Raw genomic sequence first — 55702 nt, 5'->3', positions numbered from 1 at the left:
GCGACAGAGCGCGGGTGATGTACTCCCCCAGCTCAGCCTCAATAACACTCTTGGCATTCTCGTGCGGGGCGGCAATCAACGCGTAGCCATCCCCGATCATGATGGGCTCTACGAGCTGGAGGTTGAGGCGTTGGCTGTGGGTGAAGTTGGGAACGTCCGAGTTCGGTTGTTCGGACTGTGCCAGCAAATCACTGACCACAGCTTTCCAGCTGGCCCTTAGGGCTGCTTGCGGATCAGACAAAACGCCTACCTTCTGTGTGCTTCACGGCCACGCGGTGCCGGCGGGTGGGGCCGGCCACAGCTACTTACGTGCCTGAAAGAGAGGCTTCAGGGCCGCAGTATGTACTGCGTGAACGTGGGTTGGATCGGGGACGGATGGACGGATGAGGAAGAGACGGGGATGCGGAAATTCCAATTTCTTGTGATTTCCACCGGGGATTCCACACGATGTTTTAGTGTGTAACCTCGGATTCCACAAAGTTATCCACAGGTGTGAATAGGTGGTTTATCCACAGCCTATCTCATGGCTGTGGATAACTTTACATCGGCTCCTTAATGCAGTTGACCTGCTCAAATAGCAAAAGTCTCAAGTCATGATTGAGAGTTATCCACACCCTGTGGGCGGCTGTGGAATTAGATTCCTCAGTTGTACCGCGTTATGGGGATGCTGTCTAACGCACTTCTTTGCACGCCTGGCGCGACCGCGGCTCGACCGCGCCACGGTCGGTGGGAGGAGGCGTTGACCGCGCAGCATGTGGGTGAAAAGTGGCGCTCTAGCTGCGGATAAAAACATCCTTGTAATTTCGGGGACACCCAGTGTGTCGATTTGTTTAGCGCGCTACCTGTCACGTAACCTGTGATGGTCTATCGCAACAGTGCATGGTGCACATGTTGCATGTGGGAATGCCTCGCCACGCCTCATGGCGCTTCAAGTGCGAAGCCTCATCCCCACGTACACCATTCATCAGTGGATGTTTAAGCCTGAGCGCCGGCGGCGCTGGGCTGTGCCATCCACCAACAACTTCAAGGAGTTAATCGTGGCAAAGGGTAAGCGTACCTTCCAGCCGAACAACCGTCGTCGCGCTCGCAAGCACGGCTTCCGTACCCGCATGAGCACCCGCGCCGGCCGCGCTATCGTCGCCGCTCGTCGCAAGAAGGGTCGCGCTAAGCTCACCGCTTAATTCATGCTTCCAGCCCAGCACAAGCTCACGTCCCCGAGGCAGTTTCGGCGGACCATCAAGGGCGGGCGCCGGGCGGGCACGCGCACTGCCGTCGTGCATTTGCGCTTTAATGACGGTGAAGACGACATCGCGGCCACTGGGCCGCGGTTCGGCCTCATTGTGTCGAAAGCCGTCGGGAATGCCGTGGTTCGCCACCGCACCTCCCGGCGGCTTCGTCATGTGTGCATGTCGCTCATGCGCGATGGAGTCAACGGGAAAGCTTTACCCGCCAATGTCGACATCGTTATTCGTGCGCTGCCCGCCAGCAGCGAGGCCACCAGCCAGCGTCTTGAGCGTGATATCCGCAAAGCGTTAAGCACATGGGATATCTGAACTCCCAAGGCCAAGAGATCCCCGAAGCCCGCGGGTTCGGCAGGGTCTTGGTTTACGGGGTGCGCTTCTACCAAAAGCATGTGTCAGGCCTTAAGATGGTCTCCACCTGTCGTTTTGAACCGACGTGCAGTGCCTATGCCCTCGAAGCCATCTCCATCCATGGAGCCTTCAAGGGAACGGGCATGGCGCTCGCCAGGTTATGCAAGTGCGGTCCCTGGCACCCGGGTGGGTTTGATCCGGTACCGACCAAACAACAACTGAGGTAAACAACTCTCGTGCTTAATTTCATCTATTGGCCAATTTCAGCCGTCTTGTGGTTCTGGCATTGGCTCTTGAGCTTCGTCCTCGATTCCGCATGGGGCGGAACCTGGATCATCGCCATCGTCCTGCTGACGTGGACGCTCAAGGCCATCATGGTCAAGCCGACCATCACCCAGCTGCGCTCTTCACGCAAGATGCAGGAGATCCAGCCGCAAATCCAAGAGCTGCGCACCAAGTACGCCAATGACCAGACCAAGGCGGCGCAGGAGATGCAGCGCATCTACAAGGAAGCCGGCGTGCGTCCCGTGGCGGGCTGCCTGCCCATGTTCGCGCAGATCCCCATGTTCATTGGTCTCTTCCACGTGCTGCGTTCCTTCGACCGTACTGTGGCCGTCGCCGGTGGTATCGGGCACCCGGCCGGTGAGGCGATGTCAGAGGAAATGAACGCCTCCATCGCCAACTACATCTTCAAGCCCGAGCTGGTGAAGCAGTTCGTGGATGCGAAGATCTTCGGCGTGCCGCTGGTGGCCAACCTGCGCCTGAACTCCGGTGTGGAGATCGTTAAGGAAACCACCACCATGCAGGCGGCCGTTATTATCGTGCCGCTCATCGCCATCATTGCGGTGCTCACGCACTTCAACGCCCGCATGTCCCTCAACCGCCAGGAGGCACGCCGCGCCGCCGGCAAGACCGCTACCCCGCAGGGCCAGAACGCGGAAATGATGCAGCAGCAGATGGCCATGATGAACAAGATGATGCTGTGGTTCATGCCGGCCATGCTGGTCTTCTCCGGCTTCATTTGGCCCATCGGTCTGCTCTTCTACATGCTGGCTAACACCGTGTGGACCTTCTTCCAGACTCGCATCGTCTACGCCAAGATGGACCGCGAGGAAGAAGAAGAGGCAGCCGCCAAGGCTGAGCTCAAGCGCACCTCCGCGCCGAAGCCGGGTGCACGCAAGAAGGACAATCGCTCCAAGAAGCAGCGCCGCAAGAACAATAACTAGAAATTAACCCAGGAGTTTTCACAGTGACTGAATCTGTGTCCGACACTGTGCCACTGGACCCGTCTGACGTCTTCGGATCGCGTCTGCCGCTCGCGCAGAAGTATCACGATTCGCTCGCCACGGACGGGTCCACTCGTGGTTTTATTGGCCCCCGCGAGGTCCCGCGCCTGTGGGAACGCCACCTCATCAACTGTGCCGTGGTCGCGGAGGTGATGCCGCAGGGCGCCACGCTTATCGACGTCGGCAGTGGCGCCGGCCTGCCCGGCATCCCGCTTGCCATCGCGCGCCCTGACCTGAAGATCACTCTCATCGAGCCGTTGCTCAAGCGCTCGACCTACCTCAACGAGGTCGTCGACCTGCTGGGTCTGGATAACGTCACCGTCATCCGCGGCCGCGCCGAGGAAGGCCCCGTGAAAAAGCAGGTGCAGGGCGCCGACATCGTGACCTCCCGCGCGGTGGCCCCGCTGGGCAAGCTGGCCAAGTGGTCCTTGCCGCTGGTGCGTAAAGGCGGCGAGATGATCGCTCTCAAGGGCTCCTCAGTGCATGAGGAGCTGGAGCGCGACGCTGCCGATATCAAGCGCGCGGGTGGCGGAAAAGCCGAGGTCATGACCATCCACGGCACCACGATTATCCGTGTCCCGCGCGTGAACTAAAGTAGACGGCATGACTCATCCTCGTCTTATCACCATCGCGAACCAGAAGGGTGGCGTGGGTAAAACCACCTCCGCCGTCAACCTTGCCGCCGCGCTCGCTGAGGCCGGCAAGAAGGTCTTGGTGATCGACTTGGACCCGCAGGGCAACGCCTCCACCGCGGTAGGCGCGGAGCATACCTCCGGCACCAAATCCAGCTATGAGGTCCTTTTGGGTGACTGCAGCGCGGACGAAGCAATGCAGCACTGCCCCGACGATGAGAACCTCTACTGCATCCCGGCCACCATTGATCTGGCCGGCGCTGAGATCGAAATGGTTTCTCTGGTCCGCCGCGAGTTCCGCCTTTATGACGCCCTGCACAACGGTTTTCTTGAGGAGCACGGCTTCGACTACGTCTTCATCGACTGCCCGCCCTCCCTGGGCCTGCTGACCATCAATGCGATGACGTGTGCGGAGGAAGTCATCATCCCCATCCAGTGCGAGTACTACGCGCTGGAGGGCGTGGGCCAGCTGTTGGGCAATATTTCCATGATCCGTGAACACCTCAACGAGGACCTCCACATCTCCGGCGTGCTGCTCACCATGTTCGATGCCCGCACCAAGCTGGCTGAGCAGGTGGCCAACGAGGTGCGTGAGCAATTCGGCGCCGTCGTTTTGGGCAACGTCATCCCGCGTTCCGTGCGCGTTTCGGAGGCGCCGGGCTATGGTAAGACGGTTATCGCTTATGACCCGTCGTCGACAGGCGCCCGCGCCTACTCCGCCGCCGCACGCGAGCTGGACAAGCGCGGAGACTACACGCCGCACCCCACCACGGGTGCCATCGGCGTGAGCCCAGAGATTTTCGCGGAATTGGAAGGATAGGACACCATGGCAGATAAGAAGGCAGACCAGAAGCCGGAGCAGCGCCAGGGCGGACTAGGCAAGGGACTGGCCGCTCTCATTCCGTCTGGCCCGGGTGCTCCCTCCCGCAAGCCGCGTCTTGGGGATTCGGCGGCTGACATTATCCTCGGCGCTTCGACCGGCGGGGCTCAGGGCTCTGCGGCAAAGAAGGTGCAGGGTGCGCCGACCATCCAGCAGTCCACTGGCTCGAAGAAGCGGCAGGCGAAACCTTCGGTGATTGGTGCGACGTACCGGGAGATCTCCGTCGGGGACATCATGCCCAACCCGAAGCAGCCGCGTTCTGTCTTCGACGAAGATGAGTTGGCGGAGCTGGTCCACTCCATCAAGGAGTTTGGCCTGCTGCAGCCGGTCGTTGTGCGCCCCGCCGAGGAGGGCGGCTTCGAGCTCATCATGGGTGAGCGCCGCTGGCGCGCCTCCTCCAAGGCGGGCCTGGCCACCATCCCGGCCATTGTGCGCGATACCAAGGATGATGATCTGCTGCGGGATGCGCTTCTGGAGAACATCCACCGCGTGCAGCTCAACCCGCTGGAAGAGGCCCACGCCTACCAGCAGCTGCTGGAGGAATTCGGCGTGACCCAGAACGAGTTGGCTGATCGCATCGGCCGCTCCCGCCCGCAGGTCACCAACATGATTCGCCTGCTCAAGCTGCCGGTCAGCGTGCAGAAGCGCGTCGCCGCTGGCACCTTGTCCGGTGGCCATGCCCGCGCGCTGCTGGGTCTGCCGGATGCCGAGGCCATGGAGCTCATTGCGAACCGCATCGTGGCCGAGGGCCTGTCCGTGCGCGCCACGGAGGAAGCCGTCACCCTATACAAGCGCGACGGCAAGCCGGCCGAGCCAAGCAAGAAGCCTGCCGCCCCGCAGCCGCAGTTCTTTACCGATTCCGCTGAACGTCTGGCCGATCGCTTTGACACCAAGGTCACCGTCACCATGGGCAAGCGCAAGGGCAAGATGGTCGTCGAATTCGGCGACCAGGAAGACTTCGAGCGCATTCTGGCCCTCATTGAGGGCAAGGAAAGCAGCTAGCTGACCATGCTTGTCCAAGCCGTCAACGAAGGCGTTGCCATCAACCCCTTGGCGGCCCGATCCATCTTCTGGGAGCTGAAGACCACGGTCGCTGATCCGGCCTTCGAGAAGGAAGCATGGATCAGCTCCACGCTGCTGCGCTGCGGCGAGTGCGGGTTTACCGTGGGTGATGAAGCCACCGTGTTCTTCTGCCCGCCCGATCTTGCCCCCGGTGCCGCAAAGCTGCCCACCTCCCCTGTTTCGGAGGACGCGGTGCTGGTGTCCTCCCTGTTCGTGAAGTCGCACCGTGCGGCGAAGGGCTTGGAGGCAGTGCTTCTCGATGCCACCATCATGCACCTCACCTCCCGCGAAGCCAGCGCCGTTGAGGCCTTTGGTTACCGCGATGCCCGCGCCGCCGAGAATCTTTTGCGGGATAAGCCCGGCCGTATCGGCCTACTACCGGTAGAAACGCTGGAATCCGCCGGTTTCAGGGTGGAGCGCGATCACCCCATCACGCCGCGCCTGCGCCTCGAGCTGCCGCCTGCCTTCGATCTGCTGACCGCAGCCGCCGTGGAAGACCTCCTCGCCCGCGCCTTGGCCTAGATACAGGATGGTTCTAGTAAGAAGGTTCTACTCAAACGGTTCTGTTGGGGGCAAGGGAACCTTTTGGAAAGTCCTAGAAGGTTTGTTTGGGGGCAAGGAAACCGTTTGACTGGAACCATTTGAGGGGAACCGTCTGGGACGGCACCCCCTAGGCTCCATTAGGAAGAGCGCTCCGCGCGCAGGAGCTCGTCGAAGCGGTAGGTGCCGGTCACGGCGGTGTCATCGTCGAGGAGGTAGAGGCGCTTGACGGAGACAACGATGGCCTCGGCGATGTCATCGCGGCACTCTGGGTTAGTCAGAATCGCCACGTCCTTCGGGCTGGTCAGGTAACCCAGAACTACCTGCACCACCGGCATCTGCGTCAAGCGCAGCAGCGCCCACGTGCGGCCGTGGTTGCGGCAGTTGCCCAGCTCGGTACGGGCAACGATTTCGCGCTGGATGAAGCCGGAGAGCGTCTCCCCAATGAGGGAGGAATTGCCGGACTCAGAACCGAAGTAGAAGGTGGCTACGCCATTGGCTTTTTCCGTGGGGTACTCATCGCAGGCGAGTGAAATGACCAAGTCAGCGCCAAAGGCATTGGCGATGTCGGCGCGATCGTGGATGGAGGGATCATCGGTACGCGGGCGGGAGATGATGGTCTCCATGCCGGCGGCAATCATGCGGCCGGCGACGCGCTCGGCTAGATCCCAGAGGGTCTCTTCTTCCGTGATGTCGCCATAGCGGCCCTTGACCGTGCGGCCCTTGTTGAAGCCGCCGAGGCTGGGGTCGATCACCACGCGCTTGCCCGCCAACTTGGGTCCCGCGTTGCGCACGCGCTCGCGCTCTTGGATATTGTGCGCCGAGCCACCGGTGATCCGCCGACCCAGCAGATTGAGCGCGTTGATGGTGGCCGGGCCGCAAATGCCATCGCTGCGCAGGCCGGAGTTCAGTTGGTATTCCGCCAGCGCCGCGTAGGTGCGGGCCCCAAAATGGCCATCGATGCGTTCTTGGTAGAAGCCGAGTTCCTGGAGCTGTTGCTGCAGCTGGGATACATCATCTCCCACCTGCACGTTGCCCGGTTCATAAGCCAGTACCCGCGCGCCTAAGGTGTAGGAAGCCTGACGCAGCTCACGCAAAGTAAGGTCATCAATATCGCCGCTGGGCACGATGCCGCGGGATTGCTGGAAGGCTTTGAGCACTTGCGCCAGCTCGTTATCAAAGTACTTATCGGCTTCGGAATACTTCTGCTTCTTCCAGTCGGACAAGGTCCCCTGGTAGTCAGTCATCAGGCCGAGGCGGGCAAGGGTTGCGCGTGCTTCGGCGACCCGAACGCTCTGGTCACCTACACGTAAAACGCGGTTCACACCTACCCCTTTCGTGATCAAGGAGGCGCACCTTAGTGCGCCGTCAACGAGTTAAAGACTACCAGTTAGAGCTGCTTCTTTACCTGTGCCACGATGTCGGCCTTAGAACGCAGGCCAACGAACTCATCGACCTTCTCGCCGTTCTTGAAAATCAGGACGGAGGGAATGGACATGATCTGGAACATGGCACCCAAAGTGCGCTCTTCATCCACGTTGACCTTGACCACGGAGACGTCATCACCGAGCTCCTCGGCGACCTCCTCGAGGATCGGGGACAGCTTCTTGCACGGCCCACACCATTCGGCCCAGAAGTCCACGACGACGGGCTTGCCTGCCTCCACGACGTCGGCGCGGAAGGAATCAGTAGTGACGTTCTTAATGTTGCTCATGTGATCACTAACGGTTCTCGGCCAGGAAATGTTCCGCATCAATCGCTGCGCGGCAGCCGGAGCCCGCGGCGGTAATGGCCTGCTGGTAGTGGTCATCCACCAAGTCACCACAGGCAAAGACACCTGGCAGCGAGGTCTTGGTGGACGGCTGCTCTACCACCACGTAGCCAGCTTCATCGGTCTCTACCTGGCCGTTAAGGAAGCCGGAGCGCGGATCGTGGCCAATGGCCACGAACATGGCGGTCAGATCCAGCTCGCTGGTCTCACCGGTCAGCACGTTCTTGACCTCGAGGGCACCGACCTTGCCGTCCTTCTCCAGGACGCGCTCGACGGTGGTGTTGGTCAGCCACTTAATCTTTGGATTGTCCTTGGCGCGCTCCAGCATGATCTTGGAGGCGCGGAAGTTCTCCGAGCGGTGGATAATGGTGACGGTCTCGGCGAACTTGGTGAGGAAGGTAGCCTCCTCCATGGCGGAATCGCCGCCGCCGACGACGGCGATATTGTGGTCCTTGAAGAAGAAGCCATCGCAGGTGGCACACGCGGACACGCCGCGGCCAGTCAGCTCCGATTCGCCCGGAATCCCTAGGTAGCGCGGAGCGGCACCGGTAGCGAGGATGACAGCACGGGCTTCATAAACCTCGTCGCCCACGTGCAGTTTCTTCACCTCGCCTTCGAGCTCGACGGAATCTACGACTTCCATGCGCAGGTCGGCACCGAAGCGGATGGCCTGGGCGCGCATCTCTTCCATGAGCTCAGGGCCCATGATTCCCTTCTGGAAGCCCGGGTAGTTCTCTACCTCGGTGGTGTTCATGAGTTCGCCACCGTATTCAAAGCCCTCGAAGACGATGGGATTGAGCTCGGCACGTGCTGCGTAGAGCGCTGCGGTGTAGCCGGCGGGGCCGGAGCCGACGATGGCGACATCGTGGATAGTCACTAAAAACTCCCTTGAAACGATAATTTTTAAGTAAGACTCAGATTCTACTCGCCCTCAGTCTATCGCCGCACGCAACACTTGCCGAGCCCGGGCTCGGCGCGACTTCACCGTGCCAGGCGCCACGCCCTGCACCTTGGCCACCGTATCGATGGGATAGCCAGCAACATCGGTCAGGTACAGCGCCTCCCGCTGGTCCTCGCGCAAGGTCTCCATCGCTTGGGCTACCGTGATGCGCTCCGCCAGGTTCTCGCTGGGATTGTGCGCGAGTGCATAGTTGCGGTCATCCTCAATGATCTCCGCGTCCAGGGACGCGTTCTCACGGTTGGATCGATGGTTGAGGAAGTCATATCCGGAGTTCATCACCAGCCTGTGCAGCCACGTACTCAGGGTGGCATCGTGCCGGTAGGAGGCCATATTGCAGCTGGCCTTGAGCAGCGCCTCCTGCACAATGTCCTGCGCATCATCATCGTTGCGTGTGTAGCGCCGCGCCATGGCGGTCAGGCGCGCGCGGTGCTTCTCGACGATTGCCGAAAAAGCCTTAGTATCTCCGCCAATGAAGGCGTCGACGAGTTCACGATCGGTCGGCTGTGCTGACACTAAGAATCCCCCCGGAAACTTGAGCAATGACATTTGGGTCAACACAGCCCCCAGCCGAAGCCGATGGTTTGTGATTGTCCCCCCGTTAATGTGTCTGCGAGTTTACGGGAAGATTCTTCTGTCCGCTACGCGAAGCGCTTATTGCGCGGCACGGACGCGTTGCGCGCGACGCAGCGCATCCTGGCATTCCAACAGCACGCGGCGAAGTGCACGCGGACGTTCGCTGCTCAAGAATTCGCTGGTGGCAGCGTCGGCCATTGTGGGATCCGGGTAGAGGCCGCGCACGAGGCGGTTGGCAATCTCGATGGGGTGCTCCTCCCAGAGCTTGGCCAGAGAATCGAAATACTCCTGGGCAAAGGCCTCGGTGAGGTGGGCCGAGCGCGGCGCGTTGAACGCCGCGAGCAGGGAATCCACCTCCGCGTTGGAGTATTTGCCCGGTGTGCGCACGAGGTCGAAGACTTCGCGCTTGAGCTCGGCAGACGGGAAAGCGTGGGAGGCACCCAGGAAGGCCGCAGCACCAGTGAGGGTGTTATCGCGCTCCTTCTCAGCTTCCAGCTCTTCGGTGCTGACGGCATCGCGGGCGGCCAGCGCGCGCAGGATGGCCCAGCGGATATCCGGGTCGAGGGCGAGGCCGTCGAGGGATCCGTCGAGAAGCGCGCGCAGGCGCTGCGTGCCGGACTCCGCCGGGGTGGCGGCAAGTGCCTGGATGGCGGCGCGGGCGACGGTGAGCTGTGCGTCGGAGCCTGCCGGTGCTTGCTGCAGCACCTCCCACAGGCGCTCGGCGTAGTCGGCGCGGATCTCCTCGCGTTCTCCCTGGCCCACGAAGTGGTCGATGGCATAGGCGGCGTTGGCGAAGGCCGTGGTCAGAAGCGTCGGGTTGGACTCCGCCGGGGCGTGCTTCAGCACGGTGTCGAGGTAGGAGCGCACCGGCCACTCGCCATCGCGGGTGAGGTTCCACAGGGAGGTCCAGATAACCGCGCGGGAGAGCTCATCCGGAACTTCAGACAGGCGCGTGCGAATGGTCTCCAAGGAGGTCTCGTCGAAGCGGACCTTGGCGTAGGTGTGGTCGCCGTCGTTCAGCAGCAGCAACGCCGGCGCCTGAAGTCCAGAAGCCTCGTCGAGGATGGTGCGCTCGCCCTCCAGATCGACGTCAAGGGTGGCGTATTTGTTCAGGGAGTCATCGAATAGCGTCACGTTGAGGCGGTGCGGGCGCGTGGTGTCTTCGGCCTCGACCACGATGGCGAGCTCGTGGATCTTATCGCCGTCGGTGTGAAGCTCCGGGGTGAGTGTATCCGGACCCCATGTGCGCAGCCAGGCGGTGGACCAGGCATCGAGGTCGCGGTCGGTGTGCTTCTTCAGGGCCTTGAGGAGGTCGTCGAAGGTGGCTGCGCCAAAGGCGTGCTCCTGGAAGTAGTCGCGCGCGCCGGCGTAGAAGTTCTCGCGGCCCACGTAGTGCACCAGCTGCTTGAGCACCGCCGCGCCCTTGGCATAAGTAATGCCGTCGAAGTTCTGGCGCGCGGCATCCACGTCTGGGATCTCGGCCTTGATCGGGTGCGTGGTGGGCAGCTGATCCTGCAGGTAGGCCCAGTTCTTGCGCTGACCGGCGAAGTTGACCCAGGCCTCGGTGTAGTCGGTGGCGTGCACCGAGGAGTCCGCGCCCATGAATTCCGCGAAGGACTCCTTGAGCCACAGGTCATCCCACCACTGCGGGGTGACTAGGTCTCCGAACCACATGTGCGACATCTCGTGCAGGATCGTATTCGTGCGCCCGGCATGCTGCGCGCGGGTGGCGGCGGAACGGAAGAGGTAATGCTCCGTAAAGGTCACCAGGCCGGGGTTCTCCATCGCACCCAGGTTGTACTCCGGAACGAAGATGGAATCGTACTTGCCCCACGGGTACGGGTAGCCGTAGTTGCTGTGGAAGAAGTCCATGCCCTGCGCGGTGACCTGCAGGATCTCATCATCCAGGTACTCCACCATGGAGGCGCGGGCAAAGGCGCGCAGCTCCACTTCCAAGGACCCATCGGGTGCGGTCCAGGTGCTGTGCTTCTCGACGTACGGCCCCGCCGCAAACGCCGTTAAATACGTCGAAAGCAGAGGCGTCGGCGCGAAGTGCGCTACTTCCCTGCCCTCGGTCTTCTCGCGGCCAACCTCCGGCTGGTTGCTTAAGAGCTGCCAGCCTTCCGGGCCGGTGAGGTGCACCTCGTAGCTGGCCTTGAGGTCCGGCTGGTCAAAGCACGGGAAGATGCGGCGGGCATCGGAAGGCTCGAGGTGCGAGTAGAGGTACGTGGTGTCATCGGCTTGGTCGTGCATGCGGTGCAGGCCCTGGCCGGTGCGGGAGTAATAGGAGGAGCCGGTGATCTCCACGGTGAGCTCCTCCCCCACTGGAAGGTTGCGCAGGTAGACGCGTCCGCCGTCGAAGGTGTTCTCCACCTCCTCGCCGTTGACGCGCACTGCGTGCACGGCCTTGCCCAGGTAGTCCACGAAGGTCTCGGGTTCGGTGGTGGTGAATGTAATACGTGAGGTGACCTCGTAGGAATCGGCGTCGGTTGGTGCGCTCGTGACGTCGAGGTGCAACTCGTAGGTGCTCAGGCGCAGCGCGGCGCTGCGGGCGGAAGCTTCAGCATGGGTGAGGTTTGCGGTAGTCATGCGCTACATCTTAAACGTCACTGCGGTGCGTATCACAGGTAAGCTGCTCAAAGTTGTTTCAAACAACTCCGCAAAAACTGTTGCCCGTAGTGCCGAAATGGGCACTACGGGCAACAACTTAGAACTACTTCCTACGGTGAGGTTTCGCGCTTTATGGCTTACTGCTTAATCGCAGAAACCTCGAGCTCGATCTTGATCTCCTCGGAGACCAGCACGCCGCCGGTCTTCAGCGGGGCGTTGAAGTCGATGCCGAAGTCGAGGCGGTTAATGGAGGTCTTGGCCTCGAAGCCCAGGCGGGTGTTGCCGAAGGGATCCTCGGCGACGCCGGCCTCGTCTACCTTGAAGTCGACAGACTTGGTGGTGCCCTTGATGGTGAGTTCACCGGTGACGGTGCCCTCGCCTGCCTCGTTAACGTCGAACTTGGTCGCGGTGAAGGTCATCTCCGGGAACTTCTCAACGTCGAAGAAGTCCTCGCCCTTCACGTGGGCATCGCGGTCAGCGCTCTTAGTGTCGATGGATGCGGTCTTTACCGTGGCGGTGGCGGCGGAGTCGGCAATGTTCTCCCCTACGGTCAGGGTGCCGTCGAACTCGTTGAAGTTGCCGCGCACCTTGGTGATCATGGCGTGGCGGGCGACAAAGCCGATGGTGGTGTGTGCCGGGTCCAGTGCGTACGTTCCTGCAGTGATAGTCATGGGGGTTCCTCAGTTCTCTAGTTTGTTGACGTGACAACAACAATTATACGCCCCTCCCCTTATCTGTCAAGGGAAGAGAGCGGAAGAACTACAAAGCCCCAGACCTGCAACCCGAAACCTGCAGCGTGGGCGTCGTCAAGCGCGTTGCACGTCTGAGCCAGCGAGCAGGGAGTTGCGGGATCGAGGTCTGGGGAAATGCGTGAGGAGGTGCGTTAGTTGGTGGGGATGCCCACCAGGGTGGCCTCCTCCAGCGTGACGGAACCGGACTTGGGCATGTCAGTGAAGAGGATGAGGGCGCCGTCGAAGGCCGCCGACTTCTTCTTCAGCTCGATGTCCTGGCGCGCGCTAGTCAGGGTGCCGTGCGCGAGTTCGGTGAGCGTGCCGGATTCCGGATCCGTGGGATCGAAATCCTTGGTATCCACCCCGTAGACCACGTACTTCGCACCGATGGAATCCTCCTGCTTTAGCGGTAGCACGTGCAGCTGCGTGGGCTTGTCAATGCTGAGCAGAAGTCCGGATTCTGCTTCCTTCGTGGTCCACTCGCCGGTGACCTCCTTGCCCTCCGGAACGGACGTGCTCTTGACGTCCTTGAACAGGACCGGCGGGACGTTGGGGAACGTGGCCTCCGTCGAGGCTTCGCTCTTGGTCACCACCGGGGAAGTCTTCTCGTTACCCACCTGGGAGAGGATCCAGACGCTCAGCGCGGCCATCGCCACGACGAAGAGGGTGGCAAGAACGCCCAGCACGATGGTGCCGGAGCCCGAGTAGCCGCGGCCGCCGAAGCCCGGTGCGGGGCTCGGATCCTCCTTGCGCGGGGTTTCCTCCACTGGAACCTGGAGGGTTTCCTCGCCTTCTTCGCCATCGCCGGCGAAGGCCGCCAGGCGGTGAGCGATGTCCTCGAGATCGGAGTCCTCGCCCTCTTCGGCATCGGCGGCAATCTCCTGCAGCACCTCCGGGGTGGGCTTGGTGGACTCCACGAGGAGCGAGATGGCGGAGGACAGCGCCGAGCGGTCCGTCTCCTCATCGTTGCTGTGCAGTACCGCGGGGAAGGCCAGCGTGGCAACGCCCTCGGTGGAAATGCGGATGCGGTTGCGGTTCTCAATACCCAGCACGAGGTCCGCCGCGTGGGCGGCGGCCGTGGTGCGCACCAGCGGTACCAAGGCGTGGGCCACGGCGCGCGGATCGAGGTCCTTGTCTTCCGACACTGTCTTCAACGAGGTGCCCTCGACCCAGTCCGCCACGACGAGGCAGCCTTGGCGGTAGGACAGGATATCGATGTTCTCCGCCACGGCATCCAGCTCCATTTCCGCCAGGCGGCGCGTGGCGCGGGAGACCTCTGCGGAGCGGCGGGCGGCCACGGCCGGGGTGGCCGGAGCCATGGGTGCCTCGCCCGTGGTATCCACGAAGGTCAGCGATACCAGGCGTCCGGTGGCCTGCTCGCGGGCCTTCCAGAAGCGGGTACCCGGGGCGGAGCCATAATCCTTGAGCAGGCGGAAGCGGCCATCGGAGACTGGGGCACCCGGCACCAGGCGCGGGCCGCGGACGATACCGGCAGACATCGGCGGCGGCACCGGCGAGGAGTTGAAGGCATCCACGCTGAAGATGGGCTGGAACTCCAGCTGCTCTGGGGCTTCGACCTCGATGGCCTCGGCATGCTCGATCTTGATGATGCGGGACATGCCGGGGATGCGCTGCAGCTGGCGGCCCAGGTTGATGACTTCCGGCAGACCCGAACGCGAGAGCACGATGCCGGTCACGATTACGAAGACGAGGCCCACGACGGCCAGCTTGAGTAGGTACACAAACGGCGGAACCTCGGCCGGGAGCACGAAGTTGATGCCGTAGTTGAAGGCGTAAGCAACGACCAGGCCCACGACGGAGGCCAGCACTGACCACACGGTGGTGGCGATGACCGCGCGGCCACCCAGGCTGCCCAGCTTGCGCTTGAGCAGGAAGCCGCCGATGACCGCGCCAGCCACGAAGCCGAAGCCGTTGGCCGTACCGAGCAGGATGACCACGCGCTCCGGGGAGTCCGCCACGTGCGGGGCCAGCAGGGAGAGCACCACCTTGGTCAGCGTGATGCCGGCGATGATGAAGGTGGGGGTCCACGCTTCCTCACGCGCGTAGAACACGCGCAGGTGTAGCAGCACCAAGGCATAGGGGATCAGGGTAAAAGCGGAGAAGCTCAGCGTGAGGCCGAGCAGCTCGGCCGCGTCGGCGTCGAAGGCGCCGTACTGGAAAAGGCCGCGGGCAATCGGGATGCCGAAGCCCGTCATGAAGATGACGATGGGGATCAGCGCGATAAACGTCAGCTTCGTGCCGAGCGTGAGATCCCGAACCACGGCCTTGACGTCACCGTCCGCGGCGTTGCGGGACAGTCGCGGCATAATCGCGGTCAGCAGGGTGACACCAATGACGCCGTAGGGCACCTGCAGAAGCAGCCAGGCCTGTTGGTAGGTAAAGGGCGCGCCTTTATCGGCATGCGCCGCCACGCGGGAGGTGATGACATAGCCCAGCTGGGAAATGGCTACGTAGGCCACAATGGCCAACGCCATGCCACCGAACTGTTTGAGCCGGTCATCTAGGCCCCAGAGCGGCTTGAGGTTGATGCCTGCCTTCTTGAGGTACGGGAACAAGATGAGGCATTGCACCACCACGCCCGCCGTGGTGCCGAGCGCCAAGAGCAGCACGTGCCCGTCCGTGATCGGCGAGGGCGCATTGGGATGTAGGCTGCCCGGCACCAGCTGATAGGCCACGAGCACCGAGATCGAGATGATGTTATTGACCACCGGCGCCCACGCACCCGGCCCGAAGATGTTCTTGGTGTTGAGCACCGCTTGGAAGAGCGCGAAGAGCCCGTAGAAGAAGATCTGCGGCAGCAGCAAATAGGCAAAGGAGGTGGCCTGCACGGCGTTGACCTTGCCGTCCTCCGGCAACATCATGCGCGTCAGCTGCGGGGCAAAGATGCAGGAGAGCACCGTGATCGTCGCCAGCAGGGAGAAGGCCAGCGTGAAGAGGCGGCGGACGAAGGCCTCGCCGCGGTCGGAGTCTTCCTTCTCCGCGCGTACGAGCACGGGCACGACGAGCGAGGTGAGCACCGCGCCCAGCACGATCTCCGTGATGAGGTTGGGCAGCTGGTTCGCAGTGGTGAAAGCGGAAGAAATGGCCGGGCCCAGCGAAGAGCCAATGAGCACGTTGCGGATGAAACCCGTGATGCGGGAGATCATCGTCGCGATGGCCATCGAACCGGTGGCGCGCACAACGGCGCGGTCGGAGTTCTCTTCGCCGGGGGACTCACTCGGGGCCGAGGCAGACTTGCCCTTCAGTCCCGAACGGTCCTCGAGTTCGTCGTCGACAGCAACGACGCCACTCGGCGCGCGCTTTTCCGGGACCGGTGCCGGCGGCGAGGGCGTGACAATGCGTCGACGGGCACCAGACATAGGTTCATGTGTCATAGAGAAAAACTATCCGTGAGACTTCTTTTTCTTCCGCTTACCCAGCCGGAACAGTGCGGCAAGGACGAGGGCGAGCGCGGCGATTGCGCCGACTCCATAGACGCTAACGATACCGGCACGCGTCTGCACCGTAATGTCGATTGGATCCGAAATGAGGTGCTCAGATGGTGTTGCTAGCCACAGGCGCAGCGACATCTGGTCAACGTCGCTCGGCAGGTCAGCGGTCATGGACACGGTAATGGATCCCTTGGCCGGTATGTGAATCAAGTCCTGCGTGTTCAAGGTGGCGCCGTCGGGGGCGTCGTAGGCCAGGTGGGCGTCGACAGGCAGCGGCAGGCCGTTCTCCGCTACGATGAGCAGCGGCGATGACTCCGAAACGCGAGTGTAGACGTTGCCTGGCGGGATGAGGGAGACGGAGGCGCGGAGCTCGCGCAGCATATTCGCGTTCTTCTCCAGCCGCGCGCGGCTCTGCTTCACGGAGGACGTGAAACCGTGCAGGCTGGAGCGGTCGGTAGCGCTCAGCGCCGTGAGCAGATCGTGGCGCAGGGGCGCCGTGAAGCTATAGCGCGTCATGGCGATGCCTGGATCATTAACCATGATGGACATCAGCTCGTCGGTATAGCGCGCCTGCTGTGTCACCTGCGTGATCTCGGCGTCGTGAAAGGCCGCGGGATCCGGGTAGGGGCTGCCGGGGGTACCGCTGCCCTCCTCCACATCTAGCGCGGTGACGGGGCGCGGCTGGAGGCGCCCAGAATCAAGGAGCCTCTGCGCTGCTTCCATCACCGCACGCGCGGCCGCAGGGTCTTGGTAGTTCGGCAACTTGGCCACGGTCTCCTCTTGCGCCGACGCCACGCTTATCGACGCCCCCGCCGTCAGCGCCCGCGCCTGCTCCGAATCCATGGAAAAGTCATAGCGCAGCTCCGGGTTGGAGTACCCGGTGGTCTGTGGTTTCGAGCCGGTTTGGGCTAAGAGTGCGCCGAGGGAAGCATCGAAGGTGGCGGCCTTGCCTGCCCATTCGGAGTTATCCGCTACCAGCAGCGGGACTGGCATTGCGTGCTCGCTTGTCCCTGACGCAGGCGCGGTCAGCTTGGTGCTGAGCGGCGCACTGAGGATGCGCTCGATGGTGGCCGCGCCCTGCTCGACGGCCTCGTGGGTGAGCCACTCGTTTCCTACTTTGGCGACGGCGTCGGTGTCTGCGTTGGCCCACGGCATGAGCATGCGGCAGTCCACCTTCTTGAGCTTCTCTAGCCACGCGGCGGCGTCTTGGGCACCCGCGCCCGGTTCACCGCGATCGGAATCGGACTGGGTGAACCAGGAATCGCGCAGGCGGGTGGGGCGTTTGGCGATAGATGGGCGGGTCTCGTTGACGGTGTAGCCGGCGGACATGCGGTCGGCGGCGTCGACAAGCGCAGGGTCCAAGGCCACGCAGCCGGAGCCGTGCAGATCATGCTCCAGGTAGGCATCGAGCAGCTGATCGAGGCGCCCGCCCGGCGAGAGCTGCTCTGCCAGCTGCTCGCTTTCTAAGATGAGCTCCTCGCCGCCGGTATCACCTGGAACCACGTCCACTTGGGCGGTGATGGGATAGACCAGGGAAAAGGAATGCTCGCCCTCCTCTTCGGCATCCGGCTCGTCTCCTTGGAATTCCACAATCGTCCGCTCCTCCGCGAAACTGGCCGCTTGGCCGTCGCGGGTGCCGGTCAAGGTAAACAGGAGCGGGTACGCGCCGGGCTCCGTGATGGCCAGGGTCGAGTCCTCCCCCAGAGCGGTGGGCATCTTGACGGTGACGTCGCGGCTCTCCCCCGGTTGGAGCGTCCCTGCGCCGAGCGAGGCCCCATAAAAAGGAAAGGATCCTGCGGCCAGCTCTTGGCGGGCCTGCGTCGTGGAGGTTACGGCAGTGCTGCGGCGGGAGGTGATCTGAAGATCATCAACGGCGCTCTCGGTTGGGTTGTGGATGCGCAGCTGCAGCTCCAGCGTCTCCCCTACCTGCGCCTCCGTGGCGCTGAGCAGGCTCAGCTCCAGTTCATCGGGTCCGCGGGAGCCGAGCCAGTAGTGGGAGTCGGTGATCCCAGTATCGAGGGTTTCCGCCTGGGCCACGGGGACGGTGCAGCCCACCGCCAAGGCCGCGACGGCCGCCGCTGCGCGCCAGCTCACCGCGGGGTCGCCTTTCCTTCGGCAGCTTCCTTTCGCGCGAGATCCGGAAGAAGGTCGTGGGCGATGCGCGCCAGCTTGCGCTCGTCGGCATAGGCCAGGTGCTCGATGAGCTCGGAGACCGGGATCCAGGACACCTCCGTGACCTCCGGGTCCTCGTCGTTCATGATGCCATCGACAAAACGCAGCAGGTGATGGTGCACGGTCTTGTGAATGCGCACGCCATCGGAGACGAACCAATAATCAATCATGCCCAGGTCCGCGAAGACCTCGCCGTGGATGCCGGTCTCCTCCCAGACCTCGCGCTCGGCGGTCAGCTCCTTGGCTTCGCCGTTTTCCACATGTCCCTTCGGCATGGACCACAGCAGGCGCCCGCGGCGGTCCAGCCTGCCGATGAGCGCCACATAGATCTGTGAGAGGTTTACGTTGCCGTCCTCGTCGACGGCCTCCGCCAATCCGGACACGACGAGTCCGCCCGCGGACGTCTCATCCCGCGTGGTCATGCGGTTGGTGGACGTGCGCTGGGGGCGTCCCGTGCGGTGGTTCCGGTGGCCCGCGCCCCGCCGGCGGCGGCGCTTGGACCCTGGCGTGTTCTTAGTCATCCCTGCTAATCGTAGTAGACTTCGATCCGTGAATTTTCAGGACACTCAGCTAATCGGCGTTCTCGCCCGCGCGGACGCCACCGTCGCCCGGCTCAGTGGCCTCTTAAGCGGCCTGGTGGAACGCTTTGCGCTTCACGACGCCCCCCTCTACCTCGTCGGCGGCTCCGTCCGCGACGCGCTGCTCGGCCGCCTGGGCAACGATCTCGACTTCACCACCCCGGCCCGGCCCGACGTGGTCTATTCCATCCTCGAGGAGTGGGCGGAGACGGTGTGGGATACCGGCATTGACTTCGGCACGGTCTCGGCGGCCTATAAGGGCCAGCAGATCGAGATCACCACGTTCCGCTCAGATAGCTATGACGGGCAGTCCCGCAACCCCGAGGTCATGTACGGCGATACCCTCGAGGGCGATCTCGTGCGCCGCGATTTCAAGGTCAACGCCATGGCCATCGAGCTGCGGCCCGACGGCACCCGCGAATTCCACGATCCGATGGGCGGTCTCGAGGACTTGGCGAATCGCATCCTAGATACCCCAGATGCGCCGGAGATTTCCTTCCACGATGATCCTCTCCGCATGCTCCGTGCTGCGCGTTTTGCGGCGCAGTTGGAGTTTGACGTCGCCCAGCGCGTGCGCGATGCCATGACCGACATGGCGGGCGAAATCCAGCGCATCACCGTGGAGCGCGTGCAGGTGGAGCTCAACAAGCTCATCTGCGGTGTCGCGCCGTGGAAGGGTATTGACCTGCTCGTTGACTCCGGGATTGCTGATTATGTTTTTCCGGAGATCCCGGCGTTGCGCATGGCTCCCGACGAGCACGCGCAGCACAAGGACGTGTACGCGCACTCGCTGACCGTACTGCGCCAAGCCATGGAGCAGGAGGAAGACGGTCCCGATCTCATTCTTCGGTGGGCCGCCCTGCTCCATGACATTGGCAAGCCGGATACCCGCGATACCACCGACGGCAAGGTGAGCTTCCACCACCACGAGGTGGTGGGCGCGAAGCTCACCCGCAAGCGCCTGCGCAAGCTGAAGTTCCCCAAGGCCACGACCGAGGACATCGGCCAGTTGGTCTACCTGCACATGCGCTTTCATGGATTCGGGGATGGCCAGTGGACCGATTCCGCTGTGCGCCGCTACGTCACCGATGCCGGCGATCTCCTTCCGCGCCTGCACAAGCTCGTTCGCGCTGACTGCACCACCCGCAACGAACGCAAGGCCCGCCGCCTGCAGCGCACCTACGATCAGTTGGAGGAGCGCATCGCGGATATCGCCGCCAAGGAGGATCTTGCACGCGTGCGCCCGGATCTCGATGGCAACGAGATCATGGAGATCCTCGGCCTTGAGCCCGGCCCCGAAGTGGGCCAGGCCTGGTCTTACCTCAAGGAGCTCCGCCTCGAAGAGGGGCCCCTCGAGCGCGAGGTGGCTATTGCGAAGCTGCGCGAGTGGTGGAATTCTAGATAGGGATGTACGCAGACAGACTTTTCAACGCCCTCGAGCGCAACGATCCCGCCCCTGGCCAGCTCCTTGTGGCGGCGCCCGACACTCTCACGCCCCACTACAACCGTTCCGTCATTCTGATTACGGAGCAGCACGCCGGGCGTACGTATGGCGTGGATCTAACCAACCGCTCCGAGGTCGCCCTCTTCAACGTCATGCCGGAATGGGTACCCGTAGCGGCCAAGCCGCAGGCCCTCTATATCGGCGGCCCGCACAACCAGCAGGCGGCCATCGGTGTGGCGCTGACCCGCCAGGGCGTGGACATTGAGAAAGAGCCTTCGCTGAATCGCCTCGCCCCGCGCGTGGCGCTCGTCGATCTGCGCGTGAGCCCGGAGGACGTCGCCGATCTGGTGGAGGGTATGCGCTTCTTCGCTGGTTTCTTTGAGTGGGGCCCGGGCGAGCTGGATGAAGAAATTGACCGTGGCGAGTGGTACGTGGCCCCCGCCCTGCCCCAGGACGTGGTCTCCTCTGGCTCGACCGATACGTGGTCGGACGTGATGCGCCGCCAAGCCATGCCCTTGCCGCTGTTTGCGACCTTCCCGCGCTACATCGATGAAGATAATTAGAGCTCTTCGCCTCTCCCTGCGCTAACATCTCTGCCATGCGCGCGGAGATCATCAAGGCTATACGGACTTGCATGCCTATCGCCGTGGGAGTGGTGCCGCTGGGCCTCGCCTTCGGCGTGCTCATGGTTCAGACCGGCTTCGACTGGTGGTGGACCCCTATCTTTTCCATCGTTATTTACGCCGGCTCGATGGAATTCCTTGCTATTTCCATGGTGACCGGCGGCGTGACGCCCGCCGTGGCTGCGCTCACTGGTTTCATGGTCAATTTCCGCCACATTTTTTATGGATTGACCTTCCCGCGCGATCAGATTTCTAGTCCCCTCGGCCGCGCCTATTCCACCTACGCGCTTACCGACGAATCCTATGCCGTCCTCTCCGCCTTTCCCCGAGACTCTCGCCCAAGCGGCGCCTTCGTCTTCACGGTGCAGTTTTACTGCCAAGTGCTGTGGGTCGGTTCCGGCATCATTGGCGCGGTGGCCGGTCAGGCAATCCCGCCCTCTGTGAAGGGACTGGAGTTTGCCCTCGTCGCACTGTTCATCGTCCTTGCCATCGATTCCTTCCAGAACAACAAGGACTACTCGCTTCCGCTGTCTGCCGTGGTGCTCGGGATTCTTGCGGGCTTCTTGTTTCCTGGTCAGCTTCTTATGGTGGCGCTGTCCGCCTACTTTGTGTTGCTCGTGGTGCGCTACCTCTCCCCTCGCGTCGATACCGCACTGATTCTACGGAGGGAGGCGTCATGCCAGCCGGAGTAACACTGGCCAGCATCTTCGCCGTGCTGATCCCCGTCGGGATTGTGACCGTCGTGCTGCGTTGGCTTCCCTTCGCCTTCGTGAAGGCCCTGAAGGGTAGCCAGTTCATCAGCATGCTCGGGTTCACCATGCCGGTCGGCGTGATGGCAGTTCTGGTGGTCTATACCTTATTCGGCCAAGCTCGCGATACGGGAAGCATTGTTGCTCCCCTCGTAGCCGCCGCTGTTACCGCCGCGTTGCACCTGTGGCGCCGCAATTCCGGTCTTTCCATCTTCGGCGGGACTGCCTTCTATATGGTGCTGGTGAATCTCGTTCTGTAGCGTGGGTACGCTAAAAGTCGCCGAATAGCGCGATGGCCTCGGTCCACAGGGAGTGGAACTGGAAGGCGTCGATAAGCTCGGCGTCGATGTCGGGGAACGTGTCGTAGGTGTCAGGGTGCGGCACCACTTGCTGTGGGATGTTGGCGTCACCCACCGAGGCGGTCGGCGTTGCGGCGCCGACGATGGCGTCATTCGGCGCGAGGGCAATCATGCGCAACATGGAGCAAGCCTCGTTGCTGATTTCCTCGAGTTCCGCGATGTGGATGGCGGTGCCGACCTCCGGGACAGTCATGGTGGTGCGAACGTAAAGCTTTTTCATGTGGTCTCACTCTACCCGCGAATAGCGAGCCGCCATAGACGCGCAGATCATCAATTGCACCTGGTGGTAGATCATGGGCGGGAGGATGAGAAGCCCCAAAGACGTGCCACCAGAGGCGAAGATCACTGAGGCCATGGGCAGGCCCGTGGCGAGGGACTTTTTCGAACCGCAGAACTGGATGGCGATGGTGTCCTCCCTGTCGAATCCCAGCTTGTTGCTCACGACCTTGGTGAGCCACAGCATGAAGAAGACGAATGCAGTTGAGAACACAACCTGGAACAGAATCTGCCATACGCTAATCGACGCCCAAATCCCGTCGACCATTCCCTTCGAAAAGGCCGCGTAAACAACCATCGCTATGGAGCCGCGATCCACTACTTTGGTGGCTTTGCTGGCTGCAACTTTTCCTACCCATTTTCTTGTTAATTGCCCGAGTATGAAAGGCAGAAGCAGAAGTACGGAAATCTCTAGGAAGACGGAGCTATCGATGCGGATGCCGTCGCCAGCCCCCATGAGGGTCATGACGAGTAACGGGGTGAGGACAACGCCGGCGAGGTTAGACACTGATGCGGAGACGATCGCTCCGGGAACGTTTCCGCGCGCGATGGACGTGAAGGCTACCGATGATTGGACCGTTGATGGAACTAGGGTGAGGTAAAGAATGCCCAGGTATAAGTCGGTTGGGATGAAAGCCGTGAGTGGACGGAGTGCGAGACCGATGATCGGATACACCACGAAGGTAAAGACCAAAATGGTCAGATGGAGTTTCCAATGCTTGACGCCGTTGATCGCCTCGCGCGTCGACAGCCGGGCTCCGTAGAGAAAGAAGAGGACGGCAATTGCGATGTTCGTGAGGACGTCGAAGGTATCCGCAAAGCTGCCTCGCGCGGGAAGAACGATGGCGACCGCAACGGCGCAGAGGATGAGGACAATGAGGGGATCGAGTCTTTTGAGGCGCTCAAGCATATAACAGAGTGTAGACGCACCCCCACCGTTTCACGTGAAACATCGGTTTGAGCGAAGCGGCCCGAAGCTTCGACCGTGCGTTAGGCGGTGACGTTGCGTACCGTTCCCCCGTCATTCTCCACGCCGTACTCCGTGAGCGGTTTGGCGCTGGGACCTCCGGTCACTTCGCCGGTGCCGAGGTCAAAGCTGGAATAGTGGCTGGTGCAGGTGGCGGTCATGCCCTCGATTTTTGTAATGAGGGATCCCTGGTGCGGGCAGGTTTGGGAGTAAGCTTTGAACTCCCCTTCCGTGGGTTGAGCAAAGATCACTTTGTCCACGATGATGGCTGATCCAACGGGTATATCCGTCGCGGCTATTTCGGCGGTAGGTTCTTTGCCGCAGGCGGCGAGATAGGCACCAGCGAAGGTGGTGGCAGTACCGAGGAGGAAGAGGCGGCGGGAACACGTAGTCATGGTGCTTACTCTATCTGATCGGCGTGTTCCATAGTGTGAGGTATAGCGTTCTTAACTGAGTTTGCCATCCCACACAGGTAACTCTTCTTCCCTACTGCCGCTGAAATCGTAGGATCCGTACGATGTACCGACATCGCTATAGATGGTCCCTGGCGAAGCTACGTGTCGTCCGCCCCGTGAATCATTCGTGAAGGCATAGGTTGCCCCAGCGCCCAGAACGCTAATGCTGAGTGCGGCTGCGGCGATGATTCGGATTGCTCGGGTGTTAACGCTTTTCTTCATGCCATCCATAGTGCGCCGTAGGTTAAAGGTTGTCACGAGACGATGCCGGCTTCCCACGAAGTTGGCGTCGAGTTCCCAGTCATCTTTCAGACTGGGGTCTGCACACAAAGGGCCATTCCAATGGTGAGTATCGCCCACCATTGGAATGGCCTTTGGAATAATAATGTTAGTGACGAAACGCGAGCAATCAAGATGTCACTATAATAACGTCACTGTACGTTATTGATTGCTAGCGAGGATTGCTGTTATCGGCACGTTTTGCGGCAGCACGGGCCGCGGAGACGTCGACAGTCGGTGCCTCTCCCCCGCACCCACCGTCGCCACAGTTGCAGGATTCACCGCAACCCTCATCCTCTTTGTGGGCTTGATCCCAGAGATACGCCGCGCGGGCGCCCATATTGGAACCGACCGAGAGTGCGAGAACAGCTACGACGAACGTGAGTGCTGGGATCAACCACATCCAACCCTCGGCCCGCAGCGCGATGATTCCGCCAAACACTAAAGCGACGCCGGCGAGGAACCAGAACGGTCCTGCAACGGCGTGGGCATTATCCCAAGCTTCCTTAGTCTTGCGGATCTCCGCGAGGCGCAAACCGACGACGCTATTACCCGGGAGCTTCCGGAGCGAGGCTAGGCCGCCGACGACGATAAAGATGGCGGCCACGATGAGGAAGATGATTCCGACTACGAGCATGCCCATAGTCTATCCCGCCCCGTAGTTAGGGAGAAAGTCAGTTCAATTTATTCGCATGCTGCTGTAATATACATTTCGTGTCGCTTGGTAGATATTAAAGACTTTATTATCGAGCGAACTGATCAGCGTGGTAGCAACCATAGAAAAGATTCAATCATGACATTTAAGAGTGTTCTCAACTCTCTGTTGTTCAAGATTATCGTCGCGATAGTCTTGGGCATCATCGTTAGCCAGTTTGCCCCGGAATGGTTTGGCAGGGCTTTCGCAACCTATAACGGCCTGTTTTCAAACTTCCTCGGCTTCTTCATTCCAGTCCTTATCCTTGCGCTCGTGGCCCCGGCAATCGCAGGCCTTGGGCGTGGTGCCGGTAAGTGGTTGGGCATTACTGCGGGAATTGCCTACGGCTCGACTATCGTGGCAGGGCTTATCGCATACGGCTTGACCCAGGTCCTCTACCCCACTTTGCTGGCCGGACAAACGCTCAATACCGAGGTTTCTGACATCGATGCGGGAGCTCTGGAGCCCTACTTTACGGTTGAGATGCCAGCGCCTTTCGAAGTGATGACGGCGCTGCTGCTGTCCTTCTGTATCGGCGTAGCCATGACGACTGTGAAGTCGGATAATCTTTACGCAATTACGAAGGAATTTGAGAACGTCGTCATCAAGGTCATTTGGGGTTTCGTGATCCCCCTTCTGCCGATCTACATCTTCGGTATGTTCCTCTCCTTGGGTATGAATGGAAATATCGGTACCGTGCTGATCGCCTTCACTAAGGTGCTTCTGCTCGCGGTTGTGATGACCTTGGTCTACCTGGTCCTGCAGTACATTATCGCTGGCGCGATTGCGGCCAAGAATCCATTCTCCGCACTGAAGAACATGGCCCCGGCGTACTTTACTGCGTTGGGTACGTCTTCCTCTGCGGCTACTATTCCGGTCACTCTCGACGCCGCACTGAAGAATGGAATCTCCAAGCCGGTGGCAGGTTTCGTGATTCCGCTTTGCGCGACGATTCACCTTTCTGGTTCGATGATCAAGCTCACCCTGTACGCTTTCGCGATCGTGTACATGGCTGATGGTATGGAGGCTGACCTTGGGAAGGCTCTTGGCTTCATCTTGCTGTTGGGCATCATGATGGTCGCTGCTCCTGGCGTTCCGGGTGGCGCGGTGATGGTCGCGGTCGGACTTCTGCAAGCGAATATGGGCTTTGATGACTCGATGGTCGCATTGATGATTGCCGCCTACATCGCTATTGACTCCGTGGGTACCGCCGCAAACGTTACAGGGGACGGCGCCATCGCCATGATCGTCGACCGCTTCGCGCGCGATAAGATTGAGGGCCTAGAGGCCGAGGCAGATGCCGAGGCTGCTGACGAAGAGCTCAGCAAGGCCTAAGTTTCACGTGAAACCCTGAAGCTTCTACTCCCCCTTTTCCGACATGATACCCGCGATGGATAGTTGGGCGAAGGGGGATTTTTCTTGCCCTAATTTCGGAGAGTGTGCGCAGCCGTGTAGGGGGCTAGTGGCCCGATGCGTAGACTGCGGTTCTGGCCGTGGCGGTTCGGGCCTAAGCCCCATTTTCTTGGGAGAGGGCTTGCGCTTTATTGTAAGAACAGGTATTCTATAGCTGGGTGTGGGGGAACGAATTGTTCCGCAAATTTAGGGGTGCAGCTACCCATGGCAACCACAGCACAATCATCTACGTCACTTCCCACTGCATACTTTTCCCACTCAAATCCGCGTGATCCTGAATGCATGGCTGGTCAGCTCATGCGCAGAATCGAGTACGAATTCTGGTCAGGCGTCCAACCACCACTCGATGAGGACTCCGATACCGCCTTTATGCGCATCGGGCAAAAGACCGGAAAATCTCCGGCTCACGTTGCGCGCAATGTCATGGCGCTGATCCGTCTTGATGAAATGCCGAAGCTGCGTGCCCTGCAGAAGGCGGACTGTTTACTGGACATGCAGATGCTAGTTGCTATCGATCAGGTGATGGCAAAGCTTGGCAATCCGACGGCGGCTGTTATAGCGGAAGTGGATGAGAAGCTATCCGTCTGGTTAACGCCGACCAAGCCGAATCAAGTCTTTCCCTCAGTAGAGAAGATACGGCGCAAGGTTCGAGACATCTGCAAGGTGCTCGATGACTCCGTATCCTTCCGTGACAAGCGCAAGAAGAATCGCTACTCTCTTCTCACCCGCGGGGAACGTGGGTTAATCGAGCTAGAAGTGGATAGCAACGTGGGTGTCGTCATCCACGAAACCATCAAGTTGGCAGCAAAGGAACATGGCGTCTCCATGGCCGATGCGCTGGTACTGCTCATTACCGGCAAGATCGAGCCAGAGGCGGGTAAGGTCGTCGTCCACGAATACAAGGCAAAAGACGTCGAGGGTGCGCCGGTCTATGTCCAAGGACATGGGTGGAACGGCGAGGGCGTTCCGGCTTCGAAGACCGTGAGGCGCGATTTCACCACTGCCCCGGAAGCTTGTCAGGGCTACCAGCCGTCGGAATTCTTGAGAAAGTATGTCGAAGGCCGCGACGGCACATGCCGGGCGCCTGGTTGTAATCGTCCTGCATGGGCCTGCCAGTTGGATCACCGGATTAACTACGCGGATGGCGGCCCGACGCATCCGGATAACATGGTGGCCCTTTGCCAGCACCATCACAATATGAAGACAGATGGGCGGGCCTTTTACATCCTGGATCCCGCAACCGGCGATGTCGTGTGGCTGTACGAGGACGGAACCTGGGCGGTCACGGAAGCGACCGGCCCTTTGGCACCAGCCTCGAAGGTGTGGGCCCGGACCATTGCGGAAGACGTCGTTGCTCACCGTCGCAAGATGCACGAAGCCGCGCAGGCTCTGAAGGTGGAAATGGATAACGGAACCATGGTCGAAGTATTCGACATGACTGATCCGGCAGATCGCTACACGAATGGCGGAGAGGAGATTCCCTTCTAGGGAAGTGTTTCACGTGAAACGGCCCCCTTCCGCTCTGCCGCGCGTAGGCGCGGATTCTGACGGAAAGAGACCGTTGCGAGGCGTGCCTGTCGAAGCCGGCTACTGTTTCGTGGCTACTGTTTGGTGGCTGCCTTCATGGTGGATACGAAGTCGGTGACCGCAGCGGCGAGAGTGTCGTTGGGGCGGTTGTCATCGTCGAGGTGGGCATCAACGACCTTGGCCAGAGCGGAACCGGTGATTGTTCCCGCAGCGCCAGCAGCAATGGCGTCGGCAACGTGTTGCGGGGTGGAGATTCCAAAGCCAAGGAGAATCGGTGCACCTCCGAAACGTTTCACGTTGTCCACTACGTCAGCGAGCCCGCGTGTCTCTGACTCCTTCTCGGTGCCGGTAACGCCGTCGCGGGAGATCGCATAGATATAGCCCTTGGAATACTTCGCGACGCCCTCGAGGGTTTTCTCGGAGGCTTGTGCTGGTGCGATGAAGATGGGATCGATTCCTGCTTTGTCGGCTGCAGCGGCGAAGGGGGCGCCTTCGCGAACGGGGACGTCGGGAAGCAGGATGCTATCGGCGCCGGCCTCGTGAAATTCGGAATAGAAGGTCTCGAGCCCGCGGGTGAAGGGAACGTTGCCGTAGATGAGCATGCCGATGGGCAGGTCCGGGAATTCACTGCGGATCTGACGGATCTGCTCGATAGCGGAATCCACCGTCGCACCGCCGGCGAGCGCGCGAATGTGGGAGGCCTGGATCGTTGGGCCGTCGGCGACAGGATCCGAGAACGGGACACCAAGCTCGAGGGCGTCGGCGCCACCGGCGACGGCCGCGCGGACGATGGTGAGTGCGGTCTCGGGATCGGGATCGCTGAGCATGATGAAAGGAACGAAAGCGCCTTCACCGCGTGCGGCTAGGGTGGAGAAGAGTTTCTCGTAACGGCTCATTACTTGTCCTCCGTGATCTTGAGTTCGGGGTGCTCGCTAAGGGTTCGGCGGACGTGGTCGATGTCCTTGTCGCCGCGCCCAGAAAGGGAAACGAGAATGGTGATGTCTTCATCCTTGCGCTTGAGTGCGTAGGCCAGCGCGTGTGAGGATTCGAGGGCGGGGATGATGCCCTCGCGGCGGCTGAGGAGCTGGAAGGCTTCGAGAGCTTCGGCGTCGGTGATGCCGACGTAGGTTGCGCGCCCCGTCTGAGCGAGGTGTGCGTGCTGTGGACCGACGCCCGGGTAGTCGAGGCCAGCGGAGATGGAATAGGATTCCTCAACCTGGCCGTCGGCATTGCGCATGAGATAGGAGCGGGCGCCGTGGAGGATGCCGATGGTGCCGTTGTTGATGGTGGCGCCGTGGTGCCCGGAATCGAGTCCCTCTCCCCCGGGCTCCGCACCGACGAGTTCGACAGACTCCTCGTCGATGAAATCAGCAAACATGCCAATGGCGTTGGAGCCGCCGCCGACGCACGCGACGACGAGATCCGGCAAGCCGCCGGTCCGCTCGAGCATCTGGGCCTTCGCCTCTTCGGAGATCACCTTGTGGAATTCGCGGACGATCGTTGGGAAGGGGTGGGGTCCGGCCGCGGTGCCGAGGAGGTAGTGGGATTCGTGGAATGTGGCGGTCCAATCACGGAGCGCTTCGTTGACGGCGTCCTTGAGCGTGCCGGAACCAGAATCCACGGGAACCACCTTCGCGCCCATCAGCTCCATGCGGTAGACGTTGGGCTGCTGCCTCTCGACGTCCTTAGCGCCCATGTAAATCACGCAGTCGAGATCAAGCAAAGCGCAGGCGAGGGCGGTCGCCGTGCCATGCTGTCCGGCGCCGGTCTCGGCGATGATGCGGGTCTTCCCCATCCGCTTGGCCAGGAGCGCTTGGCCGATCACCTGGTTAGTCTTGTGCGCGCCGCCGTGGACAAGGTCCTCCCTCTTAAGAAAGATGCGTGCCTTTCCGCCGAGCTTGGTGGCTTCGGTGAGAGGGGTTGGGCGGCCGAGATAGTCGCGAAGGTAGCCGGCTAGCTCTTCGCGGAAGGCGGGATCGTTCTGGGCATCGACGAAGGCCCTCTCTAATTGGTCAAGTGCCGGAATGAGGGATTCGGGAACGAATTGTCCGCCAAACTCCCCGAAATAAGCGGGTAGGAGGGTCTCCCTGGTGTCCTGTTGGTTGGTCATAGTGTTCCTTTTAGCTAGGGCTTGGAGCAAAGCTTGGGGTGGAGGTTAATACGTAAAGTGACGAATGGTGTCGAAGGCCTTGGCGATGAGCGCGGTGTCCTTCCTACCGTTAACCTCTACGCCTGAATTGATATCGAGGCCAACGGTACCGACGCGCAGTGCATCCGGTAGGTTGTCGGGATTGAGGCCGCCGGCGAGTAGTGCCTTCTTCTTGACGCCGTCCGGAACAGTTGTCCAGTCGAAGGAGGTGCCAGTGCCGCCGGCGCCAGAGTCGAGGATGAGCATGTCGGCGGCGTCGGCAAGCGCGGAGGCAAGGGTGGGGGCATGGGGCGCCGTCATGTCGATGGCGCGCCAGACCTCCCGCTCCCCTGCCACCGCCCGAACGGAGGAGATGAGTTCGAGCTCTGCCTCAGTGCTCCCCTGGTATGGCGCGTGGATTTGCAGGGCGGAAATACCGTCGAGGGCCAGTTCCTCCCAACTAGTGGTGCGGCGAGAGACCGCGACGTAGTTGAGGTCGGGTTCGTGGGCGATGATGTCGAGCGCGGTTTCACGTGAAACATTGCGCGGGGAGGCCTCCTCGAAGATGAATCCTCCGTAGACGGCACCGGCGGCACGGGCGGCCTGGGCCGCTGACCACGTCGTGAGGCCGCAGACCTTGTTCTGGCCATAGACCAGCTCACGGGCGGCCCGGTCGATATCGGGCGTGCCGGTGAGCTGGGAGCCGACGAGAAAGGCATTCGCATGAGAGCCCAGACGTCGAACGGTCTGGTTGTCGCGGATGCCCGACTCCGAGACGATGACCTTGCCAGAGGGAACGTGGTGCGAAAGGCGCTCGGAGCGAGTGAGATCGATGCTGAGGTCGTGGAGGTTGCGGTTGTTAATTCCGATCACGTCGATGCCAAAGGCAGTGGCGCGGGCGACCTCCTCCTCGGTGATGGCCTCGGTGAGGACATCGAGCCCAAGGGAATCCGCCAGCTGTTTGAGTTCCGCGTAGGTGTCGTCATCGACGATCGACATCATGAGCAAAATGGCGTCGGCGCCAAAATAGCGAGCGGCGTAGACCTGAATGGGGTCAACGATGAAGTCCTTGCACAGCACTGGCAGGTGCGTGGATAGAGCCACGGTCTGCAAGTGGTCGTAGTCGCCACCAAAACGATCCGGCTCGCACAGCACCGAAATGGCCGAAGCGTAGCGCGAGTACACCCGTGCGATGGCCCCGGGCTCGTAGTGTTCACGAATCAGCCCCAGCGACGGAGAGGCAGACTTGCACTCCATGATGAAGCGGTTGGTGCCGCGGAGCGCATCGTAGAAGGAGCGCTCCGAGCGCGGGAGGGCAGCTAAATCAACGTGCGCCAGGCGCTCACGGATTGCGGGCAGATGCGTGCGGCGCTTGGCGACGATCCCCTCAAGCACGGTCGGCAGAGCCATAGTTCGCCTCCTCGTGCTTCTTCAGCCATGCGGCCACGGTGCCATCCTTGATGAGCTGGTCGGCATGCGCGACGCCCTCTTGGATGGAGTCGGTCGTGCCATTGAGGTAGAACATCGCGCCGGTGGTCGCGGCGATCGCATCGTGGTGGGCGGGCTTGCCGGTGCCGGCGAAGACGGCGCGCAGAGCTTCGGCGTTTTCCTTGCCGTTGCCGCCGGCGAGGTCAGCTAGCTCGTGGCGGGAAATGCCGAGGTCCTCAGGGGTGAGTTCGTAGTGGGTTATGGTGCCGTCGCGAAGCTCCCAGACCTGGGTGGTGCTGTGGACAGCGATCTCATCGGTGCCGGCGCCGTGGACGACGAGCGCGCGCGTGCGGCCAAGATCCTTGAACACCTCAGCAATGAGCTGACCCTGTTCGGGGTTGGCGATGCCCATGATCTGGAACTCCGGGTGGCCTGGGCTGAGCAGTGGGCCCATGGTGTTGAAGAGTGTGGAGACGCCAAGGCCCTTGCGCACCGGTTGCACGTGGGCAACCGCCGGGTTATACGCGGGGGCGAAGAGGAAGGTGAAATTCGAGGCCTCGAGTTGGCGGACCGCGCGGTCCGGATCGAGATCAAGCGGGATGCCGAGGGCCTCAAGGACGTCCGCGGAGCCCGACTTGGAGGATACGGAGCGGTTGCCGTGCTTGACCATCTTGACCCCGCCGGCGGAGGCGACGAGGGATGCGCCGGTGGTGACGTTGATGGTGTTCGCGCCATCGCCACCGGTTCCCGCGGTATCCATGAGGCCCTTACCGGTAACCGGGAAGGGGCGGCCGGCGTTGAGGAAGGCGCGGGCGGCGCCGGCCACATCGGCGAAGGTTTCGCCGCGCGTACGGATGTGAGTAAGGAGGGCCGCGATATGGATGTCGTCATACTCCCCCACCGTCAGCGGGGTGAAGACCTCGATTGCTTGCTCGAGGGTCGGTTCGGGGATATCGAGGAATTCTTGCAGTGTCTTGAGAGCGTGGTTATTGGTCATTACTTGGCTCCTTCCATGGTGGGTAGAGAAGAAAGTTGTTCAATGCAGCGTTCGATCATGATGGGGCCGGTTGGAGTTAGCACCGACTCCGGGTGGAACTGCAGGCCGAGGGCCATGCCGTCGACGGTTTCTGCCGCCATCGTGACAGGGCCGATGGCGGTCTCCGTCTCCGCGAGGCTGCGCATCTGGGTGGGAATGCTCGCGCAGCCCAAGGAGTGATAGCGTGCAACAGGGACGAGGCGGCCCACGTAGTTCGGATTATCTGGCTCGGAATCAGTAGTGAGCCCTTGGAAGAGCGGGTGCTTCGCACCAGCGTCGGTTAGCGTCATGGGCACAGAGGAACCGTGGACTGGGCCGCAGGGCTCGACGGTGCCGCCGAAGTGCTCGAGCAGCGCCTGGAAACCCAGGCAGATGCCGAGGATAGGGATGCGGCCGAGGGAGGCGTCGATAAGCTGCATCATCGATCCGGCGTCGCGCGGATGGCCGGGGCCGGGCGAGAGAATGATGATGTCGGGTTCGGCGGCGAGGACCTCCTCCACCGGCACCGTATTACGGAAGACGGTGGTGTTATAGCCGGCGAGGGCGTCGACGAGGTTGTAGACGAAGGAATCGTGGTTATCAATGAGGACGACGTGCGGGTTCATCGGATGACCTCCAGGGATGCGTTGTGTGCCTGGGCGATAGCGCTGAGCACCGCGTAGGCCTTGTGGACCGTTTCATCGGCTTCGGATTGGGGGATGGAATCACGAACGACACCGGCGCCCGCCTGGACGACGGCCGTTCCATCCTTGACGTAGGCGGAACGGATGACGATGCAGTTATCCATGGATCCATCGCCGCGCAGGTAACCGATAGCTCCCCCGAAGGAGCCGCGGCGAGTGCCCTCGGTTTCGCGGATGAGCTCCATCGCGCGCAATTTCGGCGCGCCGGTCAGAGTGCCCATGTTCATGCAGGCACGGTAGGCGTCGAGGGCGTCGAAATCCTCGTGCAGCGTGGCGACGACGCGGGAGACCAAGTGCATCACGCGGGAGTAGCGGTCCACCTGGAGCAGATCAGCGACCTGGCGGGTGCCGGGGACGGCGACGCGGGCGAGGTCGTTGCGGGCCAGGTCCACCAGCATGATGTGCTCGGAGACCTCTTTGGAATCCGTGCGCATCTCGAGTTCGTTTCGGATGTCCAGCTCGTGGGTCGCACCGCGCGGGCGGGTGCCGGCCACGGGATAGAGCTGCACCTGCCGGTCGGTGGCCGTGTACTTCAGGTTGGATTCCGGAGAGGCCCCGAACAGCTCGTGCTCGGCGCCGCGCAGGTAAAACATGTACGGCGAGGGGTTGGTCTCACGCAGTGTGCGGTAGGCAGCGAAGGCATCGGGGCAGTCGAGACTAAACGCACGGGAAGGGACCACCTGATAAATATCGCCGGCGTGGACGTTGCCTTGCAGGCGCTCCACGTGACGCCGGAAAGCAGCGTCGTCGATGGAGGCGCGCGCGGATATGTGAGGTAGTGGCTGTGGGGGCTGGGGCGTGATGGGATCGGTGCGGGCGGCGCGGTCGAGCTCCTCCTCAAGTGCCTGCTTGTCGACGCCCCACCCCTCTATCTTCGCGGTCTCCGTCAGGTGGTCCACGGTGAGAACGTGCTCGGCGACGAGAAACTCATAATCGGGGTATCCGTTGAGTCCGTCGGGAACCGGGGGTAGCTTCTCGAAGGTCTCGACGTAGTCGAAGGCGAAACCGCCACCGATGAAGGGTAGTGATTCGCTGGAATACAGTGTGCTGAATTGTAAGGTGCGCAGGATATCCGCGGTGGAGGTAGCGCGGAGCCGGGCGCGCTCATCGTGTTCGGTGGAAAGCTCGAAGCTAAAGGTGGTGCTCTCCTCGCTGTCCTGGCTGATCCTGGAGCGGAAGTCCTGGCGAAGCTCGTCGAGGAGCAGCTGGCCAGCGGATGTTAATGCGGTAGCGGTGACCTCTTGGCCGTGGCAGACGACTTTGAGCGCTGCCTTGGTGATCGCAATGCACGTGAGGTTCTTCTTGGATTCAATGTCCGCGGATTCTAAGAGCAGGGAATCTTGCGGCGTGGCGAGGGCATAAAAGAGCGCACTGGCATCGGGTGTGTACCCGACCTCGCGTTTGGCTGTAAACGGCATACGGTGTCTTTCTTTAACGATGTTGTGTGCTGCCGCGAGCTTTTAAAGAGAGCAAAACGCCGAAAAGCCCGCAGCTGCGGGCCTTAAATATGGGAGAACAACGAGGCCCGCGGGTTACGCGCGCCACCACCAAAGGTTCGAAATGTTCTTCACATCACTGACTCTAACACCGATACCTTCTGCCGTACAGATAAATGCCGGCGGGTACCCCCGTGGGGGCTATGTGCTGCAGGGCCACAGCGAGGTGGGTGATGTAGGAAACATGCAGCTTAAGCATGTGATATAGAACTCTAAAACTGTCAAAGTATAGCTTTTGGAGGGCTAAGAGTACCCCCGTGCGGGAAAAATATTCACAAAACTGCTGCTTAAACGCATGGAAAGAGGCTTAAATAACGGTCACAACAGTCACTCTAGAGTAGAAAAGGACCGTTATGTTCTCTAAAACTGCTGCTGCTCTCTCCGCTCTCGCTCTGAGCGCCGCCGCCCTCGTGGGGTGCTCCTCATCCTCGGACAGCGCCGGCGGTGATTCCGGTGGTGGGGACTCCTATTCCATCGGTATCAACCAGCTGGTTCAGCACCCCTCGCTCGACGCCGCCGCGGAAGGTTTCCAGGAAGCCTTCGAGGAGGCGGGCGTGGACGTGGATTGGGACATCCAGAATGCCAATGGCGAGCAGGGCACCGCGGTGTCCATCTCCCAGCAGATGGCAAATGCTAATCACGACCTCTACCTGGCAATCGCCACCCCGGCCGGCCAGGCCATGAGCAAGTCCATCAAGGACAAGCCGCTTCTGTTCACCGCGGTGACGGACCCCGTGGAGGCGGAGCTGGTGGAGTCTCTGGATAAGCCGGGCAAGAATGTCACTGGTACCTCTGACGCCGCGCCCATCGAGGAGCAGGTCGAGCTGATTACCCAACTGGTTCCGGACGCTAAGACCGTCGGTGTGGTCTACTCCTCCGCCGAGGTTAACTCCAAGGTGCAGGTGGAGCAGTTGGCGGAGGCCGCCAAGCCGAAGGATATTGAGGTGAAGTCGCAGACGGTGACCTCCGTGACGGAGATACCGCAGGCCGTAGAAGCGCTGGGCGATGTCGATGCCATTTACGTGCCGACCGACAACATGGTTGTTTCCGGCATTTCTTCGCTCATCAAGGTAGCGAATGACAAGACCATCCCGGTCATCGCAGCGGACTCAGGTGCCGTTGAAGGTGGCGCTGCCGCCACCATCGGTATCGACTACAAGGAACTGGGCCGCCAGACCGGTGAGATGGCGCTGCGCATCCTTCAGGACAGCGAGGACCCAGCCGAGACCCCGGTAGAAACCGCCTCTGAGTACACCTACGTCATTAACGAGGATGCCGTGAAGGCACAGGGCGTTGAGGTACCGAAGGAGATCCTGGAGAAGGCTGAGACGCTGTGATTGGTGCACTCGAGCTAGGTCTCATCTATGCGGTCATGGCCGTGGGCGTCTACCTGACATTCCGCGTCCTTGACTTCCCGGACCTGACCGTCGATGGTTCCTTTACCACCGGGGCTGCGACGGCCGGTGTGCTCATTACGAATGGGGTCAATCCCTTTCTGGCATCGGCCGCGGGCTTTGTCACCGGCTTTATCGCCGGCTGCATCACGGGGCTTCTGCACACGAAGGGCCGCATCGACGGTTTGCTTGCGGGTATCCTCACGATGATTGGTCTGTGGTCCATCAACCTGCGCATCATGGGCAGCGCCAACGTTCCGCTGCTCTCCCAAGACTCGGTGTTTACCCCATTGGATGCGGTTATGGGGTCCTGGGCTGGGGTGGGCTTGCTCGCCGTGGGTGCTGTGCTGCTCTGCCTGCTGATCGTGTGGTTCCTGTCCACGGATCTGGGACTCTCGCTGCGCGCGACGGGTGACAATCAGCAGATGATCACCTCCTTCGGCGTTTCCACCGATTTCACCAAGATCCTGACCCTGGCCCTGTCCAATGGCCTGGTGGGCCTGTGTGGTGCGCTCATCGCGCAGTACCAGGGCTTCGCCGACATTTCGATGGGTATCGGACTCATCCTGGTTGGTCTGGCATCTGTCATCCTGGGACAAGCGGTACTCCCCCAGTCGCGCTTGTGGATGGCCGTGGTGGCGGTGGCCTTGGGCTCTGTGATCTACCGTCTCATCATCTTCGCTGCGCTTCAGGTAGGCCTTAACCCGAATGACATGAAGCTCATCACGGCGCTGCTGGTTATTGTCGCTCTGCTGGTGCCGCGTATGACGAAGGTGCGCGGGAAGAGGAAGGCCTAGATCATGCTCAAAGTAGATAAGATTTCGAAGACCTTCTTCCCAGGTACGGTCAACGAACGCCGTGCGCTTCGCGACGTCTCCCTGGAACTTGCCTCCGGTGACTTTGTCACTGTCATCGGCTCTAACGGTGCGGGAAAGTCGACACTGCTGAACTCCGTTGCGGGCCGGCTCATCCCGGATTCGGGAAAGATCTCGATCGACGGCCAGGAGGTGACGAGCCAGCCGGAGCACAAGCGTGCAAGGAAGGTCGGGCGCGTCTTTCAGGATCCCATGGCGGGTACGGCACCAAACCTCACGATTGAGGAGAATCTCTCCTTGGCGTACCTGCGCGGCAAGAAGCGCGGCCTCGGTTTGGGTCTCAATTCCGCGCGCCGGGCCATCTTTGTGGAACAGCTGGAATCCCTCGAGCTCGGCCTAGAGAAGCGTCTGGGGACCAAGGTGGGGCTGCTCTCCGGCGGTCAACGCCAGGCCCTCTCGTTGCTCATGGCCGGCTTTACTAACCCGAAGGTGATGCTTCTGGATGAGCACACGGCCGCCCTCGACCCGCAACGCGCGGAGCTGGTGACCACACTGACGAAGCGCATTGTGGAGCAAGGCCAGCTCACCACTCTGATGGTGACGCACAACATGGCCCAAGCACTGCAGGTGGGAAACCGCCTCATCATGATGCATGAGGGTGAGATCATCTACTCCGCTGACGCCGAGCAGAAGGCGAAGCTCACAGTGGAGGATCTCATGGCGGAGTTCGCGAAGATTAAGGGAGCGACGTCCGATAGGACCCTCCTGCAGTAGAAGTCGAAGCGTGGTTGTTTCACGTGAAACCTAGGTGTTGCACTTGGCAGCACCTAGGTTTCTTTTTGTCCGTGGTGGCTTAGCGGCGGCATTGAAAGAGGGCCCAGCGTTGTGCTGAGCCCTCTTGGTTTTACGTGAAACCGGAACTAGGTGAGCTTGATGAGCGCGGAAGAGAAGTAGTCCTCGACGGCAGCTGGGTCATCCAGCGGAAGGACCGCTCCTACGTACTGGTCCGGGCGAACGATGACGACGGCACCGTCGCGGGAAATGCCGCGGGTGTGGAAGATATCCTTGTCTCCCGGCAGAGCATTGAAAACATTCTCCCAGTTCGGGATATTGAACTTGCCGTTGCGGGGCCGGAACAGGAGTGGAGCGTCGAGGATTTCGTACTCGTGGTGGTCCGTCTGCTGGTAGATGGCCTTCACGTCGAAGTAGGTGTTCTCGTCGGCGCCCTCAGGGGTGAACTTGGCGAGGATGGGGCCGACCTTCTCGGCCCACTCGCTGAGCTTCGAGGTTTCGCCGGCTTTGGGTGCATCAGCGAAGGCGTAGATGCGGTAGCGGCCGTCAGCGGTGTGCTGGTGGCCCAGGTGCTGGGGGTACGCGTCACAGCGGCGCAGAACCTCGTAGGACTTGAAACGCTTGCCCACCGGGAAGCCGACGGCCAGCTTCTGGTGCTCGGTGCTGCCGACGATGAGGTTTTCTTCGTACTGCGTCATCATGCCGGCGGCGAATTCCTCCGCGGAAACGTAGTACTTCTCGACTGCCTCGGGATCATCGAGCTCTTCGGTCGGGGTGGCCATGAGGGTGGACCACTCGCGGTCGAAGTTGATGAGGTTCTGGGCAGCTGGCTGGCGTTCACCGTGGTAGGTGGTCAGGAGCTCCTTCGGGGCGCGGCCGTCGAGAACATGGCCGAGCTTCCAGCCGATGTTGAAGCCATCCTGCATGGAGACGTTCATGCCCTGGCCGGCCTTGGCCGAGTGGGTGTGGCAGGCGTCGCCTGTAAGGAAGACGCGCGGATCCTCGTTGTTATCGTCGAACGCGTCGACAAGTCGGTGGCCCACCTCGTAGACCGAGTGCCAAGCGACCATCTTGACGTCGATGAAGTAGGGCGAATAAATCTCGTTAGCCTTCTCGATGATCTTCTCAATCGGGGTGGAGCGGACCTTGTGGTTGTCATCCTCCGGCACGACGCCGAGGTCGACGTAGATGCGGGACAAGTAGCCGCCCTCACGTGGGATGTGCAGAATCGAACCAGCCTGTGAGTGGATGGCGCACTTGGTGCGCCAGTCCGGGAAATCGGTATCTACGACAACGTCCATGACGCCCCACGCGTGATTGGCCTGGTCACCCTTGAGCGAGCGGCCAATGGACTTACGGACACGGGACTTTGCGCCATCGCAGCCCACGACGTACTTAGCGCGTACGTCGCGCGGGTTGCCGTCGACATCCTCGAGGTGCACCGTCACGGGGTAGTCGCCCTCCCCTACCTCAAGGGAGACGAAGTTCCAGCCGTAATCCGGGGCGATTCGGCCGGGTGCTCGGCGTGCGTAACGGGCGAAGTAGTCCAACACGCGAGCCTGGTTCACAATGAGGTGGGGGAACTCGGAGATTCCGTGTTCGTCGTCAATCGGGCGGGCGCCGCGAACAATCTTGGAGCGGTCCTGCGGATCGGGGTTCCAGAAGGACATCTCGGTGATTTCGTAGGCCTCTTCCGTGATTTCCTTGGCAAAGCCGAAGGCCTGGAAGGTTTCTACGGAGCGGGACTGGATGCCGTCGGCCTGGCCCAACTCGAGGCGGTGAGGACGGCGTTCAATGATGCGCGTGTTGACGTCGGGGAACATTGCTAGCTGCGCGGCCGCGATCATGCCGGCCGGGCCGGAGCCCACAATGAGGACGTCCATTTCATCGGGAAGCTCAGAGGCGCGATCGATGCCATACCCGGCGGGCTCGTGCACGCGGGGATCTTCCGAAACGTAGCCGTTGTGGTGGAACTGCACTGTGGACTCCTTAGTCAGCGGGTTGTCGTGGTCGAGAACAAAAGCGAGTGATGGGGGTGGTATCTACTCCCCCATCGCTCTGTGAGCTTTGCTCGTGGAGGTGGTGACTCAGTTCAAGGCGTCTGGAGGATGTGAGCTGGGTCTTATTTCTAGAATCATATATGATACGCGGCTCCTGCACAATGATCTGCGCACGGGACGTCGCCTAGCGCGGGCTGAAGATGAAGTGCCCCTGAGATTGCTCGGCCTCGTGCTCTGCGCCGAGAGCGATTCCCTTGCGCTCACGCAGGATGAAGGCGCAGATGAAACCGACAATCGAGGCGGAGACGAGGTAGCCCGACACCGCGAAGGTGGTGCCAGTAGCCTCCACGAGCGAAGCAGCGATCATGGGGGCGAAGGCGCCGCCCAACACCGAGCCAAGCGCATAAGTGATGGACACGCCGGTGGCGCGAATGGAGGCGGGGAAAAGCTCGGCGTACATCGCGGACTGCGCGCCATAGGTCAGGCCCAGGCCGACGGTCAGGAAAATGAGTGCGCCGTAGAGAAGCCCCAGGCTGCCCGTATTAACCAGCGGGAAAAGGGCGGCAGCGCCGATTCCCTGCAGGATGAATCCGATGAGGTAGGTGTTTCGGCGGCCGATATAGTCGGAGATGTATCCCGCGAACAAAGTCATCAATGCCCACGTGACGGCAGAGACGGTCACCGCGTTGAGGACGTCACCGCGGTCGAGGGCAACGAGGCCGTCGGGATCGGTGGCGTAGCGCTGAATATAGCCGCCCGTAGTCATGTAGCCGACGGTGCCGTTACCTGCAAAAACGAGGGCCGCAACGACGACTAGCGGGGTGAAGCTCTTGAAGAGCTTGCCAATGGGGTTGGTGGCTTCCTCTTCTTCACGCTCCGCAATCTCTTCAAAGACCGGGGATTCGTCGACGCCCATGCGGATGAGGTAGCCCACCAGGATGAGGACGAAGGAGAGCAGGAAAGGTACGCGCCAGCCCCAGCTCATGAAGGCGTCGCCAGGCGCAATGGTGTTCATGATGGAGAGGACGCCGGAGGAGAGCAGCAGGCCAGCTGGCACGCCGATCTGCGGGCCGGCGCCGTAGAGACCGCGCTTGTCATTCGGTGCGTGCTCCACAGCCATGAGTACGGCGGACCCCCACTCGCCACCTGCGGAGATGCCCTGAATAATGCGCAAGGTGATGAGGAGGATCGGCGCCCAGATTCCGGCAGTCTCGTAGGTAGGCAGAAGGCCGATGAGGGTGGTCGCACCACCCATGGCGAGGAGCGTGACCATGAGGACCACGCGGCGGCCGAAGCGGTCCGCGAAGTGTCCTGCCAGAAACGCGCCGACGGGTCGGAATAGGAAGGACAATCCCACGGTGAGGAAGGAAATGATGGTGGCTAGGCCACCCTCGAGCGGGCCGAACATGAGCTGGTTGAACACGAGTCCGGCCACTGCGGCATAGAGGAAGTAGTCGTACCACTCGATAGCGGTACCAATGGTTGTCGCGGCGACGACGCGGCGGCGTTCGGCCGTCGAAATTGCCGGCGTGTCAGATGTGTGCGACATTCTGGTTCCTTTCGGCATGCGGTGTGCCATATATGGAAATGTGTGTGAGTTGAACCACTTGCGGTGGTGGTAGGGATAATATACGATCTGGGTAAGGATTTGTTCACAATTAAGGATTCTTCATGGCTGTACCTGAGTTCTTGCCGGTTAAACCGGGCAAAATGATCGCTGTCCATGTGGCCTTTGAGTCCCGCGCGGCGCAGCGCGGTCGCTGGCCCAAGACCCCGAGCTACTTCCTCAAGGCGACTAGCACGCTGGCTGAATCGGGCGGGGTTGTTGAACGCCCCGAGGGAACGGAGCTGCTGGCTTTTGAGGGAGAAATCGCGCTCATCATCGGAACCCCGGCCCGCAACGTATCGCTTGAGGATGCGTGGAAACACGTCGCCTACGTGACGGCTTCGAACGACATTGGTCTGTATGACTACAAGGTGCAGGACAAGGGCTCCAACACCCGCTCCAAATCCCGCGATGGATACACCCCCATCGGGCCGGAGCTTATCGACGCCCAAGGGATCGACCCCAAGGGTCTTCGCCTCCGCACCTGGGTCAATGGCGAGGTTGTTCAGGAGGGAACATCTTCTGATGAGGATCTCATCTTCCCGCTCGCACAGTTTGTGGCCGACCTATCCCAGCACATGACGCTGGAGACCGGTGACATCATCCTCACCGGCACCCCGGCCGGCTCCTCTGTCATTGAGCCTGGTGACGTTGTTGAGGTCGAGGTTGACGTGCCAGGTGGCGTGAGCTCCGGCAGGCTGAAGACTACCGTGAAGGAGGTCCCCGCCTCTTTCGATCCGCAGCTGGGCAACCTGCCCTACGTGGATGATAAGCAGCGCGAGGACGCCTACGGTGACCGCGAATCCGCCGGCCTTCCTCCTAAGGATGCGGTCGGCCTCGATCCCGAGCTCAAGGCGGCCTTGGAGAAGGCCCCGACCGCCGGCTTGTCCGCTCAGCTGCGCAAGCGCGGCATCAACCAGTCCGTGATCGAAGGCGTGTACCCGCAGGCTAAGGGAACCAAGATGGTGGGCGTTGCCCGCACCCTGCGCTTCGTGGCCGGCCGCGAGGACCTGTTCAAGTCCCACGGCGGTGGCCTCAACGAGCAGAAGAAAGTCTTCGACACCGTCAAGGAAGGCGAGGTCATCGTTATTGAGGCCCGCCAGGAATCCGGCTCAGGAACACTGGGTGACATTCTGGCACTGCGCGCCAAGGTACGTGGTGCAGCCGGCGTTGTCACTGATGGTGGCGTGCGTGACTACGAGGCTGTGAAGGAGATCGGCCTGCCCGTCTTCACCCAGGGCGCTCACCCCTGCGTGCTCGGCCGCAAGCATGTCCCGTGGGATAGCGATATCGCTGTTTCCTGCGGAAACGCCACCGTCCTCCCAGGTGACATCATCGTTGGTGATGATGACGGCGTCGTGGTCATCCCCCGCGATATCGCAGCCGAAGTCGCCGAAGGTGCCCTCGCCAAGGAGCACGAGGACGAATGGGTCGCTTCCCAGGTGGAGGAAGGCGCCAGCTTGGATGGGCTCTTCCCGCCGACCGGAGCGAACAAGGAAGCCTACATCGCTTTCCGTGATGGAAAGGCAGGTGGTCAATGACGCAAACCGCAGCACCAGCCGGGGAAAGTAAATCCCAACAAGCCTATAACTGGATAAGTGAAAGGATTCGGACTCGCGACTATGAGCCCGGGTATCGCCTCGTGTTGGCAACAATCGCGGATGAACTGGGGATCAGCGTAGTTCCCGTCCGCGAGGCTATTCGGCAACTCGAAGCGGAAGGGATGGTCACCTACGAACGCAACGTCGGTGCCAGCGTGACCACCTACAATCGCGAGGCCTACTACGAATCCATGGACATCGTGGCCACCGTGGAAGCCAATGCCACGGCCCAATCCGCCCCGTATCTCAACGCGGAGGATATTGCCCGGGCGCGAGAGATCAACCAGCGCATGCGGGAGCTCGATATCCACCACGATCCAGAAGAATTTACCCAGCTCAACAAAGAATTTCATAGCGTTCTCTTCTCCAAGTGCCCGAACGAGAGGTTGAAGGACTTGGTGGTGGACCAATGGAAGCAATTGGAATACCCCCGCGTCTCGACCTTCCGCTACGTGCCGGAGAGAGCCCAAGAGTCAACGCGCGAGCACGAGCAATTGGTCAGCCTCATCGAGGCTGGCGCGGAACCCGCCTACATAGAAAAAGTGGCCAGGCAACACCGACTGTCCACCCTCAACACCTATCGCAAGAAAAACGATTAAGGAGTTCACAGCACTCATGGCTATTAACAACGATGCTGCTAAGCCCACCGACCTTCCAGAGAAGATTCTTCACTACATCAACGGCGAGTTTGTCCCGTCGATCGACGGCGATGAATTCGAGGTCTTGGATCCGGTAACCAATAAGACCTACATCAAGGCCGCCTCTGGCAAGCCGGAGGACATTGACAAGGCGGTCGCCGCCGCTAAGGACGCCTTCGAGAACGGCCCATGGTCCAAGGCGCTGCCGCGTGAGCGCGCCCGCGTCCTCAACAAGATCGCCGACATCGTCGAAAGCCGCGCAGACAAGCTCGCTGCTTGGGAATCCTTCGACTCCGGCTTGCCGATCACCCAGGCCAACGGTCAGGCCAAGCGCGCTGCGGAGAATTTCCGCTTCTTCGCTGACCTGATTGTCGCCCAGGCTGACGACGCCTACAAGGTACCGGGCCGCCAGATCAACTACGTCAACCGTAAGCCGATTGGCGTGGCGGGCCTGATTACCCCGTGGAACACCCCGTTCATGCTGGAGTCCTGGAAGCTGGCCCCGGCCATCGCCACCGGTAACTCCGTCGTCCTCAAGCCTGCTGAGTTCACTCCGCTGTCCGCACAGCTGTGGGCGGGCATCTTCGAGGAGGCTGGCCTGCCGAAGGGCGTCTTCAACCTGGTCAACGGCTTCGGCGAGGAAGGCTACGCCGGCGACCCGCTGGTTAAGCACCCGGACGTCCCGCTGATCTCCTTCACCGGTGAATCTCGCACCGGCCAGATCATTTTCGGCAACGCAGCCCCGCACCTCAAGGGCCTGTCGATGGAGCTGGGTGGCAAGTCCCCGGCCATCGTCTTCAGCGATGCCGACCTGGAGACCGCTATCGACGCCTGTATCTTCGGTGTCTTCTCCCTCAACGGTGAGCGTTGCACCGCTGGCTCCCGCATCCTGGTTCAGCGCGATATCTACGATGAGTTCGTGGAGCGCTACGCCGCCCAGGCTAAGCGCGTGAAGGTGGGTCTGCCCTCCGATCCGACCACCGAGGTCGGCGCCCTGGTCCACCCGGAGCACTACGAGAAGGTCACCTCCTACATCGAGATTGGCAAGCAGGAGGCCACCCTGGCCGCCGGCGGCGAGCGCCCGGAAGGCTTCGAGGAAGGCAACTTTGTCCAGCCGACCGTCTTCGTTGACGTCAAGCCGGACGCACGAATCTTCCAGGAAGAGATCTTCGGTCCCGTTGTTGCTATCACCCCGTTCGATACCGACGAAGAGGCACTCGAGCTGGCGAACAACACGAAGTATGGTCTTGCCGCCTATGTGTGGACCTCGGATCTGAAACGTGCCCACAACTTTGCCCAGAACGTTGAGGCCGGCATGGTGTGGCTCAACTCCAATAACGTCCGCGACCTGCGCACCCCCTTCGGCGGCGTTAAGGCTTCCGGCCTGGGCCACGAGGGCGGCTACCGCTCGATCGACTTCTACACCGACCAGCAGGCCGTCCACATCAACCTGGACAAGGTGCACAACCCGGTCTTTGGCAAGCAGGACCAGTAACGTCTGCATGCCCTCTCCACTCCCCCATTACTAATTCACACTAAGGAGCCATCATGGCTGACATTCAGGCCCCCGACATTCTGCGTTGCGCCTACATGGAGATCATCGTTACCGATCTCGCTGCATCCCGTAAGTTCTATGTTGACACCCTCGGTCTCGTCGTGACCGAGGAAAACGAGAACGAAATCTACCTGCGCACCTACGAGGAGTTCATCCACCACAACCTCGTGCTGCGTCAGGGCCCCGTCGCTGCCGTCGCTGCATTCTCCTTCCGCGTTCGTTCGCCGGAGGATCTGGACCTCGCCGAGGAGTTCTACAAGGCGCGTGGTTGCGAGGTTCGCCGTAACAAGGATGGCTTCGTCAAGGGCATCGGTGACTCCGTGCGTGTACAGGATCCGTTGGGATTCCCGTACGAGTTCTTTTACGAGGTTGAGCACCGTGAGCGTCTGGCCTGGGCATACGACGCCCACATCCCTGGTGCGCTCGTTCGCCTCGATCACTTCAACCAGATCACTCCGGACGTTACTGCCGCAGTGAAGTACATGGAAGAGCTCGGATTCCGCACCACCGAGGACATTCGCGATGAGGAAGGAACCGTTTACGCTGCATGGATGCGTCGTAAGCCGACGGTGCACGACACCGCCATGACCGGTGGCGATGGCCCGCGTATGCACCACATCGCCTTTGCTACCCATGAGAAGCACAACATCATCGCGATTTGTGACAAGCTGGGTGCGCTCCGCGAATCCGACCGCATTGAGCGCGGCCCGGGCCGCCACGGCGTCTCCAACGCCTACTACCTGTACCTGCGTGACCCGGATGGCCACCGCGTAGAGATCTACACCCAGGACTACTACACCGGCGACCCGGATAACCCGGTCGTGACCTGGGATGTCCACGATAACCAGCGCCGTGACTGGTGGGGAACCCCGGTTGTTCCGTCCTGGTACCGCGATGGCTCCACCGTCCTCGACCTGGATGGCAACCCGGTGCCGCTGGTCGCTCGCGAGGATGAGTCCGAGCTCGAGGCCACCATTGGTGCGGACGGCTTCTCCTACACCCGTAAGGAAGACTCGGAGGAGATGCCGGAGTGGAAGCAGGGCGAGTACAAGCTGGGTAACCAGCTCTAAAACGGCCTAAGCACTCAGGTTGATTAACGTGGTCCCGCGGCGTCGATAATGCGCACATAACGCGGGGCCGCGTTGTCGTTTCACGTGAAACCGCAACGTTTAACAACCATTACAACACCACAGTCACGTTCAATAACACAGTAAGGAGCGAAATACATGCTGGATGAGAAACAGCACATCGCTATCGCAGATGAATTGGCGCAAGCCGAAAAGGACCGGTCGATGGTCCCGCTGCTGACCGCCCGTTTCCCGGAGATGAGCATTGAGGACTCCTACGCGGTGCAGCGCGAGTGGGTGCGCCGCGGCATCGAAGACGGGCGCCGTCTCGTCGGTCGTAAGATTGGCCTGACCTCCAAGGTTATGCAGGAGGCCACGGGAATTACCGAACCGGACTACGGCGCAATCTTTGAAGACCAGGTTTATGAGAACGGCTCCACTATCGAGCACGCGCAGTTCTCCAACGTCCGCATCGAGGTTGAGCTGGCCTTCGTGCTCAAGGAGGAGCTAAAGGGGCCGAATTGCAGCATTTTCGACGTGCTGCGCGCTACTGAGTATGTCGTCCCTGCTCTAGAGATCCTCTCCTCCCGCATTGAGATGGAGGGACGCACCATTGTCGACACCATTTCGGATAACGCAGCCCTCGGCGCCATGATCTACGGCGGCAACCCGGTGGATCCCGCAGACGTCGACCTGCGCTGGGTGTCTGCATTGCTCTACCGCAACGAATCCATCGAAGATACGGGTGTGGCCGCGGCTGTGCTCAACCACCCGGCAATGGGCGTGGCTTGGCTTGCCAACAAGCTTCATGCGCACGGCGATAGCCTTGCCGCCGGCGACATCATCCTGGCCGGTTCCTTCACCAAGCCCATGTGGGTTGAACCGGGCGATACCGTCCATGCAGACTATGGAAAGTTGGGGTCCATCACATGCCGATTCCAGTAAAGCTGCCGCCCACTTTCGCGGACGTCCTAGAAAAGGCCGAGCAGCCGCTCGTTGGCGCCTGGATCTGTTCCGGCTCGGAGGCTGCAGCGGAGATCATCGCCTCGGCTGGCTTTAGCTGGACGCTGATCGACGGCGAACACTCGCCCTATGGCCTCGAAACCATCCTCTCTCTGCTGCGGGCTACCGACGCCTACGGCGTGACGCGCGTGGTCCGCGTGCCAGTAAACAACACGGCACTCATCAAACAGTACCTTGACCTGGGTGTACAAAACTTGATGGTGCCCATGATTGATACCGTCGAGGAAGCCGAGGCTGCCGTAGCAGCCATGCACTACCCTCCCCGCGGCGTGCGCGGCGTGGGCTCGGCGCTGGCCCGCTCCTCACGCTGGAACGGCGTGGAGAACTACCTCGCCAATGCCTCAGATACGGTGAGCCTCACGGTGCAGATTGAGTCTGCGACCGCGGTAGAGAACGTGGAAGAAATCGTGGCTCTTGACGGGGTGGACAACATCTTCGTCGGTCCCTCTGATCTGGCGGCCTCCATGGGGCTGCTGGGTCAGCAGACCCATCCGGATGTGATCGAGGCGGTTAATCACACATTTGAAGCCGTGCGCGCTTCCGGAAAGAAGGTAGGCGTCAACGCTTTCAACCTTGAACAGGCCCAGAAATACATAGCTTCCGGCGCATCATTTGCCCTGGTTGGGGCGGATGTTCAACTTCTTTCGGGTGCGGCACGCCAACTGGCAGACAAATTCCATTTGGGAGGGTAAAAAAGAACCATGAGTGAAAACAACAAGGTCAATATTGACGAGCTGCTGGCCAAGGTTCCGACTGGCTTGCTGATTAACGGTGAGTGGGGAGACGCCTCCGATGGATCCACTTTCGACGTGGAAAACCCGGCAACCGGTGAAGTTATCGCCACCCTTGCCTCCGCTACTTCTGAGGATGCGAAGAAGGCTTTGGACGCCGCCTGCGCCGTGCAGGATGAGTGGGCACGCACGTCCACCCGCGAGCGCTCCAACCTGCTGCGCCGTGCTTTTGACCTGGTGCAGGAGCGCAAGGACGAGTTCGCTGCGCTGATGACCCTGGAGATGGGCAAGCCGCTGGCAGAGTCCTACGGTGAGGTTACTTACGGCGCTGAGTACCTGCGTTGGTTCAGCGAGGAGGCCGTTCGTGACTACGGCCGTACCCTGCCGGCGCCGGAGGGCACCCTGCGCATGGTGACCCGTCGTAAGCCGGTGGGCCCGTGCTTGCTTATCACTCCGTGGAACTTCCCGCTGGCCATGGCTACCCGTAAGATTGCACCGGCCATCGCCGCTGGTTGCACCATGGTGGTGAAGCCGGCCAAGCTGACGCCGCTGACCACCCAGTACTTCGCACAGACCATGATTGATGCTGGCGTTCCGGCTGGCGTGGTCAACGTGGTCTCCGGTAAGTCTGCGTCTGCTATCTCCGAGCCGATCATGGCGGATTCTCGTCTGCGCAAGGTTTCCTTCACCGGCTCCACCCCGGTGGGCAAGACTCTGCTCAAGGCAGCTGCGGACAACGTCCTGCGCACCTCGATGGAGCTGGGCGGCAACGCTCCGTTCATCGTCTTTGAGGACGCCGACATTGACCAGGCCGTCGAGGGCGCAATGGGCGCCAAGATGCGCAACATCGGTGAGGCCTGCACCGCCGCCAACCGCTTCATCGTTCACGAGTCCATCGCTGATGAGTTCGCGGAGAAGTTCGCCAAGCGCATCGGTGAGCTCAAGGTGGGCAACGGCCTCGACGAGGGCGTTACCTGTGGTCCGCTCGTGGAGCAGAAGGCGCTGGATAACATCACCGCGCTTGTCGACGATGCCGTGGCCAAGGGCGCCAAGGCTATCGTCGGCGGCAAGCCGGGTGAGGGCAAGGGCTACTTCTACGCCCCGACCGTTCTGACCAACGTTCCTCGTGATGCCCGCGTGGCACAGGAGGAGATCTTCGGCCCGATTGCTCCGATCCTGACCTTCTCTGATGAGAAGGAAGCAATTGAGATTGCTAACGACACCGAGTACGGATTGGCCTCCTACGTGTTCACCGAGGATTCCGATCGCATGTGGCGCATCGGTGATGGCCTCGAGTTCGGACTCATGGGCTTCAACGCTGGTGTCATCTCCAACGCCGCTGCCCCATTTGGTGGCGTGAAGCAGTCCGGCATGGGCCGCGAGGGCGGCGCTGAGGGCCTGGACGAGTACACCTCGCTGCAGTACATCGCTATGCGTGACCCGTACGCGAATGCATAAATAGTGCATTAAATCCGCTGATAATGATGCTGGCACCTCCTTTGTGAGAGGTGCCAGCATTGTCTTTTATGCCAAACTTGCCGGTGCTATTCGCTGGCCGCTGCTCGGTACGCACTCGGTGACTTGTGGTACTCCGCCTTGAAGATGCGTGACAGGTGCGAGGGATCGTGCAGGCCATAGCGGGCGCTGATGTGGCTGATCGATTCCTCGGAGTGCCGCGGGTCCACGAGTTCTCTGCGGATGTGCTCTAGGCGCCTCGTTCGGATGTAGCTGCCTACGGAGAGGCCCTGTTCGGAGAACTTGGCGTGGAGGTGGCGTACCGATACGAAGAGTGCTTGGGCGATGGTGCTCGGGCCTAGGTCCGGGTCGCCCAAGTGCTTCTCGATGTAGGCGGTGGCCTGGTTGAACAGGAGTGTGCCTGCAGAGGGTTCGTCGGCGACGTCGGAGGCCAAGACTGACACCAGCATGGTCAGCGCCGAGCGGACTAGGGCCGTGGCATGCGGGCCCTTCAATAGGTCCAGGTTCTTGGCAAGCTGTTCAAAGAGGGGCACGGCCACCGCGCCGAGGCCGTGTGAGCGTGAGATCGGATTCGCGGTGAGGCGTTGGATCTGCGCGGGTGAGATGTCGAGGAAGCTCTGTGGGAAGTGAACAATGAGGGTGTTTTGTTCCTCCGGATAGCGCAGGGTGTAGGGCCGCTGGGTGACGTATAGCGCTAGGTCCCCCGGGCGAAGCTCGCAGGTTCGCCCGTCCTGGCTCATGGTTGAGGAGCCTGTGATCTGCAAACTGAGCTTGCAAAAAGGGACCTCGTCGGTGGAAACCTTGTATCGGTTCACGGTGTGCGGGGAGGTGTGCATGTCGAAGAGGGATATGTCCCCCACCTTCGTGGAGCGCAGCGTGGCGTGAAAGGAAGAGGGGTCTTCGGCGTCCACGTCGAGTTGTCCAAAAGAATCGGATGACGCGGTGCGCCACGACGCGATATCGAAATGTTCAACGGCGGAGGAAGACATAACTGGAATCATATCGTGAGAACTGGCACATTTTTGGACAAATTGTGTGCACTCAGAGTCAAGCCTGTAGATGTGGTGCAGGTAACATCCTAAACAAAAGTAACTTTTGGGCTTTGCTCGCGGGGCCCTCGACTTCCCTGAAGGAGATCTCATGACTCAGTTCGCCACGTACGCTGATCTGCTCAACGCCATCACGGACGAGAATGGACGTGACATCCTCAACCCCGCCACCGGTGAGGTCGTTGGCCGCGCCCCAGAAAACACCGTAGAGGACCTCAACGCTGCAGTTGAGACCGCACGCGCGGCACAAAAGGACTTTGCCAAGCTGAGCGACGAAGAGCGTTGCGAGCTGCTCACCAAGGCTGCGGCTGCGGTGGAGGCCAATGCCGAAGCGCTGGTGGAGCTGCTCTCCCGTGAGCAGGGCAAGCCGCTCAACGGCCCGAACGCCCGCTTCGAGGTCGGCGCCTGCTCTGCGTGGCTGAATGCTACCGCCTCCTTCGAGCACCCCAACTACACGGCCGTCGATGATGACATCACCGCCACCGTCAACTACCGCCCACTCGGCGTCGTTGGAGCTATTGGCCCGTGGAACTGGCCGATGATGATCACCATCTGGCAGATTGCGCCGGCGCTGCGTATGGGCAACGCGGTCGTCGTCAAGCCCTCCGAGTACACCCCGCTTTCCGTACTAGGCCTGCTCAAGGTCGTGAACTCCGTGCTGCCGGAGGGCATCCTGCAGGTCGTCAGCGGTGCCGGTGAGGTTGGTGCGGCGCTGACGACCCACGAGGGCGTCGACAAGATCATGTTCACCGGTTCCACCGCCACCGGCAAGAAGATCGTGGAGGCCAGCGCCGACAACCTCACCCGCCTCACGCTGGAGCTCGGCGGCAACGATGCCGGCATCGTGCTGGACGACGCCGACCCGAAGGAGATCGCCGGCGACCTCTTCTGGGGTGCGTTCATCAACACCGGCCAGACCTGTGCGGCGATGAAGCGCGTGTACGTGCCGGAGTCGCTGTACGACGCCGTCTGCGAAGCCCTCATCGAGGTGGCCAAGGCCTCCCCGATGGGCGTGGGCCTGGAGGAAGAGAACGTGCTCGGCCCGCTGCAGAACAAGCAGCAGTTCGACATCGTTGACAAGCTCGTCAACGCTGCCAAGGACTCGGGTGCCCGCGTGCTGCTGGGCGGCGACCCGGACTACGACGCGCCGGGCTACTTCTACCCCACCACCCTGGTGGCGGATATCGACCCGGATAACCCGCTGGTCGTCGAGGAGCAGTTCGGTCCGGCACTGCCGATTATCAAGTACACCGACCTCGACTGGGCCATCGAGCAGGCCAACAAGCTGGACGTGGGCTTGGGCTCCTCCGTGTGGTCCTCCAACCGCGAGCGCGCTCTGGAAGTTGCTGCTCAGCTGGAGGCTGGCACCACCTGGATCAACAGCCACGGTGCCGTGGATCCGCGTGTGCCTTTCGGCGGTATCAAGTCCTCCGGCTACGGCGTGGAGTTCGGCACCGAGGGCCTCAAGGGCCTGGCGTACCCGCAGATTATCAACGGCTAAAACCGCCGTGGCGCTGCTATTCTTAGCGCCATGAGCACCGCCAAAGTCCCGGAGATCGAGTACGCAGCCTTCGACGCCATGAAGGAGGTTGCGTCCTCGCTGAAAGCTGCCTACCTCACTAGGGCCGCTGAAGCAGGCAACGACGTTGAATCGCAATGGTGGATTCGCCAGAACTGGCTGGTAGAGGACATGGTTGGCGAGGTTGATGCAACTGACATCGAAGCCATCCGATCCGCTGCGGCTCTCTTTGCGCAGCGGCTTGAAGCCCTCTCCTCCGAGCACAAAGCGGCATAGCCTATGCTTTCTGCCGCTGACTTCCCCGTTGATCCGCAGGTTATGGAGCAACGGCTAAAGACTCTGCAAGCCAGCTATTTCGGCCGATCGAATGCTCATGGTCCGGCTGTTCCAGAGGTCATTTATGTGGCGGGGCAGCCAGCGTCAGGCAAATCAACGGCCATTGAATCGGTAAAGAACGGTCACGCGGTCCTTGATTCCGATGAGATTCGGAAGCTGCACCCCGCCCTCGACGAGATTGTGGAGCGCGATCCCTTACGCATGGACGTACTCACCAATGGGCCGGTGCCCTATTGGATGTCCTCGCTGATTGAGTATGGCCGTCAGCACGGGCACTCCCTCATCATTGAGAACACGCTGTCCAACCCGGAATTCATCGCGGGTGAGATAGCCAAGTTTCGGTCTGCGGGTTTCCGCGTGAAGGTCGTGGGCCTGGCGGTGGCGCAGGAGGTCTCCAGGCTGGGCGTGGTCCAGCGCTACCTGGAGGCGCAGCGTGTGAGCCGCTACCCGCGCTGGACCAATGAGGTTTCCCATACGTCGGGCTTTAAAGCCATCGTCCCAGGGCTTCAAGCGATTGCCCCGCTTGTCGACGACCTCGAGATCCGCACCCGCGACGGCCGTACCTTGAGCGGCATCGAGGATATTGAAGCCGAGCGCGCAACCTGGTTCGACTCCCCCGCTGTTCGGGCCGACTGGCTGGCCCGTTTCGACAGCTGTGACTTGAGTGGGCTTGAAGCTGAGAAGCTCACGCAAAACCTCGTGGCTGATGCAGAGCTTATCCGCAAGCTTTAAGGCTGTGCCCGTGGAACTGCGCGCCCGGTAGGCGGTGAGAGCTTCGTGTCAAAGCGGCTGCTGGCGAGCTGGCGGTCTGCGAGGTCTAGCAGGCTGAGGATGTCGTCTGCGTGGAGTTTAGATTCAACGTGTGATCGACCGCCGATTATCGGGCACGCTGGACTTCAGTTCATCTGTGGTCGAGCGGCCCAGGCGTTGACATTGCATTGCTGCTCGGTGTGGTCGCCCGCAGCCCGAGCGAGTGTCTCGCTCCGGCTGCGATCGCTGTGATGCCGGTCCATGACTGGACATCGCACTGGCCTCTGCTGTCGTCGCTGACGGCGACGACGGTGCCGTCTTCGTGTAAGCCGACGGTGTGTAGGTAGCCGGCAAAGACCCCGGACACGTGTGTCCACCGGGCGACGTCGGTCTGCCCTCGCTGATTGTTGCCAGTTGCGAGGGCTGTGCCGTCGCGTCGAACTGCGATTGTGTGCCAGTCGCCGCATCCGATCTCAGTTGACCATGATCTCGCTGTAGATTGTCCTACGTGGGGGGCATGTGGTGGAGTAAAGATTTTCGACCTGACATCTGGCCGCAAGACAGGAAGGAGCCCGGGACCGGGAGTACGATGCCTAATGATCCTCTCAACCTCGACAAGGCCGGCGAGTGGGCTGGCGTGTGGTGGCTGCCGGAAGCCCCTAGCGAGAAGGTCCCGGGTGTCCTACGGTACGACCCGGAAGATGGTCTCTCTCTGTCGCTGATCGGCACCTTCGAGGATCGGATCTTGACGACGGACTCGTCTGGATGGACTGCTGTTCACGAAGGAACCCGCACCTGGGAAGTCATGCACGGTGTGGCCGAGCTCAGGGAGATCACACTGCTTGGCTGTGTTCCTAGGAGCACCAGAAGGACCATGGGTGCGCGAGTGGCGAGCCCTGATAAGCAGACCGTGACCGCGACGGTCGCCATCATCGGCGCGCATGTCAGCGGTGACGCGGATCCGGCGTTCGCTAGGGCAGAAGTCTCAGTCGAGGATCTGAGTCTCTGGGCGGCGTCTTCTGTGTTCGAAGGATCCCTCGGGGCTCCCGACGGCAAGATCGATGGGACCGGGCGTATCTCGGTGAAGCCGGTCGAGGCGCAATCGGTCGTGGTCGACGACACTGAGTATCGCCTTCAGCACACGCACACGCTTCCATTCTTCGACCAGCGCAAGGGAGGAAGCGTCGGACGTATGCGGGACACGGTGTCCATCTGCGTCGTGCCAGCCGAACCATTCTCTCTGAGTGTTGCTCTGCAGGAGGCGAGCCTGGTGCAGGACCTGATCTCCCTGGCGACGCATCGCGCGGCCGGAGTGATCTGGCTCCGACTGGAAGTTGCCGGGACCGAGTCGCACTTCCCTGATGGCCGCCCGCTGCCGCGCCGACGTGCCGATGTGCTCTACTCACCGGCCGCGCTTGGAAAACACGACGCGAAAGTCGTCGATCACCACCGAATGTTCTTCACCTGCGGCTCGATCCCATTTGAGGAGGTCATGCCCCGATGGTGCGAGGCCCATGGCCGCCTGGAGGCAGCGACAAACATGATCTTGGGCTTGCGCTACGCACCGGCCCGTTTTGTTGAGAACAATCTTCTGACGGCAGTCGATGCTGCCGAGGTGTTGCACCGCAACCTCCGCATCGACGAGAAACCGTTCCCCAACGCGGAGTTCAGGGCGATGCGAGAGGCGATGCTGGCGCAGGTTCCCGATGAGCACCGAAACAGGTTCAAGGGGGCGATCCGCAACGACCCGACCCTCCGTGATCGGCTCCATGCCCTCGCCGCGCGACCCGATCAGGAAGCGATCGCACAGCTCTTACCGGATGTCGACCATTGGGCGAAGTGGACGACGCGCGCCCGCAATGACCTCGCGCACGAGGGCAGAACGCCCAACCATTCCATCGAGGAGCTGATCGCCGTCGTCGAGGTGACGACCGCGGTCGTAATCCTCAACGTCTTGCACGAGCTCGGGTTGCCGGCGGAGCGGCAGCGAGAGATCGTGCGGGAGCACCCGCAACTGAGGGCTACGTTCCGTACCGCTGCCGAATGGCTGGTTCCCTCACCAAACCCTTAGGTGCACTGCGATAGCCGCTACTTCGGAACCTCCGTGACGCTGCTGCCCGGTCGTTTAGTGCGAGACGCGTGTAAGCCTGCTCTATCGCTCGTTCGTTGAGTGCGTCATGGCGGGCGGGCGAGACGACCGGCTGTAAGTGGTGGCAGCGCGTCAGTGCCGCCTGGTGCGGCGGTGAGACGGGAGAATGTCGTCGGCCCTTAAGAACGCGGTGGAGTTCCGCTTCAATGTCAAAGCTCCATGTCGACGTGCTGCCGGGCCCGTTTCCCCCGGAAGCATGTCTGAGACCGTCATGACGCCTGAGACGCTTGCCCTACGCGGGATTCTCGTTGCGCGTCTTGACTAGTTCCAGGTGCTCATCGATCGGTACGGCGCGACCAACCCGAAGTTGTTCGGGTCCGTCGCGCGCGGCACCGCGTCTGCAGGATCGGACATCGACATCCTCGTCGGGATGGACCCTGCGGAGGGACGTCTCCTGATGCGTGCGTCTGGTCTGCTCGAGGAGAGTCGCGCTCTGTTCGGGCGCGATGGCATCGACGTGTTTCCTGCCCAGTTGCTCAGGCACCCGGTATCCGCTTCGACGCTCGCCGAGGCGGTGCCGCTGTGAGTCGCAGTCCGGCGAAGCCGTGAACCATCTTCCCGATGAGATCACCGGCGCGCACCCTGAGATCGTCTGGCCTCAGATTCGGGATTTCCGCAACATCCTGGTGCACCAGTATTTCGGCGTCGACATCGACGTGGTCCGCGATATCGTCGATACTCATCTGCCTCCTCTTGCCTAGGCGCTGCGGTGCCACATCTCTGCTAACTGACGGCGCGGCTCCAAAGGTTATTCGGCTACGGAACGTGGTCGAGTTTAAGTTCAATGTTAGCTAAGGGCCTTAT

General features: G+C 61.3%; 54 protein-coding genes (1 of these 54 cut by a window edge). 30 read left to right on the top strand and 24 right to left on the bottom strand.

The window, feature by feature from the left end; translation table 11 throughout:
- Positions 1 to 241 carry the start of a chromosomal replication initiator protein DnaA gene (dnaA, locus tag HMPREF2565_RS03590; protein WP_046648701.1) on the bottom strand. Its footprint begins 1409 nt before the window's first position, so 241 of the gene's 1650 nt are visible here — the first part of the coding sequence; it begins with the start codon at positions 239 to 241; its stop codon lies off the left edge, out of view.
- A 796-nt stretch (positions 242 to 1037) separates the two neighbouring features.
- Here dnaA and rpmH point away from each other — a divergent pair.
- Genes rpmH through HMPREF2565_RS03550 form a run of 8 tightly spaced genes read left to right on the top strand, consistent with a single transcriptional unit; the run spans position 1038 to position 5974 of the window.
- Positions 1038 to 1181 (top strand): 50S ribosomal protein L34, encoded by a 144-nt coding sequence (gene rpmH / locus HMPREF2565_RS03585; RefSeq protein ID WP_003847033.1) that lies wholly within the window; start codon positions 1038 to 1040, stop codon positions 1179 to 1181.
- Between the two features lie 3 nt (positions 1182 to 1184).
- On the top strand, positions 1185 to 1553 hold the full coding sequence (rnpA, locus tag HMPREF2565_RS03580) for a ribonuclease P protein component (RefSeq protein WP_046648702.1): 369 nt from the start codon (positions 1185 to 1187) through the stop codon (positions 1551 to 1553).
- Positions 1541 to 1819 (top strand): membrane protein insertion efficiency factor YidD, encoded by a 279-nt coding sequence (yidD, locus tag HMPREF2565_RS03575; protein ID WP_175975006.1) that lies wholly within the window; start codon positions 1541 to 1543, stop codon positions 1817 to 1819. Before rnpA ends, yidD begins: the two co-directional genes overlap by 13 nt.
- A 9-nt stretch (positions 1820 to 1828) precedes the next feature.
- Positions 1829 to 2818: a membrane protein insertase YidC gene (gene yidC, locus HMPREF2565_RS03570; protein ID WP_070547228.1), complete on the top strand. Its 990-nt coding sequence runs from the start codon at positions 1829 to 1831 to the stop codon at positions 2816 to 2818.
- Positions 2819 to 2841: 23 nt separating this feature from the next.
- Complete coding sequence (rsmG, locus tag HMPREF2565_RS03565) at positions 2842 to 3471, top strand: 16S rRNA (guanine(527)-N(7))-methyltransferase RsmG (RefSeq protein ID WP_046648704.1); 630 nt, start codon at positions 2842 to 2844, stop codon at positions 3469 to 3471.
- 10 nt (positions 3472 to 3481) lie between these two features.
- Positions 3482 to 4330: a ParA family protein gene (locus tag HMPREF2565_RS03560; protein ID WP_046648705.1), complete on the top strand. Its 849-nt coding sequence runs from the start codon at positions 3482 to 3484 to the stop codon at positions 4328 to 4330.
- Between the two features lie 6 nt (positions 4331 to 4336).
- Positions 4337 to 5392 carry a ParB/RepB/Spo0J family partition protein gene (locus HMPREF2565_RS03555; protein WP_046648706.1) on the top strand — a complete coding sequence of 352 codons (1056 nt, stop codon included), beginning with the start codon at positions 4337 to 4339 and terminating at the stop codon, positions 5390 to 5392.
- 6 nt (positions 5393 to 5398) lie between these two features.
- Complete coding sequence (locus HMPREF2565_RS03550; RefSeq protein WP_046648707.1) at positions 5399 to 5974, top strand: hypothetical protein; 576 nt, start codon at positions 5399 to 5401, stop codon at positions 5972 to 5974.
- A 158-nt stretch (positions 5975 to 6132) separates the two neighbouring features.
- Here the strand turns inward: HMPREF2565_RS03550 and HMPREF2565_RS03545 are convergent, their stop codons facing one another.
- From HMPREF2565_RS03545 to HMPREF2565_RS03505, 9 genes are all read right to left on the bottom strand, one after another.
- Positions 6133 to 7317 (bottom strand): N-acetylmuramoyl-L-alanine amidase, encoded by a 1185-nt coding sequence (locus tag HMPREF2565_RS03545; protein ID WP_070547227.1) that lies wholly within the window; start codon positions 7315 to 7317, stop codon positions 6133 to 6135.
- Between the two features lie 65 nt (positions 7318 to 7382).
- Positions 7383 to 7706 (bottom strand): thioredoxin, encoded by a 324-nt coding sequence (trxA, locus tag HMPREF2565_RS03540; RefSeq protein WP_046648711.1) that lies wholly within the window; start codon positions 7704 to 7706, stop codon positions 7383 to 7385.
- A gap of 7 nt (positions 7707 to 7713) precedes the next feature.
- Positions 7714 to 8640 carry a thioredoxin-disulfide reductase gene (gene trxB / locus HMPREF2565_RS03535; RefSeq protein ID WP_049155640.1) on the bottom strand — a complete coding sequence of 309 codons (927 nt, stop codon included), beginning with the start codon at positions 8638 to 8640 and terminating at the stop codon, positions 7714 to 7716.
- A gap of 54 nt (positions 8641 to 8694) precedes the next feature.
- Positions 8695 to 9270 carry an RNA polymerase sigma factor gene (locus HMPREF2565_RS03530; RefSeq protein WP_158396865.1) on the bottom strand — a complete coding sequence of 192 codons (576 nt, stop codon included), beginning with the start codon at positions 9268 to 9270 and terminating at the stop codon, positions 8695 to 8697.
- 105 nt (positions 9271 to 9375) lie between these two features.
- Positions 9376 to 11886: an aminopeptidase N gene (gene pepN, locus HMPREF2565_RS03525; protein ID WP_071406880.1), complete on the bottom strand. Its 2511-nt coding sequence runs from the start codon at positions 11884 to 11886 to the stop codon at positions 9376 to 9378.
- Between the two features lie 158 nt (positions 11887 to 12044).
- The gene (locus tag HMPREF2565_RS03520) at positions 12045 to 12578 is read right to left on the bottom strand and encodes a YceI family protein (RefSeq protein WP_049155630.1); all 534 of its coding nucleotides are present in this window, start codon (positions 12576 to 12578) and stop codon (positions 12045 to 12047) included.
- A 212-nt stretch (positions 12579 to 12790) separates the two neighbouring features.
- On the bottom strand, positions 12791 to 16033 hold the full coding sequence (gene murJ / locus HMPREF2565_RS03515) for a murein biosynthesis integral membrane protein MurJ (RefSeq protein WP_071406879.1): 3243 nt from the start codon (positions 16031 to 16033) through the stop codon (positions 12791 to 12793).
- A 9-nt stretch (positions 16034 to 16042) separates the two neighbouring features.
- Positions 16043 to 18184, bottom strand: coding sequence for a hypothetical protein (locus tag HMPREF2565_RS03510; RefSeq protein WP_071406878.1), 2142 nt, complete (start codon positions 18182 to 18184; stop codon positions 16043 to 16045).
- The gene (locus HMPREF2565_RS03505) at positions 18181 to 18783 is read right to left on the bottom strand and encodes an NUDIX hydrolase (protein ID WP_071406877.1); all 603 of its coding nucleotides are present in this window, start codon (positions 18781 to 18783) and stop codon (positions 18181 to 18183) included. Before HMPREF2565_RS03505 ends, HMPREF2565_RS03510 begins: the two co-directional genes overlap by 4 nt.
- A gap of 28 nt (positions 18784 to 18811) precedes the next feature.
- Here HMPREF2565_RS03505 and HMPREF2565_RS03500 point away from each other — a divergent pair, with 28 nt between their 5' ends.
- From HMPREF2565_RS03500 to HMPREF2565_RS03485, 4 genes are read left to right on the top strand one after another with little or no spacing between them, the layout of a single operon-like run.
- A complete protein-coding gene (locus HMPREF2565_RS03500; RefSeq protein ID WP_046648719.1) occupies positions 18812 to 20245 on the top strand; it encodes a CCA tRNA nucleotidyltransferase in 1434 nt (477 codons plus the stop codon).
- A gap of 2 nt (positions 20246 to 20247) precedes the next feature.
- Positions 20248 to 20847, top strand: coding sequence for a YqgE/AlgH family protein (locus HMPREF2565_RS03495; RefSeq protein ID WP_049155619.1), 600 nt, complete (start codon positions 20248 to 20250; stop codon positions 20845 to 20847).
- A gap of 35 nt (positions 20848 to 20882) precedes the next feature.
- A complete protein-coding gene (locus HMPREF2565_RS03490) occupies positions 20883 to 21599 on the top strand; it encodes an AzlC family ABC transporter permease (RefSeq protein WP_070547222.1) in 717 nt (238 codons plus the stop codon).
- Positions 21584 to 21916, top strand: a complete 333-nt coding sequence (locus tag HMPREF2565_RS03485; protein WP_070547221.1) for a branched-chain amino acid transporter permease — start codon at positions 21584 to 21586, stop codon at positions 21914 to 21916. Before HMPREF2565_RS03490 ends, HMPREF2565_RS03485 begins: the two co-directional genes overlap by 16 nt.
- Before the next feature lie 10 nt (positions 21917 to 21926).
- Here the strand turns inward: HMPREF2565_RS03485 and HMPREF2565_RS03480 are convergent, their stop codons facing one another.
- The 4 genes from HMPREF2565_RS03480 to HMPREF2565_RS03460 form a co-directional block, all read right to left on the bottom strand.
- Positions 21927 to 22235 (bottom strand): hypothetical protein, encoded by a 309-nt coding sequence (locus tag HMPREF2565_RS03480; RefSeq protein ID WP_049155610.1) that lies wholly within the window; start codon positions 22233 to 22235, stop codon positions 21927 to 21929.
- A 6-nt stretch (positions 22236 to 22241) separates the two neighbouring features.
- The gene (locus HMPREF2565_RS03475; protein WP_071406876.1) at positions 22242 to 23201 is read right to left on the bottom strand and encodes a bile acid:sodium symporter family protein; all 960 of its coding nucleotides are present in this window, start codon (positions 23199 to 23201) and stop codon (positions 22242 to 22244) included.
- Positions 23202 to 23281: 80 nt separating this feature from the next.
- Positions 23282 to 23653 (bottom strand): Rieske (2Fe-2S) protein, encoded by a 372-nt coding sequence (locus tag HMPREF2565_RS03470; protein WP_049155608.1) that lies wholly within the window; start codon positions 23651 to 23653, stop codon positions 23282 to 23284.
- 511 nt (positions 23654 to 24164) lie between these two features.
- Positions 24165 to 24629: an SdpI family protein gene (locus HMPREF2565_RS03460; RefSeq protein WP_070517670.1), complete on the bottom strand. Its 465-nt coding sequence runs from the start codon at positions 24627 to 24629 to the stop codon at positions 24165 to 24167.
- 156 nt (positions 24630 to 24785) lie between these two features.
- Here HMPREF2565_RS03460 and HMPREF2565_RS03455 point away from each other — a divergent pair, with 156 nt between their 5' ends.
- Both HMPREF2565_RS03455 and HMPREF2565_RS03450 read left to right on the top strand, forming a co-directional pair.
- Entirely contained in the window at positions 24786 to 26021 is a 1236-nt protein-coding gene (locus HMPREF2565_RS03455) for a dicarboxylate/amino acid:cation symporter (protein WP_070547219.1), read from the top strand.
- 360 nt (positions 26022 to 26381) lie between these two features.
- Positions 26382 to 27587: an HNH endonuclease signature motif containing protein gene (locus HMPREF2565_RS03450; RefSeq protein ID WP_246819111.1), complete on the top strand. Its 1206-nt coding sequence runs from the start codon at positions 26382 to 26384 to the stop codon at positions 27585 to 27587.
- Positions 27588 to 27700: 113 nt separating this feature from the next.
- On the opposite strand, the gene trpA is transcribed toward HMPREF2565_RS03450, so the two are convergent.
- Genes trpA through HMPREF2565_RS03420 form a run of 6 tightly spaced genes read right to left on the bottom strand, consistent with a single transcriptional unit; the run spans position 27701 to position 34319 of the window.
- Positions 27701 to 28522: a tryptophan synthase subunit alpha gene (gene trpA, locus HMPREF2565_RS03445; RefSeq protein ID WP_070547217.1), complete on the bottom strand. Its 822-nt coding sequence runs from the start codon at positions 28520 to 28522 to the stop codon at positions 27701 to 27703.
- Positions 28522 to 29736 carry a tryptophan synthase subunit beta gene (gene trpB, locus HMPREF2565_RS03440; protein WP_071406874.1) on the bottom strand — a complete coding sequence of 405 codons (1215 nt, stop codon included), beginning with the start codon at positions 29734 to 29736 and terminating at the stop codon, positions 28522 to 28524. Before trpB ends, trpA begins: the two co-directional genes overlap by 1 nt.
- 45 nt (positions 29737 to 29781) lie before the next feature.
- Positions 29782 to 31164 carry a bifunctional indole-3-glycerol-phosphate synthase TrpC/phosphoribosylanthranilate isomerase TrpF gene (gene trpCF, locus HMPREF2565_RS03435; RefSeq protein ID WP_071406873.1) on the bottom strand — a complete coding sequence of 461 codons (1383 nt, stop codon included), beginning with the start codon at positions 31162 to 31164 and terminating at the stop codon, positions 29782 to 29784.
- A complete protein-coding gene (trpD, locus tag HMPREF2565_RS03430; RefSeq protein WP_071406872.1) occupies positions 31142 to 32179 on the bottom strand; it encodes an anthranilate phosphoribosyltransferase in 1038 nt (345 codons plus the stop codon). Before trpD ends, trpCF begins: the two co-directional genes overlap by 23 nt.
- Positions 32179 to 32823: an anthranilate synthase component II gene (locus tag HMPREF2565_RS03425; protein ID WP_070517637.1), complete on the bottom strand. Its 645-nt coding sequence runs from the start codon at positions 32821 to 32823 to the stop codon at positions 32179 to 32181. Before HMPREF2565_RS03425 ends, trpD begins: the two co-directional genes overlap by 1 nt.
- Positions 32820 to 34319 carry an anthranilate synthase component 1 gene (locus HMPREF2565_RS03420; RefSeq protein WP_046648732.1) on the bottom strand — a complete coding sequence of 500 codons (1500 nt, stop codon included), beginning with the start codon at positions 34317 to 34319 and terminating at the stop codon, positions 32820 to 32822. Before HMPREF2565_RS03420 ends, HMPREF2565_RS03425 begins: the two co-directional genes overlap by 4 nt.
- A 431-nt stretch (positions 34320 to 34750) precedes the next feature.
- Here HMPREF2565_RS03420 and HMPREF2565_RS03415 point away from each other — a divergent pair, with 431 nt between their 5' ends.
- The 3 genes from HMPREF2565_RS03415 to HMPREF2565_RS03405 are packed head-to-tail and all read left to right on the top strand — an operon-like array spanning position 34751 to position 37380.
- A complete protein-coding gene (locus HMPREF2565_RS03415; protein ID WP_071406871.1) occupies positions 34751 to 35734 on the top strand; it encodes an ABC transporter substrate-binding protein in 984 nt (327 codons plus the stop codon).
- Positions 35731 to 36588, top strand: a complete 858-nt coding sequence (locus HMPREF2565_RS03410) for an ABC transporter permease (RefSeq protein WP_071406870.1) — start codon at positions 35731 to 35733, stop codon at positions 36586 to 36588. The genes HMPREF2565_RS03415 and HMPREF2565_RS03410 overlap by 4 nt, the downstream gene beginning before the upstream one ends.
- A 3-nt stretch (positions 36589 to 36591) precedes the next feature.
- Entirely contained in the window at positions 36592 to 37380 is a 789-nt protein-coding gene (locus HMPREF2565_RS03405; RefSeq protein ID WP_070512969.1) for an ABC transporter ATP-binding protein, read from the top strand.
- Positions 37381 to 37526: 146 nt separating this feature from the next.
- On the opposite strand, the gene HMPREF2565_RS03400 is transcribed toward HMPREF2565_RS03405, so the two are convergent.
- Both HMPREF2565_RS03400 and HMPREF2565_RS03395 read right to left on the bottom strand, forming a co-directional pair.
- Positions 37527 to 39377 (bottom strand): FAD-binding monooxygenase, encoded by a 1851-nt coding sequence (locus HMPREF2565_RS03400; protein ID WP_070681723.1) that lies wholly within the window; start codon positions 39375 to 39377, stop codon positions 37527 to 37529.
- Positions 39378 to 39582: 205 nt separating this feature from the next.
- Positions 39583 to 40947, bottom strand: a complete 1365-nt coding sequence (locus tag HMPREF2565_RS03395) for an MFS transporter (RefSeq protein ID WP_070681726.1) — start codon at positions 40945 to 40947, stop codon at positions 39583 to 39585.
- Between the two features lie 122 nt (positions 40948 to 41069).
- Here HMPREF2565_RS03395 and HMPREF2565_RS03390 point away from each other — a divergent pair, with 122 nt between their 5' ends.
- The 7 genes from HMPREF2565_RS03390 (at position 41070) to HMPREF2565_RS03360 (ending at position 49077) form a co-directional block, all read left to right on the top strand.
- A complete protein-coding gene (locus HMPREF2565_RS03390) occupies positions 41070 to 42545 on the top strand; it encodes a fumarylacetoacetate hydrolase family protein (RefSeq protein WP_070517633.1) in 1476 nt (491 codons plus the stop codon).
- Positions 42542 to 43204, top strand: a complete 663-nt coding sequence (locus tag HMPREF2565_RS03385; RefSeq protein ID WP_071406869.1) for a GntR family transcriptional regulator — start codon at positions 42542 to 42544, stop codon at positions 43202 to 43204. Before HMPREF2565_RS03390 ends, HMPREF2565_RS03385 begins: the two co-directional genes overlap by 4 nt.
- A gap of 16 nt (positions 43205 to 43220) precedes the next feature.
- Positions 43221 to 44738 (top strand): 5-carboxymethyl-2-hydroxymuconate semialdehyde dehydrogenase, encoded by a 1518-nt coding sequence (gene hpaE, locus HMPREF2565_RS03380; protein WP_070512973.1) that lies wholly within the window; start codon positions 43221 to 43223, stop codon positions 44736 to 44738.
- A 53-nt stretch (positions 44739 to 44791) separates the two neighbouring features.
- Positions 44792 to 45868, top strand: a complete 1077-nt coding sequence (hpaD, locus tag HMPREF2565_RS03375) for a 3,4-dihydroxyphenylacetate 2,3-dioxygenase (RefSeq protein WP_070517631.1) — start codon at positions 44792 to 44794, stop codon at positions 45866 to 45868.
- Positions 45869 to 46024: 156 nt separating this feature from the next.
- The gene (hpaH, locus tag HMPREF2565_RS03370) at positions 46025 to 46810 is read left to right on the top strand and encodes a 2-oxo-hept-4-ene-1,7-dioate hydratase (RefSeq protein ID WP_046648741.1); all 786 of its coding nucleotides are present in this window, start codon (positions 46025 to 46027) and stop codon (positions 46808 to 46810) included.
- A complete protein-coding gene (locus HMPREF2565_RS03365; protein WP_070512979.1) occupies positions 46795 to 47580 on the top strand; it encodes an HpcH/HpaI aldolase family protein in 786 nt (261 codons plus the stop codon). The genes hpaH and HMPREF2565_RS03365 overlap by 16 nt, the downstream gene beginning before the upstream one ends.
- A 9-nt stretch (positions 47581 to 47589) precedes the next feature.
- A complete protein-coding gene (locus HMPREF2565_RS03360) occupies positions 47590 to 49077 on the top strand; it encodes an NAD-dependent succinate-semialdehyde dehydrogenase (protein ID WP_071406868.1) in 1488 nt (495 codons plus the stop codon).
- 86 nt (positions 49078 to 49163) lie between these two features.
- Here HMPREF2565_RS03360 and HMPREF2565_RS03355 read toward each other — a convergent pair whose 3' ends face one another.
- Entirely contained in the window at positions 49164 to 50084 is a 921-nt protein-coding gene (locus HMPREF2565_RS03355) for an AraC-like ligand-binding domain-containing protein (RefSeq protein WP_070512985.1), read from the bottom strand.
- A gap of 151 nt (positions 50085 to 50235) precedes the next feature.
- On the opposite strand from HMPREF2565_RS03355, the gene HMPREF2565_RS03350 reads away from it, so the two are divergent.
- The 3 genes from HMPREF2565_RS03350 to HMPREF2565_RS03340 are packed head-to-tail and all read left to right on the top strand — an operon-like array spanning position 50236 to position 52731.
- The gene (locus tag HMPREF2565_RS03350) at positions 50236 to 51645 is read left to right on the top strand and encodes an aldehyde dehydrogenase family protein (RefSeq protein WP_070512987.1); all 1410 of its coding nucleotides are present in this window, start codon (positions 50236 to 50238) and stop codon (positions 51643 to 51645) included.
- 30 nt (positions 51646 to 51675) lie between these two features.
- Positions 51676 to 51939: a hypothetical protein gene (locus HMPREF2565_RS03345; RefSeq protein ID WP_070444618.1), complete on the top strand. Its 264-nt coding sequence runs from the start codon at positions 51676 to 51678 to the stop codon at positions 51937 to 51939.
- Positions 51940 to 51942: 3 nt separating this feature from the next.
- Positions 51943 to 52731, top strand: a complete 789-nt coding sequence (locus HMPREF2565_RS03340) for a zeta toxin family protein (protein WP_070512990.1) — start codon at positions 51943 to 51945, stop codon at positions 52729 to 52731.
- A 169-nt stretch (positions 52732 to 52900) separates the two neighbouring features.
- On the opposite strand, the gene HMPREF2565_RS13315 is transcribed toward HMPREF2565_RS03340, so the two are convergent.
- Complete coding sequence (locus HMPREF2565_RS13315; RefSeq protein ID WP_232745421.1) at positions 52901 to 53308, bottom strand: RCC1 domain-containing protein; 408 nt, start codon at positions 53306 to 53308, stop codon at positions 52901 to 52903.
- 30 nt (positions 53309 to 53338) lie between these two features.
- Between HMPREF2565_RS13315 and HMPREF2565_RS03335 the strand changes: the two genes are divergently transcribed.
- The 3 genes from HMPREF2565_RS03335 to HMPREF2565_RS14355 all read left to right on the top strand — a co-directional run bounded on the left by HMPREF2565_RS03335 (position 53339) and on the right by HMPREF2565_RS14355 (position 55599).
- Positions 53339 to 54820: an ApeA N-terminal domain 1-containing protein gene (locus tag HMPREF2565_RS03335; protein ID WP_070512995.1), complete on the top strand. Its 1482-nt coding sequence runs from the start codon at positions 53339 to 53341 to the stop codon at positions 54818 to 54820.
- A gap of 349 nt (positions 54821 to 55169) precedes the next feature.
- Entirely contained in the window at positions 55170 to 55424 is a 255-nt protein-coding gene (locus tag HMPREF2565_RS14160; protein ID WP_232745419.1) for a nucleotidyltransferase family protein, read from the top strand.
- Positions 55345 to 55599 carry a HepT-like ribonuclease domain-containing protein gene (locus HMPREF2565_RS14355; protein WP_081636726.1) on the top strand — a complete coding sequence of 85 codons (255 nt, stop codon included), beginning with the start codon at positions 55345 to 55347 and terminating at the stop codon, positions 55597 to 55599. Before HMPREF2565_RS14160 ends, HMPREF2565_RS14355 begins: the two co-directional genes overlap by 80 nt.
- The last annotated feature ends 103 nt before the right edge of the window (positions 55600 to 55702 follow it).

This window comes from Corynebacterium sp. HMSC072A04, assembly GCF_001809235.1.
In the GTDB taxonomy this organism is placed as follows: Bacteria; Actinomycetota; Actinomycetes; order Mycobacteriales; family Mycobacteriaceae; genus Corynebacterium; species Corynebacterium hiratae.
Note: the sequence above shows the minus strand (reverse complement) of the source record. Positions and strands in the feature narration are given on the sequence as shown.

Bases quoted from the DNA above. Each gene is read 5' to 3' on its own strand.
- HMPREF2565_RS03455 (WP_070547219.1), top strand. From the start codon at position 24,786: ATGACATTTAAGAGTGTTCTCAACTCTCTGTTGTTCAAGATTATCGTC.
- HMPREF2565_RS03475 (WP_071406876.1), bottom strand. From the start codon at position 23,201: ATGCTTGAGCGCCTCAAAAGACTCGATCCCCTCATTGTCCTCATCCTC.
- HMPREF2565_RS03390 (WP_070517633.1), top strand. From the start codon at position 41,070: ATGGCTGTACCTGAGTTCTTGCCGGTTAAACCGGGCAAAATGATCGCT.
- HMPREF2565_RS14355 (WP_081636726.1), top strand. From the start codon at position 55,345: ATGGCATCGACGTGTTTCCTGCCCAGTTGCTCAGGCACCCGGTATCCG.
- HMPREF2565_RS03395 (WP_070681726.1), bottom strand. From the start codon at position 40,947: ATGTCGCACACATCTGACACGCCGGCAATTTCGACGGCCGAACGCCGC.
- trpA (WP_070547217.1), bottom strand. From the start codon at position 28,522: ATGAGCCGTTACGAGAAACTCTTCTCCACCCTAGCCGCACGCGGTGAA.
- pepN (WP_071406880.1), bottom strand. From the start codon at position 11,886: ATGACTACCGCAAACCTCACCCATGCTGAAGCTTCCGCCCGCAGCGCC.
- HMPREF2565_RS03505 (WP_071406877.1), bottom strand. From the start codon at position 18,783: ATGACTAAGAACACGCCAGGGTCCAAGCGCCGCCGCCGGCGGGGCGCG.
- HMPREF2565_RS03520 (WP_049155630.1), bottom strand. From the start codon at position 12,578: ATGACTATCACTGCAGGAACGTACGCACTGGACCCGGCACACACCACC.
- HMPREF2565_RS03405 (WP_070512969.1), top strand. From the start codon at position 36,592: ATGCTCAAAGTAGATAAGATTTCGAAGACCTTCTTCCCAGGTACGGTC.
- HMPREF2565_RS03450 (WP_246819111.1), top strand. From the start codon at position 26,382: ATGGCTGGTCAGCTCATGCGCAGAATCGAGTACGAATTCTGGTCAGGC.
- HMPREF2565_RS03345 (WP_070444618.1), top strand. From the start codon at position 51,676: ATGAGCACCGCCAAAGTCCCGGAGATCGAGTACGCAGCCTTCGACGCC.
- trxA (WP_046648711.1), bottom strand. From the start codon at position 7,706: ATGAGCAACATTAAGAACGTCACTACTGATTCCTTCCGCGCCGACGTC.
- HMPREF2565_RS03350 (WP_070512987.1), top strand. From the start codon at position 50,236: ATGACTCAGTTCGCCACGTACGCTGATCTGCTCAACGCCATCACGGAC.
- HMPREF2565_RS03415 (WP_071406871.1), top strand. From the start codon at position 34,751: ATGTTCTCTAAAACTGCTGCTGCTCTCTCCGCTCTCGCTCTGAGCGCC.
- rnpA (WP_046648702.1), top strand. From the start codon at position 1,185: ATGCTTCCAGCCCAGCACAAGCTCACGTCCCCGAGGCAGTTTCGGCGG.
- yidD (WP_175975006.1), top strand. From the start codon at position 1,541: ATGGGATATCTGAACTCCCAAGGCCAAGAGATCCCCGAAGCCCGCGGG.
- trpB (WP_071406874.1), bottom strand. From the start codon at position 29,736: ATGACCAACCAACAGGACACCAGGGAGACCCTCCTACCCGCTTATTTC.
- HMPREF2565_RS03490 (WP_070547222.1), top strand. From the start codon at position 20,883: ATGCGCGCGGAGATCATCAAGGCTATACGGACTTGCATGCCTATCGCC.
- HMPREF2565_RS03335 (WP_070512995.1), top strand. From the start codon at position 53,339: ATGCCTAATGATCCTCTCAACCTCGACAAGGCCGGCGAGTGGGCTGGC.
- HMPREF2565_RS03420 (WP_046648732.1), bottom strand. From the start codon at position 34,319: ATGCCGTTTACAGCCAAACGCGAGGTCGGGTACACACCCGATGCCAGT.
- HMPREF2565_RS03480 (WP_049155610.1), bottom strand. From the start codon at position 22,235: ATGAAAAAGCTTTACGTTCGCACCACCATGACTGTCCCGGAGGTCGGC.
- HMPREF2565_RS03560 (WP_046648705.1), top strand. From the start codon at position 3,482: ATGACTCATCCTCGTCTTATCACCATCGCGAACCAGAAGGGTGGCGTG.
- HMPREF2565_RS03555 (WP_046648706.1), top strand. From the start codon at position 4,337: ATGGCAGATAAGAAGGCAGACCAGAAGCCGGAGCAGCGCCAGGGCGGA.
- HMPREF2565_RS03365 (WP_070512979.1), top strand. From the start codon at position 46,795: ATGCCGATTCCAGTAAAGCTGCCGCCCACTTTCGCGGACGTCCTAGAA.
- HMPREF2565_RS03360 (WP_071406868.1), top strand. From the start codon at position 47,590: ATGAGTGAAAACAACAAGGTCAATATTGACGAGCTGCTGGCCAAGGTT.
- HMPREF2565_RS03460 (WP_070517670.1), bottom strand. From the start codon at position 24,629: ATGCTCGTAGTCGGAATCATCTTCCTCATCGTGGCCGCCATCTTTATC.
- HMPREF2565_RS03385 (WP_071406869.1), top strand. From the start codon at position 42,542: ATGACGCAAACCGCAGCACCAGCCGGGGAAAGTAAATCCCAACAAGCC.
- HMPREF2565_RS03425 (WP_070517637.1), bottom strand. From the start codon at position 32,823: ATGAACCCGCACGTCGTCCTCATTGATAACCACGATTCCTTCGTCTAC.
- HMPREF2565_RS03355 (WP_070512985.1), bottom strand. From the start codon at position 50,084: ATGTCTTCCTCCGCCGTTGAACATTTCGATATCGCGTCGTGGCGCACC.
- murJ (WP_071406879.1), bottom strand. From the start codon at position 16,033: ATGACACATGAACCTATGTCTGGTGCCCGTCGACGCATTGTCACGCCC.
- hpaH (WP_046648741.1), top strand. From the start codon at position 46,025: ATGCTGGATGAGAAACAGCACATCGCTATCGCAGATGAATTGGCGCAA.
- HMPREF2565_RS03550 (WP_046648707.1), top strand. From the start codon at position 5,399: ATGCTTGTCCAAGCCGTCAACGAAGGCGTTGCCATCAACCCCTTGGCG.
- HMPREF2565_RS03340 (WP_070512990.1), top strand. From the start codon at position 51,943: ATGCTTTCTGCCGCTGACTTCCCCGTTGATCCGCAGGTTATGGAGCAA.
- HMPREF2565_RS03530 (WP_158396865.1), bottom strand. From the start codon at position 9,270: ATGTCATTGCTCAAGTTTCCGGGGGGATTCTTAGTGTCAGCACAGCCG.
- hpaE (WP_070512973.1), top strand. From the start codon at position 43,221: ATGGCTATTAACAACGATGCTGCTAAGCCCACCGACCTTCCAGAGAAG.
- hpaD (WP_070517631.1), top strand. From the start codon at position 44,792: ATGGCTGACATTCAGGCCCCCGACATTCTGCGTTGCGCCTACATGGAG.
- HMPREF2565_RS03485 (WP_070547221.1), top strand. From the start codon at position 21,584: ATGCCAGCCGGAGTAACACTGGCCAGCATCTTCGCCGTGCTGATCCCC.
- HMPREF2565_RS03470 (WP_049155608.1), bottom strand. From the start codon at position 23,653: ATGACTACGTGTTCCCGCCGCCTCTTCCTCCTCGGTACTGCCACCACC.
- trpD (WP_071406872.1), bottom strand. From the start codon at position 32,179: ATGACCAATAACCACGCTCTCAAGACACTGCAAGAATTCCTCGATATC.
- HMPREF2565_RS03495 (WP_049155619.1), top strand. From the start codon at position 20,248: ATGTACGCAGACAGACTTTTCAACGCCCTCGAGCGCAACGATCCCGCC.
- trpCF (WP_071406873.1), bottom strand. From the start codon at position 31,164: ATGGCTCTGCCGACCGTGCTTGAGGGGATCGTCGCCAAGCGCCGCACG.